Raw genomic sequence first — 57,310 nt, 5'->3', positions numbered from 1 at the left:
TGCACGCACACCTCGGTGGTCACACCGGCGACGAGCAGGCTGCGGATGCCACCCTTGTCGAGCAGCTCCTGCAGCTCGGTGGCGTAGAACGCACCCTTGCCGGGCTTGTCGACGACGGCCTCACCCGGCGCGGGCTGGAGTTCGTCGATGATGTCGTGGCCGTACTCGCCGCGGATCAGGATGCGCCCGAAGGCGCCGGGGTCGCCGATCCGCTTGCTCGGTGCGCCGCGTTCGAGCTTGGCCGGTGGACAGTCGGAGAGGTCGGGCAGGTGGCCCTCGCGGGTGTGGATGACCGGCAGGCCGGCCGCCCGCCAGGTCGTCATGAACGCCGCGAGAGGCGCGATCGTGCGGCGCAGCTGCGAGACGTCGTTGCCGAGGCTCTCGCCGAAACCGCCGGGCTCGAGGAAGTCCCGCTGCATGTCGATGACCAGCAGCGCCGTGGTCGCAGGGTCGAAGGTGAACGGGCCTGGCTGCGCCTCGACGGTGGGCATCTCAGACCTCCGTCGCGGCGATGACGTCGTCCGACGTGGACACACACCCGAAGACGCCGCCCTGCATCGTGACCATGTGCAGTGCTGCCGTGTGGTTCGCCGGGTCGGTGGCGCCGGTGCAGTCGGAGAGGATCAGGCACTCGTAACCGCGGTCGTTGGCCTCCCGCATCGTCGTGTGCACACACACGTCGGTGGTGATGCCGGTCAGAATCAAGTGCGTGATGCCATGCGTACGCAGGACGAGGTCGAGGTTGGTCGCGTAGAAGGCACCCTTGCCGGGCTTGTCGACGATCACCTCACCGGCCACCGGAGCGACCTCGGGCACGATCTCCCAGCCCGGTTCGCCCTTGGTGAGGATGCGCCCGCACGGCCCCTGGCTGCCGATCTCGGCACCGATCTGCGCCGAGCGCCACCGCTTGTTGGCCGGCAGGTCGGACAGGTCGGGGTCGTGACCTTCGCGGGTGTGGATGACGAGCATGCCGAGGCTGCGGACGTGCGCCAGCAGTTTGGCGGTGGCGGGCAGGCCGGCCCGGGTCAGGGCGATGTCGTACCCCATCGACTCGACGTAACCGCCGGGTCCGCAGAAGTCGGTCTGCCAGTCGATGCAGATCAGGGCCGTGCGCTCGACCGGCACCGAGCCGTCGTAGGGCCAGAGGTAGGGGGTGGCTTTGACCGGTCCGATGCTGGCGGTCATGTGTCCTGCCTTTCCGATGAACGGTGTGCCCGCCAGCCGCCGCTGGCGGTGATGTCCTGACCTGCGGCGGCCGCGTAGGCCTCGCACAGGAAGCCGGTCACCTCGCTGCCGTCGGCCAGGACGATCCGGCCGAGGGACAGCGGGGCGGGAATGCCGGCGAGCAGGCTGCCGACGGTCGCGGCCGGCAGCTGCCAGAGTTCGATGTCGATCGAGGCGCCCGTGGTGTCGCGGACCAGTCCCGGTGCGCCCGAGGGCAGGCTGTAGAGCCGGTAGCAGGGTGCTGTGCGGGCCGCGCCGATCAGCGTGGCCCGGCGGTCGGTGAGCTCGGCGTTGCGGGGTTCGCCGCTGAGGTGCAGCCCGACAACGGCGATCGTCATCAGGTCGTCCTGCTCGGTCAGTGATCCGGCCAGCAGGGCCAGGGTGTCGTCGCTGAAGGCCGGCCCGAACAGCGTCAGGCTGGCGGGTCGTCCGTCCTCGGTGAAACCGTTCGGTACGGTCACCGCGGCGAGGTCGAGCAGGTTGGCGAACTGCGTGTACCGGCCCAGGTTGAGGTTGCGGCCGATCGGGTCGGCGGCGATCTCCTCGTGGGTGTACGTCGTGCCGATGGTCGGCAGCACCAGCACGTCGATGCTCTCCCAGAGCCGGTCGGTCCAGGCCTTGAGCTCCTGCAGACGATGCACGCCCCGCCACGCGTCGGCGGCCGTGAACCGCAGCCCGGTCTCCAGCACCTGCCGGGTCACGGGCAGCACCGAGTCCGGGTGGGCGCCGAGGAAGTCACCGAGGTCGGCCAGCCGCTCGGCCACCCACGGCCCGCGGTAGAGCAAATCACCGGCCTCCAGCAGCGGCTCGATGTCGACGACTCGGACGTCGCCGCCGAAGCGGTCGAGGCCGGCCGCGAACGCCTTCTCCTGACCCGCGTCACCGAAGAAGTCGAGGCTGCGGGCCGCCCCGATCCGCAGCTCGGCCGGGCTGCGCAGCGGGGACGAACCCGTACGCCCCCAGGCGTCACCGGCCGCCAGGCCCTTGGCCACCCGCAGCACCGCCGCGGCCCGCGCGACGTCCGGCGCGAAGATCGAGACACAGTCGAGGGACCGGCAGGCGGGGACAACACCAGCGGTGCTGAGCAGCCCGCGGGTCGGTTTGATGCCGACGATGCCGTTGAGCGCGGCGGGCACCCGGCCCGAGCCCGCGGTGTCGGTGCCGAGGGAGAAGTCGACGAGCCCGGCGGCCACCGCGACGGCCGAGCCCGAGCTGGACCCACCGGAGATCAGGCCACCCCCGAAGACACTTTCCGGCGACCCGTACGGCGACCGCGCACCGGTCAGCCCGGTGGCGAACTGGTCGAGGTTCGTCTTGCCGACGAGCAGCGCACCCGCGTCCAGCAGCCGCTGCACGACGGGCGCGGTCCGATCGGGCACGTAGGCGAAGTCGGGGCAGGCCGCGGTGGTCGGCATCCCCGCAACGTCGATGTTGTCCTTGACGGCGAAGGTCAGTCCGGCCAGGGGAAGACCGGCGGGGACCGCGGCGGCCCGGGCCCGCAGATCCGCCTCGCCGACGGTGCTGATCCAGACCCCGTCGTCGCCGCGGTCGCGGATGCGCTGGAAGACGTCGTTCATTCTGTCGATTGTCGACCGTTCTGTTTCGGCCGACTCCACGTCAGGTAACGCTCAGATGTCGTGGCGTGATCTAGGGCAGATAGGTGCGGGCCCCGTGGGCGCTCAGAGCGGAAATGATGGCATTTGCGTCGCCCAGAGCCACCGCGGCCAGCAGGCGTTCGTGGCGGTGCACACCGTCCGACGGCTCGGCGACCTCGGCCTCACGACGCAGATTGACCGCCATGTACAACTGGAGGCGTACCAGGACCGACTCGTACAGGACGGACAGCTGGCGGTTGCCGCCGAGGGTGACCACCTCGACGTGGAAGCGCCGGTGCGCGTCGGCGATCGCCAAGCGGTCGCCGGCCTCGGTCGACTTGCGCATCACCTCGAGCGCGGCCTGCAGCCCGGAGAGATCGGCGCCGGGCCGGATGTTCGCGACGGCGTGCCGCTCGAGCACGTCGCGGACCTCGTAGAGCTCGCGGACGTCGTCGTCGGACAGGGTCGCGACCCGGACACCACGCCGCGGGATGTGTTCGACCAGCCCCTGCTGGGCCAGCAGCCGCAGCGCCTCGCGCAGCGGGGCCCGGCTGATGCCCAGCCTGCGGGTCAGCTGCTCCTCGACGAGGCGCTCACCGGGGTCCGTCCGGCCGCTGAGGATCTCGCGGCTGAGCCGGTCGAGCGCGAGGTCGACGAGGCTGTGACTCTCCAGCTCCCCGTCACCCACATGACGAGTGTGCCAGTACCTCGCCGTCGCGCACCGACCGGCTCTCACACCGTACGGATCAGAAGTCGCCCGCGGTGTTGCACTTGGCCCGCTGGACCACGCAGTTCTTCACCCGGTGGCCGAGGGCGGCGTTGTCCCAGGCGAGGAACGCGTCGCCGTGCATCGACGACGCCATCTGGGACGCCAGCCGGAAACCGTCGGCCGAGCCCGCGGTCGGGTACGCGATCAGGAACGAGATCGACGGGATCGCCACCGGGAAGGCCCCGCCGCACGTGCCGTCGTAGGTGTAAGCGACGTGCGCCTTGTGCGTCGGGCTGTCCAGGTGCACACCGTCCCAGCAGTCGGGGAAGACGAGCTGGAACATCAGCGTGGCACCGGGCGCGCACCGCGGCCAGTTGCCGTCCGCGCTGCGGCCGATCTCGCCACCGGCGCCGGCGCAGTAGAACTGGTTGACCGAGCCGGCCGGCGTCGGCGCCTGCAGCCGGGCGTCACCGGCGATCATCCGGAAGCCCTGCGGGAACGGCACGGTGGCCGCCGAGTCGACCAGCCGCGACCCGTAGTAGACGACCACGTCCTTGGGCTCCACGACCTGGTTGCGCTCGTAGAGGGTGGGGATCCAGTACGCCGAGAGGTCCTCGGCCGGCTTGCAGCTCGTACCGGCGTTGCGCAGCAGGGTGTCCGTGGTCGTGTTCGCGTCGGTGCTCTTGTTGCCGATGAAGCTGTGCATGTGGGAGGCGCCGGCCATTCCCGGGAAGACGATCGGGTCGTCCGGCTTGGAGTGGCTGTAGAGACACGACGCGTTGAACTCGGGGACGCGTACCGAATCGGCCGGAACGGGACGAGGCGCCATCGCGCGGAACTCCGCGAGCTGGGCGTTCCACTTGGCCTGGTCGAGGGTGACCCAGCCGTCGCCGGACGGGGTGTCGCCGGTGCCGAACGAGAACCAGTTGATGTTGACGAAGTTGCCGGTGCCGCTGTTCTTCAGCACGGCGAAGACGGTCTGGGCGCCGGTCGGGTGGGTGGACGCCGTGGCGGTCAGGGTGGCCCAGTTCTGCCAGCCGCCGGTCGCCGTGATCGGGAACTGTGCGAGCAGCGGCCCGGTCGCCGAACCCGTGTGCAGCTCGACGCTGCCGGTGCCGATGGCCGAGGCGACCCGGGCGGAGACGGTCAGCGCGCCGGCGGGCCCGAGGTCGACGCCGTCGAAGCGCATCCAGTCACCGTTGGCGAGGTAGGCCACGTTCTGGCCCCCGCCGGTGTCGCCGGTGGCCTCGAGCTGCACGCCGGACTGGGCGGCGTACGCCTCGGCCTGGACGGTGGCCGTCGCGGCCTCGGCGATGCCGCCGCCGATCGTGAGGGACAGGGCGCCGGTCAGGACGGCGGCCAGGGATATACCCAGCAGCTTCCGGCTCTGGCGGTGGGTTCTGTGCATGGCGATCCTCCGGGGATGGGGGCCGCCCTCGCCGCGGTGGGGATCCGGCTGGGGAGGGCCGACCGGTGTTCGGGGTGCCCCGGAGCATCCCCGCGGGGAAGCGCTTTCTCAAGACTTGCCCAGGCATTGTGGGCGTCATATGAAGAAATAAGGCCGATATGGGGAAGCGTTTCCCCAGCGGCCGAGGGCTACCGTGAACGCGGCCACCGCGAGGTGGCAATACGGGGTATGAGAATCGCCGGCACGGAGGTGCGGCCAGTGGGCGACGGGCCGTTGCTGACCGGTACGGGGGCGGCGGACACGTTCGCCGCGGTGTTCGACGAACATTCGCCCGGGCTGTGGCGTTACCTGGCCAGACAGGCCGGCCCGGCGGTCGCCGAGGACCTCGTCGCGGAGACGTTCCTGGTGGCGTGGTCGGCGCGGTCCGACTACCGGCCCGGGCTCGGCAGCGTCCGCGCCTGGCTCTACGGCATCGCGGTCAACCTGCTCCGCCGCCACTACCGCGGTCAGGCGCAGCAGAGCCGGATCTCGGAACGCCTGTCCGGGCTGCGCGAGGCGGACGACGGCGCGGTCGACCGGGCCGCCGAACGCCTCGACGCGCGGACGCGGGTGGAAGGGCTGGCGGCCGCGATCGCCGAACTGCCCGACGGCGACCGCGACGTCCTGCTCCTGACCAGTCTGGGCGGTCTCGACACCGCCGAGATCGCCACCGCCCTCGGCATCCCGGAGGGAACAGTCCGCTCCCGGCTGCACCGCGTCCGCCGCGGCCTGCGTGCCCACGCCACGAAAGGTGCGTCATGATCGACGAAGACCTGCAGACCCTCTACCCCGAGGTACCCCTCGACACGGCCTCCCTGCAGCGCGCCCGCGAGCAGGTGTTCGCCACGGTGACGCCCCGTCGCCGCCGCTGGCAGCCGGGTCTGGCGATCCTGGCCACCGCGGCCGCGGTCACCGCAGTGGCCTTTGTGGCCCTGCGACCCGAGACCACCCCGGCGGCGCCCGGTGCCATGGTCGAGGTCGCGCAGATCCTGCAGACCGCCGCCGACGCCGAGATCCGCACGGTCGACCCCAGGATCCCGGCCGGGCAGTTCCGGTACCTCTCCACCCACGCGCTGTCCATGACCTACACGGACGCCGGCAGCCAGCACTTCGCCGTCCGCGAGGGCCGGAAGATCGAGGTCTGGGTCCCGGCCGACCACCACGACGAGTGGGCGATGCGCGAGAGCGACACCGGCGAACGGACCTGGCTCGTCGGCACCGAGGCCCAGGCCCGCAAGATCGGGGCGGGCTCACCGCAGCGCCCGCCGACCGACCTCCGCGGCAAGTGCGGGATCTGGTACCCCCAGCAGGGGAAGAACCCGTGCACGCAGAGCGGCAACTGGCAGGAGCCGACCGACACGTTCATCGAGAAGCTCCCGCGCGACCCCGGCAAACTGCTCGACCGGCTGCGCCGCGACACCCAGGGCAAGGGCAACGACCCCGACCAGGAGGTGCTGGTCTACGTCGCGGACGCGCTGCGCAGCGCCCGGCTGCCCGCCGACGTGCGGGCCGCGCTCTACCGGTCGCTCGCGCTGCTGCCCGACCTGGTGATCACCGAACGCACAGCGACACTCGACGGCCGCAAAGGCACAGCCTTCGGCATCACCGCGGCGGGCCAGACCCGGGAGATCATCATCGACCCGCGTACGGGCGACTTCGTGGGCGAACGCACCCGGCTGGCGCAGAAGATGGACCGGATCGCCGCCGGCACCGTGATCGAGTCGAGCTCCATCACGTACGGCATCAGCCGCAAGGCCGGAGCACCGCCGAACTGATCAGGGCAGCAACTGGTCCAGCGCGGGCGGCTTCGTGAAGATGCCGTCCGCGCGGCCCAGGGTGGCCAGCCGTTCCAGCGACGCCCGGTTGATCGCCTCCGGCCAGCTCGGCAGGATCATCGCGGTCCGCACGGTGTCGTTGATCTGCGTGTAGGTGCCGACGGTGTTGCGGACCTCGTCCGGGTGCCCGGCGGCGTACTTCAGGGACTCCTTGACGGCCTCGGTGAAGCGGGCGACCAGCTCGGGGTCCTTGTCGATCGTCGGCTGACCGGTGAAGTACATGGCGACCGTCAGATCCGGCGCGGTGTCGACGTAGTTGGAGGCCACCACCTGGCCGCCCTGCGTGAGTGCCGCCGAGAGCGCAGGCTCCACCACCCAGGCCGCGTCGACCTGGTCGGCCTGCAGGGCGTCCGGCATGTCGGCGAACGGCATCGCCTGGAACTTGAGACCGGCCGGGTTCCCGCCGGCCTGACGGACCGACTGCCGCACGGTGGTGTCGCCGAGACTCCGCAGCGTGTTCACGGCGATCCGCTTGCCGGCCAGGTCCTTCGCCGACCGGATCGGGCTGCCGAAGCCGACGACGATCGCGGAGAAGTCGCGGCCGGGACGCCCGGTCGAGGCAACACCGTTCGCGACCGCCTTGAGCGGTGCACCCTCCGACTGCGCCGCCATCAGGGAAGTCGCGTTGCTGAAACCGAAGGGGTATTTGCCCTCGAGCACGCCCTTGACGATCGGTGCGCCACCCTGCTCGGGGACCATCGTCAGGTCGATGCCCCGGCGGCTGAAGAAGCCCTTCTGCTTACCGAGGTAGATCGGCGCCACGTCGATGATCGGGATGACCCCGACGCTGACCTTGGTGCTGCCACCCGCCTGGTCCGACTTGTTGTCGTCCGAGGTGCAGGCCGTGGCCGCGAACAGCGTCGCCGCCACGGTCACAGCGGCGAGAATCCGGCGCATCCTGAGGTCTCCTGAGGTCGTCGACGCGGGCGCGCCGGGCCGACCGTACCCCGCTGTGAGCGCTCAGGGCGGTGGCGGAACGGTCAGAGGTCGATGTCTCCCCGGCCATTGCGCGACTGCTCGGCGCGAGGCTTCCTGCGGCGCGTGAGCAGGACTGCGCCCGTACCGAGAAGGAGCAGGAGGGCGCCGCCCAGCGCGAGGGGAAGGGCCGCCGCGCCGGTGATCGGCAGGCCGCCGGCCGCGGTGCCGCCGGTCCCGCCCGTGCCGTCGCCGGCCGGAGTGGTCGCAGGCGTGCCCGCCGGCTTCTTCGCGAACTCGAACTTGAAGCTCGTGCGATTGTTCGTGGTGTCGAAGCTGGTCTCATCCGGATTGTTGTGAACGTGCGCGCCGCCGCCCTGTTTTGTGCCCCAGAAGTAGTCCACTACGCGGGTGGGCATCACGTGGTCGAGCTTCACCTCCTCGCCGGACGCGAGGTCCATGGTGACCTCGCAGACCAGGGCGCCCGGGTCCGGGACGCATTCCGTTCCCTCGTTGGTCATGGAACCGCCCATGTACCAGTCGCCGCCGTAGCTCTCGGCGACGCGGAAGAAGGAGATCGTCCCGGGACCGTAGTTGTGCACGATCAGGGAGAACTTCACCGGCTCGCCCGGAACGACCGGCGCGGCGGGCGGGACCGCGGTGATCCCCAGATCGGACCCGAGAATCACGGTGGAGGTGACCGTCGACGTGTTGTTCTCCGGTGTGGCCTCCACGCCGTCGGAGGTGAATTCCGCCTTCACCGTGAGCTCGGTCCCGACCGCGACGTCGGCCGAGGCCCGCACGGTGGCGTTGTAGGAGTAGGTGCCTCTCATGATGTCGTCGGCTTCATCGGCAGTGCAGGTGACCACCGTGCGGGTCGCGTCCGGTGTGCACGTGCCGCTGTTGCGCGAGCAGTTCGGCTCGCCGGGATAGGACGGGCAGCCCACGGCACCGGGCTCCGCCGACTCCCACGTCAGACCGGCCGGCAGCGTCAGCACCGCTCGGACGTTCTCCGGCCGCGGCGAGGTCTCGGTGTGCGCCTGGAACAGGAACATGGCGGTCTGCCCGCGGGCGATCTCCTCTGGGCCGACGAAGTAGATCGACAGGTCCGCCGGCGCCGGTGGTGCCGCCGACGCGGCAGGCGCAACCGCGATCAGGGCGGCGACAACCAGCGTCACCACGGCCGCGAGCCGGGAAGAGTGCAAACGCCTCATGGTCGCGAAGCATGGCAGCGCCGGCCGGGCGGCGCAGTAGTTCGCGGAGGCACTGTCTTTCGCCCGCTCGGCTGTCGTCCGGATCTGGCGTGACGAGCGTCGTCCGATCAGTGCCGGCCGGTCAGCAGAAGCGGGGCAGGTGGTGCGCGAGCTGCGCCCGCCACGACGGCCAGTCGTGCGGCACGTCCGGGCCCCACAGGTCCAGATCGTGCCTCAGACCCTTGGCGGCGAGCAACTGGCTCATGCGCCGGGTCGACTCCAGCGCGCCGGTGGTGTCCTCCCACTGCCCCTGCCCGCAGACGAGCAGCACCGAGAGCCGCGACCGCAGCCACTCGAGGTGATCACCGTCCATGTTCGCGATGTAATCGGTGGGGCTGTTGAAGTAGACGGCGTCGCCGCGTTCACCCCAGCTGCGCCAGGCGGCGGGCTCGTAGTTGCCGGAGAAGCACAGGGCCAGAGGAAACAGGTCGGCCCGTTTGAAGGCGAAGTTCAAGGCATGGAACGCCCCGAGTGAGCACCCAGTGGTCATGATTTCCGCCGCCGTCCCGGTGTCGGCGCGGATGTGCGGCACCACGGCATCGTTGATCCACGACTCGTACGACGCATGCCGCCGCGCCCGTTCCTCGAGCGGCAGGTAATCGGCGGACCAGGTGGCGGCATCGAACGAGTCGACGCAGTAGAGCTTGATGCGGCCCGCCTCGATCAGGTCCTCGACCGCGGCGACCATGCCGTTGTCGGCGAACTCCCACGCCCGTCCCAGCTCGGTGGGAAACACGAGCACCGGACGACCCCAGTGGCCGTAGACCGCGACCGTGCCGGAGGCGCCGCCCGAGGGCGAGCCCAGTTCAACCGAGTAGTGGCGCACGCGGCGTGCTTTCCCGGATGCGCGCACGGCCACACCTGACCGGGCGGTGGCCGCCATCACTGCCTGCACCGGCCAACCGGCGGGCCGTCCTGGCGGAGATCAAGAGCCTTGGTCCGTGCCGGGCGACACCAACGGCGCCGGCGACGTGTTCGTGCGTGACCTCCGGGCCGGGACGACCGTCCGCGTGTCGGACTCGGGGCGCCCGGGCGGCGGTGGTGGCACCGGTGACGGGCTCCCACACGAACGGCGACAGCGCTTATCCCCGGCTGAGCGGCACGGGTCGAACGGTCGTGTTCGGCTCCTACGCCTCCAACCTCGTCGCCGGCGACACGAACAACAATCACGACGTCTTCCTGCGCACCTTCCAGTGCGGTGAACATGAGCCGCCGCCATTGTTTCTCACCTCCGGCGTGAAACATTTCTGCGTGTCGCCGGAGTGTCCGGGACACACGCCGATGCGCTTTGTTTGCCGGACCGGAATCCGGGTATCCCGCAGGTATCATTCGCAGTTTTTTCCGGTATTCAGCGCCGGAATCGAGACGCTCCCCGCCTCGGCTATTCGCTGCTCCGAGCGGCAATAGCACGGGTCGGCGCACGAGTCCGGGAGTTCTTATCAGCCGAATGGTTTGATCTTGTGGACCGGTCGGCGGAACAGCTCCTCCACCCGGCGGGCGAGGCCTTTATCGCGAGATCGATTTCGGATTCTTTCGCCTCGGTCCGGCGCGACACGCACTCATCACCTAATCGGGTTAACGTCGGCGTAATCAGCGAATTGCGGTCCATGATCGTGTTTGTCTTGATCAAGCAATTGACCTGCCGACAAAAGGTGGTTCCATGAGTAAGGCAACACGAATGCTGGCTATGACCGGAATGGCCCTGGTCGCCGGTGCGACCATCGGTGCCGGCCCCGCCGTCGCGGCGACGTCGACCACCCAGGGAGCCTCGGCCACCACGCAGAGCGCTCAGCAGCAGGCCAAGACCGACCGCGACCGCGTGGTCCGGATCTACCGCAGCGAGCGTCAGTGCGAGCGGGCCGGTCGCATCGGCCAGTTCTTCGGCCAGTGGCAGCGCTTCGACTGTGAGCGGACCCGCCGGGGCTTCTACGCGCTCGAGGTCTCGTGGCGCAACAACCACGGTGGTGGCCACGGCCACGGGCACGGCAACGGCAACGGTATGGGCAACGGCCACGGCGGCGGCCACGGCCACGGCCACAACGGCGGCGGCCACGGCCACGGCCACGGTGGCGGCCACAACCGCTAGTTCCGGCTGACCGAATCAAAGAGCCGCCGGTGAGCGGTGACTCTGCACGGGCCACACCCGCACCCGGGTGTGGCCCGTTTGTCGTTCCGCGCCTCGCGCGGTCAGCTGCCCTGCATCAGGTACTCGCGGACGTGACCGCGGGCCTGGTGGATGCGGGACTTCACCGTGCCCTCGGGGATGCCGAGCTGCGCCGCGATCTCGCGGTAGTCGAGCTGGCAGATGTCCCGCAGCACCATCGGGCCGACCAGCTCCGCCTTCCTGGCCTCCAGCTGCTCGAGCGCGTCCAGCAGGTCCAGCCGCGACCCGGCGATGACGCTGGTCGTCCGCGGATCCGGCAGATCGACCGGCGGGATGTCGTGGGCCTCCTCGGCGGCACGGCGTTTGAGCGACCGGTACGTCTGCCGGCAACTGTTGGCGGTCACGACGTGCAGCCACGTGCTGAACCGCGACCGCCCCTCGAAGCGCCCGATGGTGCGGGCCACCTGGAGAAGGACGTCCTGACAGGCCTCTTCCGCGTCCTGCCAGCAGGGCAGGAAGCGCGCGCAGCGGCGCAGCACGTCCGGCCGGATGGCGGTGAGGAGGTCGTCGAGCGCCCTCGTGTCCCCGTCCGCGGCCCGGCGTGCGAGCTCCTCCTGGTGATCGTTCTGCATTCCGTGCCCCCGTCGCGTGTCCTGCAGAGCCGCTCATAATACGTACGTGTCAGTTCCAGCCAGGATCGGTCGATATCGCGTCACCCGCCGCCTGGGTTCCGGCGCGTTCGCCACGGTCTGGCTCGCCGAGGACGACGCCCTGAAGTCCTCGGTGGCCATCAAGGTGCTGGCCGACAACTGGGCCCACCACCCCGACGTGCGCGCCCGGTTCGAGCAGGAGGCCCAGGTCCTGCGGCGTGCGGACTCCGAGCGGCTGGTCCGGATCCACGACGTCGACGAGTTGCCGGACGGGCGGCCGTACCAGGTCATGACCTATGCCGCCGGCGGCACGCTGGCCGAGCGGCTCGACGCCGGCCCGCTGCCGGTCCGCGAGGCGCTGCGGATCGCCGCCGAGATCGCCCACGCCGTCACCGACCTGCACGAGTCCGGCGTGCTGCACCGCGACCTCAAACCGTCCAACATCCTCTTCGCCACCGTCCGCGGCAGCGAACGCCTGCTGGTGGCCGATCTCGGGCTGGCCAAGGCGATCGCGCACGCCTCCGGGTTCACCGTCGTGGCCGGCACCCCGGGTTACATGGCCCCGGAACAGCACCTGCCCGGTGGCGGTCTGGACGTCCGCGCCGATGTGCACGCAGTCGGCGCGATGACGTACCAGATGCTCACCGGCCGGACGCCGCAGGCCGGGGCGCCGCCGCCCTCGAAGCTGCGCGCGGGCGTGTCCAAACAGGTCGACCGGATCGTGCTGCGGGCCCTGAACGCCGAACGTGACCGGCGCTGGCCGACCGCCGCCTCCTTCGCTGCCGCGCTGGACGACGCCCGCGGTGCCAGCCCGTTCCGGCGGCGCTCCCGCGTACTGCTCTCCGCCGGGCTGCTGGTGGCCGTGGCCGGGACGGTGGCGCTGGGTGGTTCGGCCACCGCAGCCGAGGGCTGGACCCGGGTCGCCGACGCCACCGGAGTTCTCTCGGTGGCGGTGCCGGACGCCTGGGCCGACCAGCTGATCGACGGCGGCTGGGACCCGGCGGCCGTGGGACTCGCCGCCGGTCCGGCGCCGGGCCTGCTCGTCGGTTCCGACCTTCCCCGCTGGCCGGACACGGCGAGCAGAAACCCGGGCGTCTTCGCCGGTGTGAGCGCCACGATGCGCGGTGCGCGCCTGCCGGTCCACGCCGGATGCACCCGGCTGCCCGCCCGCGCGGTGACCGCGTCGGGTCTGACCGGCGCGGTGCAACGCTGGACGAACTGCCCGGGCACACCCGTCTCCTACAGCGAGGCGGCTCTGCTGTCGTCCGGTGGTGACGGCGTGTATGTCCAGATCAGACAGGCGGACGACGTCGACCGCACCGATCAGATTCTCGCCGGACTGCGCTACTGAGAAGTACCCTGCCCGCCGGGTTCGACATCCCCCGATGGTCGACTCCGGCGGGCAGGCGCCGGTGCCGGTTACTCGTAGCAGTTCTGGTTCACCCATTGCAGGGTCAGCTCGACGACCAGACCGTTGGCCGTGACGATGCGATAACGCGCCTTGCCGTTCCCGGCGACCTCCGCATAACCGCGGCCGTCGGCGGTGGGATCCTCCTCGGTGGCGTTGCGCCAGTCCGGGTACGCCCTGCGCATGGCCTTCGCCGAGCTGCCGAGCGTGATGCCCTCCGGTGTGCGTACCCCGGTGTAGGCGTCGATGATCTGGATGCCGAGGACGCCGGGGGAGTAGTAGACCATCCCGTCGCTGCCGGGATTGATGCCCGAGGCGTACCTGACGTGGGCCGGCTGGTTGCAACCCTCATTGATCTTGCCCTTGAACGCGGTGAGCACACCGGTCGCCTCGGCCTCCTTCTGGCTCATGCCGAGCTTGAGCGCACCGAGCCCGTTGGGTCCGAGCACCGTCGGCCGGCTCTTCGGCGAGGACGACGTCGGCGACGACCCGGGCGGCGACTTGGAGGGCGACTTCGACGGCGACTCCGACGGCGACGGCGACGGCGACGAGGAGGGTGCCGACGACGGCGACGTGACCGAAGGTGCCGGAGACGGCGAAGCGCTCACGGCCCCGATCGGTGTGGCCGCGCCGTCGAGGCGCTCGACACCGTCGGAGCATCCGGCGGTGACGATCGCGGCGGCGAGGAGTGTTCCGATGACCGGAAGGAATCGCATGGTCGGTGCCTTTCCCATTCGCACGTTCTCTGGTCCGTCAACAGGTTCGATGCGAGGGCCGGCGCCTTTGTTCGGGATCTTCGGTAACGGAAATATAACGGAGCGGGGCGGGGCATCAGCCCCGCCCCGCCCCGATGGTGCTGCGCTCAGCCGACACCCTGCTTGGCGTCCTTGTTGACGTGGACACCGGCGCCGAAGACGACCATCTCGTCCTGGCTCAGGCCGATCCCGTCCCAGAACTGGATCAGCAGGTACGCACCCTTGGGCTGCTTCACCCACAGCGTCCGGCCGTCGGTGCTGTCGAGGCTCTTGACCAGCACACCGTCCTTGTCGCCGACCTTGACCGCCTTGCCGTCACGCGGCCCCTGCTCGTCCTTGCTCTGCAGCATCACGGCGATCTTGCCGACGAAGCTGCGGTCGTCGTAGAGCGGATCCTGCGACGGGTCGACACCCGGCTTGCCCTTGATCCGGCTCGGTGCCAGCAGCAGGCTGCTCTCGTCGTCGGCCTGCACGAACCACCCGTCCGGCGCCTTGTCGATGGTGAAACCCTTCGGCTGCTTACCGGTGTACGCGACCAGATGCGTCACGCCCTCGGCCACCGCCGGTGCGCCGGCCTGAGGGGAGTCACCCGGCGTCTGCGCGCCACTGCCGGCGAACGCCACGGCGGCGACCAGTGCGGCAACCGCGAACGTCGACCCGCCCGCGACCTGAACGGCACGACGCCGCCGCAGGGCGTGCCGGCCACGCTTCAGGTCAGCGTCGATCTCGGTCATCGTCGGCGGCACGGCCGGGCCGGCGATGCCCTCGAGGTGATTGCGCAGGTCCGTCACTGGGTCACTCCTTGGCGAAGAAAAAGGGCGTTCGATTGCAGTGCTTCCCGCAGCCGGTCGAGGGCGCGGGCGGTCTGGCTTTTGACCGTGCCGTGCGAGCAGCCGAGCGCGTCGGCCGTCTCCGCGACGTCGAGGTCGTAGAAGTAGCGGAACACCACGGCGGCCCGCATCTTCGGCGGCAGGTCCCGCAACGCCGTCCGCAGCCCGTCGTCCAGCTCACCGCGGGCCGGCTCGGCGGCGGTGTGCGGCCGGTCCGGCAGCTCCGCAGTCGGTCGCTCCCGCCGCCACCACAACCGCCGGCGCTCGTCGGTCAGCGCGTTGACCAGCACCCGGCGCACGTACCCCTCGGGGGAGTGGGCCCGCTGGAACGCCGGCCAGGCGACGTACAGCTTGGTCAGGGTCGACTGCACCAGATCCTCGGCGAGGTGCGCGTCACCGGCGGTGAGCAGCGTCGCCGTGCGGACCAGCCCGGCCCGCCGGGCCCGGACGAAGTCGTGAAATTGCTGATCCCGCTCGCTCGTCACGAGCACTCCATGCGTCTCATAGCTCCCAGACGGATGCGGTCCCGCCGAGGTTGCATGAACGCCGATCAGCCTCGGATCATGGAACCGTTGTCGCGGGCGAGCGTCTTCGCCCCGGTGCCCGCCGGAGCTCCCGAAGGGCCGGCCCCTCGGTACGCTCCCGGCCCGGCACACCTACGCCGTCACCTCGTACGCCGTGGCCGGCCGCCGACGCGTTATAACTCAGGGATGGACTTGCCTCGTAGTGCGCCGGATGCTCAGGGTGTGGACGCCGCCGGGATCGAGGCGTTTGTCGCCGCGGTTGCGGCGCTCGACGATGCCGAGCTGCACAGTCTGATGGTGGTCAGGCACGGTCACGTTGTCGCCGAACGGTGGTGGGAGCCCTACGCCGCGCAGACGCCGCACCTGCTGTATTCGCTGAGCAAGAGTTTCACCTCGACCGCCCTGGCGTTCGCGGTGGCGGAGGGTCTGGTCGACCTGGACGCCACGGTGCTGTCGTACTTTCCCGAGTTCGACGCCCGAGTCACCGACGCGCGATCGCGGGCGATCCGGGTGCGGCACGTGGCCGCGATGGCGAGCGGGCACGACGACGAGACGCTGGACCGGGCCCGGGTGGCCGGCGACGGCGACCTGGTCCTCGGTCTCCTGCTGCTGCCGCCCGAGCGCGAGCCGGGCACCTTCTTCGCCTACAACCAGCCGTGCACCTACGCGCTCTCCGCGATCGTCCAGCGGGTCAGCGGCGGGTCGCTCACCGACTTCCTGCGTCCCCGGCTCTTCGATCCGCTAGGCATCTCCGGGTACGGGTGGAGAAAAGATCGCCTCGGCCGCGAGATCGGCTACGCGGGCCTGTACGCGCCGACGGAGGCGATCGCCAAACTCGGCCAGCTGTACCTGCGCAACGGTGAATGGGACGGCCGTCAGCTGTTGTCGCCGGAGTGGGTCGAGGAGGCCACCCGGGCTCACGTCGCCACGGTCCGGCCCGAGCCGGACTGGGACCAGGGGTACGGCTTCCAGTTCTGGCGCGCCCGCCACGGCTATCGCGGCGACGGCGCGTTCGGGCAGTTCATGGTGGTGCTGCCGGAGGCCGACGCGGTTGTCGCGATCACTTCGCAAAGCCCGGACATGCAGGGTGTGCTGGACGCACTGTGGAGCCACCTGCTCCCCGCCCTGACCGCGGACGGGACTTCAGCACTGTCCCGGCCGGTGCCCGGTGGCCCGGTGGGGGCGATCGCTCCGGCGCTGCTCGAGCCCGGTCCCGGCAACGGGGTCACCGCGCTGCTCTCGGTGGAGGTACGCCCCGGCGAGCTCGTGCTGACCGACAAGGGTCCGGCCGTGACCGTGCCACTGGGTGCACCGGAGGCCTGGACGACCACAGGACCGGTCGCGAGCGCGTACGCGTGGGCGGACGGCCGGCTGCTCGTGGATGTCGTGTTCGTGGAGACGCCGCACCGCCTGCGGCTGAGCCTGGATCTCACCGGCGAGCGGTTCGAGGCGCAGTGGCAGACGGAACCGCTCGGCGGGCCGAAGCTGGCACAGCTCCGCCGGCCGGACTGAGGCCCGGCCGGCGGAGTGCTGGTCAAAGAACCGTGCCGTAGATGTTCGTGTTGAAGCCCGGCAGACGCAGCTCGGTGCCCGTCGTCCGGCGGACGCCGTACATGAAGTTCGGCTCACCGCCGGCGTACTCGGTCACCGCGCCCGGGGTGTCGCCGTCGGTCGGCGCGGGGCCGCCCTCGTCGACACCGAGCTCGCCCGGTGCGGACACGATGGCGTCGAGCCCATCACGCCCGTCGAGGTCGAGCACCCGGACGCTGTCACCGAACCGGTCGCCCCGCTCGGAGGTTCCCGGGGTGTACTCGTAACCCTGCGAGAGCTCGAGCGCCACACCACCGGCGGGGCCGGTCGCCGAACCACGCAGCAGGCTGATGACACCGGCGTCGACAACATTGCCCGGAGGCGCCAGGGGTGCGTCGACGACGTCCTCGCCGGGCACGCCGATGACCACGTCACCGAAGCCGTCACCGGTGATGTCACCGGCCGTGACCGAGGCGCCGAAGGAGTCGCCGGCCTCGGCGTCCCCCGGGATCCCGGCACTGTTCTGGGTGCTGACCTGCGACTCCCCGGCGAAGAAGCCGTTGTTGCCGCCGAACAGGGTCACGACCATGCCGGCGTTGGCCTTGCCGTCGACCGTGGCCTCGGGTGTACCGGCGACGAGGTCGTCCCGGCCGTCGTTGTTGGTGTCAGCCAGCGTAATGCCGCCGAAGCCGAGCCGGATCGGCTTGACCCCGGGAGCGACCTGGGTGAAGTCGTCGCCGTAGACCGAGGCGACACCGCGGACGTTGAGGCCGCTCGCACCGCCGAGGATCAGGTTGATCGAGCCCTTGCTCGGCGTGGCGGTCGCACCCTCGTTCTCACCCGGGCTGCCGATCGCCAGGTCGGCGTAGGCGTCCGCGTTGAACTTGCCGATCGCCAGCACCCCGCCGAACCGGTCCCAGCTCTGGGCGGTGTCGGGGACCAGCGAGGTGTTCTGGTCGAGCCACTTGGCGCCCGTGGTGCTGACACCGTTGGCGTCGCTGAGCAACATGATCAGGCCACCGGCGGAGGCCTGTGTGCCGACATCCTCACCCGGGAGACCGACGGCCAGATCGGCGCGACCGTCACCGTTGATGTCACCGGCCGCGAGCGCACCGGCGAACTCGTCACCGCTCTCCGAGGCGTCCGGAACACCCGCGGTGCTCTGGTTGAGGTGGCGGATCTTCGACACCTGGAGTCCCTGCGCGGAGCCGGGGACGATCCACAGACCGCCTGCGGCCGTACCGTTGGCCTTGTCGGTCTCGTCGGGGTCGCCGACGACCAGGTCGTCGAACCCGTTGTTGTCGAAGTCGCCGCTGGTGAAGGCCGTGCCCAGGGTGAGCGCGGTCGAGCCGGTGGTGTTGCCGAAGTAGTCGATGAACCGCCCGGACGAGTAGCGGACCACCACCCCGCCACGGACGGTGGCGGCGATGTCGTCGAGCCCGTCGCCGTCGAAGTCCGACCGGGTTGCTCCGCTGCCGGACTTCGGCGTCGCGGCGGCGGCAACCCGCTGGTACTTGATCGACACCCCGTCCCGGGTGATCGTCTGTGGGCCGGCCGCGGCGTGCGCGGCCACCGGGCCGAGCAACGTCAGGACCACTGTGGACAGTGCGGCCGAAGCCGCGTACTTGATGAACATGTGTTTCCCCCGTGAATCTGAAATGCGCCGCCCGAAATGAAGCGGCCATTCAGAGATATCAACCCCGTGCCACTTCCGCAGCCCGGATTTGACTGTCCGGCAGCCGGATGAACTGATGGCCCCCATGGTCTGGCTGCGAAAAGACACGTCCGGTCACGCCGGCGGCACGGTGTTGTCACAAGCTGTCGCACATCCGACCGTGGTCCATTGACCGCCGTCGACCCCGTGCTGGAGGGCCTTGCGGTCAATCCCGCGCTCCCGGAAGAGCTGCTGCTGCGCCTGGTCGCGGACGGCCGGGCGGCCGACGGTCTGGCCGCCCGGGCATCGCTGCCGGCCGCCGTGGTGGCGGCGATGCTCGACCATCCCGCGCCGCGGATGCGGGCCGCCGTGGGCAGCAACACGTCCGTCGACCCGCAGACCCGCCTGAGTCTGCTGAACGATCCCGACCCGTGGGTGCGCAGCCGCCTGGAGAAGCAGCGGGAGTTGCCGCTGCCCGAGTGGGCCCTGTCGCGGATCTTCGCCCGGCTGGCGCGGTCGGTCGACCGCGGGCTGCTGTCACGGCAGGAGATGCTGGGCGAGGTGTTCGACGAGGCCGGGCGCGAGGGCCGCTTGCGGCCCCTGCTGGTCCGGCACGAGGACGAGCAGTTCCGCCTGATCGCCTGTCACTTCACGCCGTACCTCGACGAGCCGGATCAGCAGGCGCTGCTGCACGACGAGTCGCCCACCGTCCGGGCTGCCGCGGCGGCGAAGCTGTACCCGCCGGTCGTGGCCGACCTGAACGGCGCCGGCGGCTACGAGCGAGTTGCCCTGCTGGGCCGGCCGCTGACCCGCGAGCTGATCGAGGAGGTGCTCGCCGCCGGCGACGAGGAGGACCTGCTCGCCCTGGCCAGGAACACCACGCTGCCCGCGGACGTGGTCGCGGCGCTCGTGACGCACGACCTCCACCGCGTACGGCGGGAGACCGCCCGGCGTGACGATCTCACCAGCACCCAGGCGGTCCGGCTCGGCGCCGACCCGGACCCCTCGGTACGCGCGGAGGTCTCGGTCCATCCCGTCCTGACCGAGGCGCAACGCGCGGTGATCGCCGTACCCCCGGAGACCACTTTCTGTGGCTGCGAGTCCGTGCCGGTCGTACCCGGGCAGTCGGCCGTGTGGGCCCGTTCGGTGAACCCGCTGCTGCGCCGCAGGGCCGCCGCGGACCCGCTGCTCCCCGCCGAGATCGCCGCAGTGCTCGCCGACGACCCGGACGCGGTGGTCCGGGGCCTGCTCGCGGTGCATCACCCGGCGGCATCACCCGCGCTGAAGCTCCGCACGTTCCTGGAACACGACGGCTGCGCCCGCCGCCGGCTGCGGTTTCCCGTGACCGACTCGGCGCGTTTCGCCACGAGCCCGGATGCGGCTGTCCGGCAACTGGTCGCCCGCGATCCGGACGCCGACCCGGCTCTGGTGGAGGAGCTGCTCACCGATCCCGACGAGTCCGTGCGGCGGGTGATGGCGGGTTGCGCACGGCTGCCCGTACATCGCATCGTCGCCCTGCTCGACGATCCCGAGCTGTCGACCGCCGCAGCAGCCAACCCGTCCCTGCCCCGCGCCGAGATGGAACGGCTGATCAGGCGGGCCGAAGAAGTCCGGCAACCGCCGGTTGATGCTCGTCGAGCAGGTCCCACAGCACCCGGTGCCGCGCCGCGGACGCCTTGACCACCGGGTCCGTACGCCGGAGGAACGCCAGGTGCCGGCAGGCGTGGACCGCCACGTCGTCCGCGTCGACCCGCCCGGGTGAGGGGCTGAGCGGACCGTCGCCGGCCGCAAGCGTCTGCCCGGGCGCCCGCACGACCGTCGCCGAGCCCGGATCGGGGTCCGGCAGTGCCGCGTACGTGAGGACGATCCGCCCCGACGCGAACCGCCACGACGTGGAGTGGAGCAGCCCGTCGGCAGCCACACCGGCGAGCGCACGTGCCACTGCGTCGGGGTGCTCGTCGTCGGTGAGGGCCCGGGACGCCGTCCGGTAGGTGAGGCGCCCGCCGGTCGTACCGAGCAGGAAGGTCTCGACGACAACGGTGACGCCTGGGAGCATCGCCTCATCGGTGGTCGGCATCGCGGCCGGCGTCTGATGAAGATCCACTCAACGATGGTCCAGTAATTGCCAAGTCTTGGCAACAGAGACACACGTGCGAGAGGGTTCTGCATGAGTCTGCTGGTGATCATGGGGTCGGGGGAGACCAGCCCGACCATGGTGAGTGTCCATCGCCGTCTGGCCGGCACGTTGCCGTCCCGGCCCTCGGCGGTCCTGCTCGAGACGCCCTACGGCTTCCAGGAGAACGTCGCCGACATCTCCGCCAAGGCCTGCGCCTACTTCGCCCGCAGCGTGGGCCTGTCCGTGACCGTGGCGCCCGGTCTTCGGGGCCCCGGCGTGGCGGCGGAGACCGACCAGGGTCTGGCCGCCGTGCGCGCCGCCGACTGGCTCTTCTCCGGGCCGGGTAGCCCGACCTACGCCATGGACTGCTGGCGGTCGACACCGGTCGGCCAGGCACTGCAGGACCGCCTGGCCCGCGGGCGCAGGCCCAACTTCAATGAAGTCGGGCCTTCGCGGCCGGATAGGCCCAACTTCGATGAAGTCGGGCCCTCGCGGCAGAGGCCCAACTTCAACGAGGTCGGGCCTTCGCGGCCGGATAGGCCCAACTTCGATGAAGTCGGGCCCTCGCGGCAGAGGCCCAACATCAAGGAAGTCGGGCCGGTCACGGTGCTGGCGTCCGCGGCCGCGGCGACCATGGGCCGCTGGGCGGTCCCGGTGTACGAGATCTACAAGGTCGGTGCGACGCCGTACTGGGCGCAAGGGCTGGACCTGATGGCGCACCTCGACCTCTCGGTGGCGGTGATCCCGCACTACGACAACACCGAGGGCGGCACCCACGACACGCGCTTCTGCTACCTGGGCGAACGCCGGCTCCGGATCCTGGAACGCGAGCTGCCGGCCCAGGCCGCGGTCCTCGGCATCGACGAGCACACCGCCGCCCTGATCGATCCGCCGAACGACTCCGTGGAGATCGTCGGCCGCGGCGGTGTGACGGTCCGCCGCGCCGGAGCCGATGTGGTGCTCCCGTCCGGCACTGTTCTGTCGTTGACGCGGCTGCGTTCCCTGGTCCGGGGTGAGGTTCGCGGTGGCGCGCCGAAGGTCGAGCAGCGCGAGGAGCTGGAGCAGCCGCCGACCGTCAGCGAGGTCGCGGCGGACTGCGAGCGTGAGTTCGACGAGGCGCTGGCCCGGCAGGATGCGGCCGGGCTCGGTCAGGCGGTCCTGGACCTGGAGTCGGCCGTCCGCGCCTGGAGTGCCGACACCGAGGAGGACGACGGCGCCGACCAGGCCGCGGCGGTGCTCCGGACCCTGATCGTGCGGCTGGCCCAGGTGGCGGAGCTGGACCCCGCCGAACGCCTGGCACCCCTGGTCGACCCGCTGATCGCGTGGCGTGCCCGGCTGCGGGCGGCGGGCGACTTCGCCGGCGCCGACGAGGTCCGCAGCCTGCTGGCCGAGGCGGGCGTGCTGCTCCGCGACACCCCCGGCGACACCCGCTGGACGTTGCCCGCAGCCCGCTGAGTTGTGGGCGATGGGAGCTGGTCTTTGGAGGATTCCTACAAAAGCCCGGCCCAGGCATACGCGACGCGGGACATTGGTGTACCCGGCAGTAATCAAGGAGGGTATAGGGAGGTGGAGGCGACGCTCCGAGACCCGGACGTCGCCTTCTGCGCGTGGGTTTACCTGGGAGGCTCAGCCGGTGTTCAGTCGTGTCGCCATCGTCAACCGTGGTGAGGCCGCGATGCGGCTCATCCACGCCGTCCGGGACCTCGCGGCGGAAACCGGGACCCGGATCGAGACGGTCGCCCTCTACACCGACGCCGACCGCACCGCGACGTTCGTCCGTGAGGCCGACATCGCGTACCCCCTGGGTCCCGCCTCGGCCCGCCCCTATCTCGACCATGCGGTCCTGGAGAAGGCGCTGGTCGAGACCGGTGCCGACGCCGCCTGGGTCGGCTGGGGGTTCGTCGCCGAGGACCCCGCCTTCGCCGAGGTGTGCGAGAAGGTCGGCGTCACCTTCGTCGGGCCGAGTGCCGAGGCGATGCGCAAGCTCGGTGACAAGATCGGCTCGAAGCTGATCGCCGAGGAGGTCGGCGTGCCGGTCGCGCCGTGGAGCCGCGGCGAGGTCGCGACCCTCGAGGACGCGCTGGCCGCCGGTGACCGGATCGGCTACCCGCTCATGCTCAAGGCGACCGCCGGTGGTGGCGGGCGCGGCATCCGCATGGTCGCCTCGGCCGCGGACCTGACCGACGCCTACGAGCGCACCAGCCAGGAGGCGCTGCGCGCGTTCGGCTCCGGTGTCGTCTTCCTGGAGCGCCTGGTCACCGGGGCCCGGCACGTCGAGGTGCAGGTCATCGCCGACGGGCAGGGGACGGCCTGGGCGCTGGGCGTCCGCGACTGCTCGGTGCAGCGGCGCAACCAGAAGATCATCGAGGAGTCGGCCTCCCCGGTCCTCTCGCCGGAGCAGACCGCCGAGCTCAAGTTGTCGGCCGAGCGGCTCGCCGGCGCCGTCGGTTACCGCGGCGCGTGCACGGTCGAGTTCCTCTACCACCCCGGCGAGAAGCTCTTCGCCTTCCTCGAGGTCAACACCCGCCTCCAGGTCGAGCACCCGATCACCGAGCTCACCACCGGTACGGACCTCGTCAAGCTCCAGCTGCACGTGGCCGGTGGCGGCAGGCTGGAGGGCCCGAAGCCGCAGGAGTCCGGTCACGCCGTCGAGGCCCGCCTGAACGCCGAGGACCCGGACCGCGACTTCGCCCCGTCACCCGGCCGCATCGCCCGGCTGGTGCTGCCCGCCGGCCCCGGCATCCGCGTCGACACCGGTGTCAGCGAGGGCGACACGATCCCCGCCGACTTCGACTCGATGATTGCCAAGATCATCGCGTACGGGCGGAACCGTGACGAGGCGCTGGGCCGCCTGCGCCGGGCGATGGCCGAGACCACCGTGATCATCGAGGGTGGTACGACCAACAAGAGCTTCGTGCTCGATCTGCTCGACCAGCCCGAGGTCATCGACGCGAGCGCGGACACCGGCTGGATCGACCGCGTCCGCGCCGAGGGCCGCCTGGTCACGCACCGGCACTCCGCGATCGCCCTGGCCGCGGCCGCGATCGAGGCCTACGACGACGAGGAGGAGATCAGCCGGCAGCGGTTGCTCGCCACCGCGCACGGCGGCCGTCCGCAGGTGCAGCACGAGAGCGGCCGTCCCCTCGACCTCAAGCTCCGCGGTGTCAGCTATCGCGTGAGTGTCGCCCGTGTCGGCCAGAGGCGGTTCCGCGTCGGCATCTCCGGCGGCGGCGACGTGCACCCCGCGGACGTCGAGATCGAGCGGTTCGACGAGCACACCGGCCGGATCGTGGTCAACGGGCAGCGGTTCCGGCTGGTGTCGGCCACGCACGGCCCGATCCACCTGGTCGAGGTCGACGGGACCACACACCGGGTCAGCCGGGACGAGGGTGGCGTCGTGCGTTCGCCCGCGCCCGCCCTGGTGGTGGCCACGCCGCTGGCGGTCGGTGACGAGGTCGAGTCCGGCGCGCCGATCCTGGTGCTGGAGAGCATGAAGATGGAGACGGTGCTGCGCGCGCCGTTCCGTGCCCGCGTCCGCGAGTGCCCGGTGTCCGTGGGCAGTCAGGTCGAGACCGGCGCGCCGCTGATGCGGCTGGAGCCGCTGGCCGACGACGCGGCCGAGGAGAAGGACGCCGGTCCGGCCGAGACCGTCGAGATCGATCTGCCGGCCGAGCCGGTGGACGCCTCCGCCGCCGATCGGGTCGAGCACGGTCTGCAGGATCTGCGCAGCCTGCTGCTGGGCTTCGACGTCGACTTCCGCGACCGCAAGCGTGTGCTGTCGCGCTACCTGTCCGCCCGGGCCGAGGCCGGTGGCCGCCCGCAGCCGGGTGAGCTGGACGTCCTGACGGTGTTCGCCGACCTGTCCGAGCTGAGCCGCAACAAGCCCGCCGGTGAGCTCGACGGCGAGCCGGCCAGCCTGGTGCACAGCCCGCGCGAATATTTCCACAGCTATCTGCAGAGCCTCGACGTCGAGCGTGCCGGTGTCACCGAGGAGTTCCAGGCCAAGCTCAAGCGCGTGCTGGCGCACTACGGCATCACCGACCTGGACCGCACGCCGGAGCTGGAGGCCGCGGTCTTCCGCATCTTCCTGGCGCAGCAGCGGATGACCTCCGACGTTGCTGTCGTGTCCGAGGTGCTGCGGCAGTGGCTGGCGGGCCCGCCGCCGGTGGAGTCGCTGAGCGAGCGTGCCGGTCTCACCCTCGAGCACCTGATCGAGGCCACCCAGGTGCGCTTCCCCGCGGTGTCCGACCTGGCCCGCGGTGTGGTCTTCCGGTGGTTCGCCCAGCCGCTGCTGCGCCGCAACCGTGCCAAGGTCTACGCGGCGGTCCGCGACGACCTGCGTCACCTCGACCGCAACCCGGAGGCGCCCGACCGCGCCGAGCGGATCCAGTCCATGGTGGCCAGTTCGGAGCCCCTGGTCCGGCTGATCGGCCAGCGGATCGGGCGGTCCGGCCTCGACCACGCTCCGCTGCTGGAGGTGCTGACGCGCCGTTACTACGGCAACCGCAGGCTCTCCGAGGTGACCACGCGTGAGGTCGGGGGCTGCCGGTTCGTCACCGCCGTCCACACCACCCCGGAACGCGTGACCCGCGTCGTCACGACGGCCGTCGACATCGCCACCCTGGCCGACGCCATCGGCGCGGTCGGCACGCTGGCCGCCGACGTCCCCGAGCGCGGGCTGGTCGCCGACCTCTACGTCACGTGGGAGGGCCAGCCGGACTCCGACAAGATGGCCGCGAGGCTCGGGCAGCTCCTCGCCGAGCACCCGCTGCCCACCGGCGTCCGCCGCATCACGACGACCATCGCCGGTTCGAGCGGCGTGGTGCATCACCACTTCACCTTCCGGCCCGACGGTGCCGGCTTCGCGGAGGACAGGCTCATCCGGGGCCTGCACCCGCAGATCGCCCAGCGCCTGCAGCTGCAGCGGCTGCGCGAGTTCGACCTCACCCGGCTGCCGTCGGCCGACGAGGAGATCTACCTCTTCAAGGCCGTCGCCAAGAGCAACCCCGCCGACGAACGGCTCTTCGCGATGGGTCAGGTCCGCGACCTGACACCGCTGCGCGAGGCCGACGGCCGGCTGGTCGCGCTGCCCGCGGTCGAGGACGCGATCACCGCCGGGCTCGACTCGATCCGCAACATCCAGGCCCAGCGGCCGCAGAACAAGCGGTTCGACACCAACCGGATCATGATGTACGTCTGGCCGTCGACGGAGCTGACCGCCGACGAGCTCAACATGCTGGTCCAGCGCATCCTGCCGACGTCGGCGGGCGCGGGACTGGAAGAGGTGCAGTTCGTGGCCCGCCAGCGCGACGCCGCGGGTGAGCTGACCGAGGTCGCCGTGCGGATCACCCTCGACCCCGGCGGCGCCCGCCTCTACGTCGACAAGCCGTCGACCGAGCCGGTGAAGCCCCTGGACGACTACCGCCAGAAGGTGCTGCGGGCGGCCCGGCGGGGGACCGTGTACCCGTACGAGCTGACCGGTCTGCTGTCCGGACGGGACGGCGGCTTCGTCGAGTACGACCTCGACGACACCGGTGTGCTCGTACCGGTGGACCGCCCGAAGGGCAAGAATTCCGCGGCGCTCGTGGCCGGTGTGGTCACGACCCGGACCGCGCGTCACCCCGAGGGCATCACGCGGGTCGCGCTGCTCGGCGACCCGACCAAGGCGCTGGGTGCACTGTCGGAGCCCGAGTGCTCGCGGGTGATCGCCGCGCTGGACCTGGCCGAGCGCATGCAGGTGCCGCTGGAGTGGTTCGCGTTGTCGGCCGGTGCCCGGATCTCGATGTCCTCGGGCACCGAGAACATGGACTGGGTCGCTGCCGCGCTCAAGCGCATCGTGACGTTCACGCAGGCCGGCGGCGAGATCAACATCATCGTCGCGGGCATCAACGTCGGCGCCCAGCCGTACTGGAACGCCGAGGCGACGATGCTCATGCACACCAAGGGCATCCTCGTGATGACACCGGACTCGGCGATGGTGCTGACCGGCAAGCAGTCGCTGGACTTCTCCGGTGGTGTGTCCGCCGAGGACAACTTCGGCATCGGCGGCTACGACCGCGTGATGGGCCCGAACGGTCAGGCGCAATATTGGGCGCCGACCCTGCCGGCCGCCCGCGAGGTGCTGATGGCGCACTACGACCACACGTACGTCGTGCCTGGCGAGACCTCGCCGCGGCGGGCCGCTACCACCGACCCGGCCGACCGCAGCGTCACCGACTTCCCGCACACCTTCGCGGGCAGTGACTTCTCCACCGTCGGCCAGATCTTCTCCACCGAGCACAACCCGGACCGCAAGAAGCCCTTCGACATCCGTACGGTCATGCGTGCCCTGTCCGACCAGGATCACCCGGTGCTGGAGCGCTGGGCGGGCATGGCCGACGCCGACACCTCGGCGGTGCAGGACGTGCACATCGGCGGTTGGCCGGTCTGCCTCATCGGCATCGAGTCGCGTTCCGTGCCCCGCCGGGGGTTCCCGCCCACCGACGGACCGGACACCTACACCGCGGGCACGCTGTTCCCGCGGTCGTCCAAGAAGACCGCGCGGGCCATCAACGCCGCCTCCGGCAACCGCCCGCTCGTCGTCCTGGCCAACCTGTCCGGTTTCGACGGCTCGCCGGAGTCGATGCGCAAGCTCCAGCTGGAGTACGGCGCCGAGATCGGCCGGGCGATCGTCAACTTCGAAGGCCCGATCGTCTTCTGCGTGATCTCCCGCTATCACGGCGGCGCGTTTGTGGTCTTCTCCAAGGCCCTGAACCCGAACATGACCGTGCTGGCCCTGGAGGGCTCGTTCGCCTCGGTGCTCGGTGGGGCTCCGGCCGCGGCCGTGGTGTTCTCCGGCGAGGTGAACAACCGCACCGCGACCGACCCGCGGGTCACCGGGCTGCAGGCGCAGCTCGCGGCGGCCAGCGGCGCCGAGCGGGCAGCCCTGAACGCCCAGCTCGCCGAGGTCCAGTCGGCCGTCCGCGCCGAGAAGCTCGGTCAGGTCGCGGCCGAGTTCGACCGGGTCCACAGCATCCAGCGGGCGGTGGAGGTCGGCTCGGTCGACGCCATCATCAGCGCCGCCGAGCTGCGTCCCCGGATCATCGAGGCGATCGAGCACGGCATGAAGAGCTGACAACCGCTTCGAGGGGCGCTCGCCGGCGCCCCTCGAGGCGGCCCGATCAGCGGCTCAGATCCGCCGCAGAACGGACACGACCTTCCCCAGCACCACGGCCCGGTCACCGTCGATGACCTCGTACGCCGGGTTGCGCGGTTCGAGCAGCACGTGCCCGCCCCGGCGCCGGAACACCTTGACCGTGGCCTCGTCGTCGATCATCGCGCAGACGATGTCCCCGTTGTAGGCGTCCGGCTGCTGACGCACGACCACGATGTCCCCGTCGCAGATCGCCGCGTCCACCATCGAGTCACCCTGCACCCGCAGGCAGAAGAGCGTGCCCCGGCCGACCAGTTCGCGCGGCAGCGTGAGCTTCTCGTCGAGCGTCTCCTCGGCCAGGATCGGGCTGCCTGCGGCCACCGAACCGACCAGCGGAACACCGACCGTCGTCGGATCACCGTCGTCGCGGGAGACCGGCTCCAGGAACATCCGCACATCGACCGGGCGCGTCACGGAACGCCCGCGGCGCAGGAAATCGCGCTCCTCCAGCACCCGCAGATGCCGGCTGACCGACGACGTCGAGGCCAGCCCGACCGCGTCGGCTATCTCCCGGGTGGACGGCGAATATCCGTACCGCACCACCCAGTCCCGGATGACGGTCAGAATCGCCCGCTGCCGCGGGGACAGCGTGGACGTGTCGAGATCCTCGGCCAGGTGCACCTCAAGATCTAACCCCATCCACCCCCGGTACGCGGCGCGGCACGCTGCACAATGCACTATGAGTAACCGCACGAGGCGTAGTGGACTGATCGTCACCGGGGCAGCGCTGGTCGTAGGGGCACTCGTCGTGATCACTGCGGCCGGTGTCATCAAGGGACCGTGGTCGGAGTCCGCCCAGAGTGCCCGCTCGGGTCAGGCCCCGGCGGTCTCGACCGGCTCGATCCTGGTACGCGTGCCGCCGGGCAAGATCGTCGCCACGGACAAGTGGCCGCACGCCTGCCAGCTCCTCACCGACGCCGACCTCGCAGCTGTCCTTCCCGACGCGACCGAGGTCGAGTCGTTGCCCGGCGCTGCGTCCACCGTGACCATCGAGGAGTACGCGGTGGATCCGGCGTGGCGGCGGGACAAGCGGACCGACGAGGGCCGGTGCGCGTGGAACATGAAGCTGCCGGGAGAGCGTGTCAACGCGTACACGACGGTGTGGATTCGGATCGTCGCCGTGGCCGACCCGGAGCTGATCCGGCGTTACCACGACGACCAGGCGACCTATCGTGGCGGCGGCATCGCTCCGACCGGCCTGCGCGGCGGCGGCTCCTGCTTCATCTCCAGCCTGTACGCCGCGTACCTGGTCTGTGCCGGCTCGGCGCTGATGTTCGAGGTCGGCGGGTCCACGACCACGGACTTCGGCGACTACCGCGCGTACGGGTACTGGCGTGACACCGTGCTTCCGGAGTTCGCCGTGGCGGTCGCATCGAAGATCCGTACGGGGTGATCGGGCCCGAACTTGTACGCAGCTGCGTTCTTGTTCTGGGTCGGCGGCCGAACAACTATCGGTTCTTGGCTTGATGCAACGTTGTCGATGCAACAGGACGAGGACTGGACAGATGAACATCGTTCCCAGGCCGCCGGTGCCACCGGATCCCACCGGCGCCGCCACGCCGACCGAGTTCGCGGGACGTCTCCGCGCGCTGATGACCACCCGCAGGCGTTCCCTGGACAGCGTGGCCCGGTTCAGCCGGGACGCCGGGACGCCGATCTCCCGCGCCACCGTCCACAATCTGATCACCGGCGGGGGCACTCCCCGCCAGGAGACCCTGCTCGGTTTCCTGCGGGGCTGCGGGGTTGCCCCCCGCGAGCAGATCCGCTGGCTCATCACGTTCCAGCAGGTCTACCCGGCGCCCGAGCGGCACTACGCGGCCCCCGAGCGCCGCGCGAGCTGAGCTGTGGCCGCTTGCGGCCACCTCGCGGAGGCGGCCCCGCAGACTCCCTACCGTTCGTTGCATGGTGAGTTTCGCGAGTCTCCGGGCCGCCCGGCCCGACGAGTGGGGCAGGGCCGCCGACACCTGGCTGGGCCTGGCCCGGGAGTCCGAGGACGCGGCCAACGGCATCTTCGACCGCGGCTCGGCCAAGGTCGCCGACAACTGGGCCGACCAGGCCGGCATTCTGGCGGGCGAGCAGCTCGGCACCCTGGCCGACTCCTACCTGACCGCCGCGGGCACGATGCACGGCGTCGTGTCGGTGCTCTCGGGTCTCGCCGACTCGATCGGCGTCGTCCAGCGGTCGCTGGAAGCCGCCGTCGACTACGCACTCCGCAACGGCTTCACGATCGACGCCGAGGGCCGGGTCACCGCCCCACCGGAGTCCGCGAGCACCCCCGAGGCGCTCCGCGACGCCGACCTGCTGATCCGGGAGGCGCTCGACTCGGCCACCCGCATCGACGTGGAGGCCCGCACCCAGCTGGACGAGCTGGCCGCCGCGGTCTTCACCACCGACCGCGACTGGGCGGTCGACACCGTCCAGGGCAACGCCTCACGCTCGCAGGTCGAGCTCTTCGCCGAGGCGTTGCCCATCGGTCAGGACCCGCGAACGGTCGATGCGTGGTGGGACGCCCTGCCGCCTGAGGACCGCGCGGCGTTCGAACGCGCCGTCCCCGTCCAGCTCTACGACCTCGAAGGGCTGCCGGCCGACGTCAAGGCACGTCTCGAGGGCGACGGCGGCTACAACCGGATCGAGGCGGTGCGCTGGGCCCAGCAGAACGCGTTCACCACGGACATCGACATCTTCGACAACAACTGTGCCAACTTCGTGTCCCACGCCCTCGCCAACGCCGGTCTCGAACCCAAACTCGACGACTTCGGTGGCGCGTACTCCGGCGGGTGGAGCCAGGGGCTGCAGACCGGCTGGGACGCGCTCGACGCCGTCGACTACACCCACACACCGGCCTGGACGCTCTCCGACCGCCAGCGGGACTTCTTCGTCGAGAACGGCGGCGCCGAGATCCCCCTGTCCGGCGCCCAGCCCGGCGACGTCATCTACTGGGAGCAGGCGGCACCCGGCGGTCCCATCGCGGAGGGCGGCGTCCACCACGCCGCGGTCGTCACCTCGGTGACCCCGGACGGCGACATCCACTACACCCAGCACACCGCCTCGCGACTCGACGCCAGCCTCGACGGACGGCTGCCGACCAACGAGATCGTCGAGGGCGACCAGCGCCCGGTTGTCGTCCGTCCCCGGCAGACCTGGTAGGCCGACATGAACATCAACATGCGTACCGAAGGGGTCGCCGCCGCGGGTGACGACCTGCAGACGCTGGCCGACGAGGCCAAGCAGAAGGTCCACTCGCTCTTCGCCCTGAGCGACGTGGCCGCCCAGGCCAATCCCGGCTGGCTCTCCTCGGCGTCCCTGGCCAACTGCCGCCGGGTCTGGGAACAACGCATGCAGGAGACCGTGACCACCACGGCCGACCTCGCCACCGCCCTGTCCGTCTCCGCCACCGAAGCCGCCACCACCGACGCCGAGGGCGCAACCCGCCTGACGACCGTCCTCGACACCTTCGGCACCTGAGGCATTGACCGCCGGGACCGCGTGTGGGATATAGATCACCATGAACTCCTCGTCCGGCCGACTGCGCCGAGCTTCAGCCCGTCTGGCCGCGGGGATAATCGCGTTCGGGATCCTGGTGCCGGCCTCCGCGGCCTTCGCCGACTCGTTGCCCAACCTGCCCGAGAACGCCGACGGGTACGAGGCGTCGTTCTCGCCCGCGTTCGACTACGACGTGGACGGTTGTTATGCCGTGGCGGCGATCAGCCCGGACGGCACGATCAACGGCGGGCTCAAGACCACCGGTGCCATCAACGGCAGCTGCCGGGACCAGACCGACCTCGACCGGTCGCAGACGTACGCCCGCTCGAAGTGCAACAACGGCTGGTGCGCCATCGTCTACGCCAGTTACTTCGAGAAGGACCAGGCTGTGCACGGCAGTGGTCTCGGCGGCCACCGCCACGACTGGGAACACGTCGTCTCCTGGGTCGACCAGTCCACCGACCGGGTCGAGTTCGTCAGCACGACGCAGCACAGCGGTCAGCGGACCTACGCCCGGTCCGAGGTGCAATTCGACGGGACGCACCCGAAGGTCGTCTATCACAAGGACGGCCCGTCGACGCACTTCTTCCGGCTCGCGAACACCGGTGACGAGCCACCGGAGAACCACTACCACTCCTGGCGGTACCCGCCGGTCGTCGGCTGGAACGGCTGGCCCACGACCGAACTCCGCGACAAGCTGATGACCGCGAACTTCGGGTCCGCGAGCATCAAGGTCAAGGACAGCTCGTTCGAGTATCTCCTCGACGCCGCGAAGCCCGGCGGGATCCCGTTCGACGCGTACGCGGGCGGGTCCTGACCCTGGTCAGGTCGTGGCGGCGTTGGCCACCATCCGGTTGTTGAGGGCGGTGGCGCGGCCGGTGTCGATCGTGGCCTCCTGCTCCCAGCCGCGGGGCAACTCGACCGAGATGCCGTGGTTTTCCGCGACCCAGGACGCGGTGGTCTCGACGGTGGCGTCCTCCTCGGCCTCGATCTTGGCGAGGGTGGCCGTCTGGAACTGGATCGGGTGCCCCGCGGCGCCGGCGGCGGTCATGTGGTCGTACATGCTCTGGTAGTCGGCGCGGGTCTGTTCGAGCCGGCCGTCGACCCGGCGGGCGATCAGCGAGTTGTTCTCCCACACGCCGAAACTGCCCATCGTGCGCTTCTGGAACTCCATGAGCTCGATGGTGATGTCCGGGTCGGTCTTCAGGCGGCCGGTGCCCGGATCGATGTACTGCCAAGGGTTGTAGGCCACCGAGGACGTGATGCCCCTGGGGGTGAAGGCGTCCTGGTGCGCGGCGATCACCGTCTCCAGCGCTGCCCGGTCGGCGGTGTCGGTGTATTCGCGGCCGATCGCCTTGGCGCGGTTGGCCGCCACACCGAGCTGCTTGATGCACGGCTCGGCAAAAACGGTGCAGGTGCCTGAGACGGTCACCTCACCCCAGAGCGGCTCCGGCTCCAGCGCCGCGGCCAGCTTCGGCAGGAAAGCGGTGTACGCCGCGAGGAAGTCGTCGGCCCACCACACCGGTACGTCGTACAGCAGAGGGGTGACGGGGTCGGGATCCTCCCAGCCGACCATGGGCCCGCCGCCGAGCGCGAGCGCCCAGGCCGGCGACTGATATCCGGCGAGCAGACGCAGCTTGAGCCGGGTGTAGCCCCGCGCCCGGGCGACGCCGGCCGCGTCGCGAAGCTTCTGCAGCGCCGCCTCGCTGACGTCACCGGACGGCTCGGGCTGAGCCTCGGCCCAGGTCAGCGGCTGGACAAAACCACGCAGGCGATCCCAGCCCGCCGGGCGGACGAGTGTCACGTCGCGGGCCAGCAGACCGGTGACGCGCCCCCGCATCGGCACGTCGTCGGCGAGCGCCGGAGCGGCCGGCAACCCCGCGGCAGCAAGCGGCACACCGGCCGCAATCGTCAAAAATCCTCGCCGATTCATGGCCGGACGCTACCAGTCCACACCGGACCGTAGGGGGCAGCAAAAACCTAGGTCACCAGGCCGCGGCGATAGGCATAAACCACCGCCTGTACGCGGTCGCGCAGGCCCAGCTTTGCCAGGATGCGGGAGACGTACGTCTTGACCGTCTCCTGGCTGATCACCAGCGTGGCGGCGATCTCGCCGTTGGACATGCCGTCGGCGATGAGGCGCAGGACTTCCAGTTCGCGGGGGGTCAGCGCCGGATCGTCCGGTGTGCCCTCGGCGGGGCGGATCCGGGTGGCGTACCGGCCGACGAGCTGGCGGGTCACCTCGGGTGCCAGCAGTGCGGCGCCGGTCGCGACGGTGCGGATGCCGTTCAGCAGCTGCACCGGTGGTGCGTCCTTGAGCAGGAAGCCGCTGGCTCCCGCGCGCAGCGCCTCGTAGACGTACTCGTCGAGGTTGAACGTGGTCACCACCAGCACCTTGACGGGCTGGGCGACACCCGCGCCGGCCAGGAGGCGCGTGGCCTCGATGCCGTCGAGGACCGGCATCCGGACGTCCATCACGACCACGTCCGGGTGGACGCGGGCGGCGAGCTCGACGGCGGCGCGGCCGTCCCCGCACTCGCCCACGACCTCGAGGTCCGGCTGGGCGTCGATGATCGTGGTGAAGCCGGTGCGGATCAGGGCCTGGTCGTCGCAGATCAGCACCCGGACAGGCGCGGTCACAGCGGGCTCCCGGTGGGGATGCGCGCCTGCACGACAAATCCGCCGTCCGCGCGCCGGTCCGCGCTGAAGTCGCCGCCGAGCACGTCGACACGGTCGCGGAGCCCGGCCAGGCCGCGGCCGCTGCCACCCGGTGACGCGGTGTTCGTGCCGGAGCCGTCGGTGCTGACCTCCACCGTGGTTTCCCTTTCGCCGTGCCGGACACGAACCGTCGTGGGGCTGCCGTGCGCGTACTTGAGGGCGTTGGTCAGCGCTTCCTGCACGACCCGGTAGGTCGTGATCTCGGCGCTGCCGCTCGTGCGCCCGTCCTCGCTGAACTCGACCGGCTGCCCCGCCTGCCGTGTCTGCTCCACCAGCGTGGCCAGGTCACCCACGGACGGCATCCGGGGCTCGGCGCCATGGTCGGGGTTGAGCAGATCGAGCAGGTGCCGCAGGTCGGAGATCGCCCGTCTTCCCGTACCGGTGATGGCGGTCAGGGTCTCGTCGAGACGATCGGGGGCTGCGGTCAGGTAGCGGGCCGCCTCTGCCTGCACGACCATCGCCGTCACGTGATGGGTCACCACGTCGTGCAGTTCGCGGGCGATGCGGGTGCGTTCGGCGGTGCGGGTGGTCTCGGCGACGTGGATCCGGCGTTCGGCCTCGGCCGCCCGCGACTGCCACAGCCAGGCCCCGGCACCCCAGGCGATCGCCGCTACCAGGTAGAACGTCACGAAACCGGCGATACCCTCGGTCGATCCCTGCCGGTCCAGAGCGAGGGCCAGCGGCACGTACGCCGCGGTGGCCAGCACCGCGGTGGTCCGCCGGTGGCGTTCCAGATGGGCCGCCGTGCTCAGCAGCGCGATCCCCAGCGCCGTGCCCGCGACCAGGTGATATCCGCGGAGCTGATCGATGGCGAAGCCGAGCGACACCAGCGCCAGGCAGACGGCGGGCCAGCGGCGCCGGACGGCGAGCGGCAGGCACTCCAGCGCGATCACGACGTAGGTCAGCGCGTCGAACGGCCGGGCCGGCAGGTCACCGAGCTGCGTCCCGCGGTTGTGCAACGCCGGCACCAGCGAGGCGACGCCGAGCACCAGCCCGATCGGGAGATCCCGGACCAGGACGGGCCACCGCCGCCACCGGTCCGGGAAGCTCCGGAAGTCGATCATCAGCTGACTGTAACGGTCGCCGGGTCGCCGGCCGCGCGGCGGCGACGAGGGACGATCTGACCGCGACGGCGGGCCAGCCACATGAACACCAGCGTCAGCACCACACCCGCCGCCACCGTGTAGAGGCTGCCCTCCGGCCCGAAGTCACCCCCGGTCACCAGGGACGGGCCGGACATCGTGGTGTCCAGCAGGCCCTTCGACTCACCGTTGCCCGAGACGACAACGCTGAAGATCCCGCCTGCGGCGAAGTTCCACCCGAAGTGCAGACCGATCGGCACCCACAGCGTACGGGTGGCGGCGTAGCAGGCGGCGAGCATGAACCCGGCCTCGATCGAGATGGCGATCGCACCCCACAGGCTGGCGTCGGGGTTGGCCAGGTGCATCAGACCGAAGACGACACCGGTCAGGAGCAGCGCGATCCACGTGCCGGTGCGTTCCTCGACGAGGCGGAAGAGAACGCCCCGGAACAGCAACTCCTCGGTCACCGCGGCGGCGGCCATGAACCCGAGCAACCCGATCGCGCCGGTCACCGAGCCGATCCCGGTGACGTGGTAATCGCCGAGAAAAGCGATGTTGACGATGACCGCGGCGAACATCGCAAAACCGATCAGCACCCCGCGGACGATCCGCCGGCCGGCACCGCTGCGAGCCACCTCCACGGGCGCCCGGCTTTCGGTCCTGCGGACCACCCACGCGTAGACGAGCACCGCGGCCACGGCCGTCACGGTCCCGACGACCAGGCTGAGCCAGGCGTTCCCCTGCACCGCGGTGATGGCCTGACCGCCGGCAAAAGCGACTGCCGCAACGGCCAGGAACTGCTTCAAGAAACGCACGACGACTCCTCCGCGAACCCGCGACGGGAGCGCCGCGGCTGAGTCAAACGCTAGGGATCCGCGGCCCCGAAAAAGTCACCGCTCGGTGGACACTTCCCTGTAGCTCGTACGGGGGACAAGCGACCCGTCAGTGGCCCTTGCGGCCGACCGCGGTCCAGATGTTGATGTCCGAGCGTTCGGGGATCTCGAGGTCGGGGTCCGGGCGCCATTCGCTGGCCGGGACCACGCCCGGCTCGACGAGCTCGAGGCCCTCGAAGAGGTCGGTGAACTCCTCGCGGCTGCGGGTCCAGACGTCGGACTTTCCCTGCTCGATGAGCTGCTGGTAGAGCGCCTGCTGCTCCGGCGTGCCGAAGTCGGAGGTGGCGTGGGTCGCGACCAGGTAGCTGCCCGGCGGCAGGGCGTCGAGGAGCTTGCTGACGATCGGCTTGGCGGCGCCGTTCCCGTGGATGAAGTGGAGGACGGCGATCAGCATCAGGCCGACCGGCTGCTGCAGGTCGAGCGTCTCGTGCAGCACCGGGTCCGAGAGGATGGACTCGGGATCGTTGAGGTCGGCCTCGATATAAGCCGTCCGGCCCTCGGGGCTGCTGTCGAGCAGGGCGCGCGCGTGGACCATGACGAGCGGGTCGTTGTCGACGTAGACGATGCGGCTGTCGGGGGCGTACCGCTGGGCCACCTCGTGGGTGTTGTCGGCGGTCGGCAGACCCGTACCGATGTCGAGGAACTGCCGGATGCCGGCCTCCTCCGCGAGGAACCGGGTGGCCCGCTGCAGGAGGGAGCGGTTGGCCAGCGCGCCGAGCCGTACCTTGGGGAAGAGCCGCTGGAGCTCGTCGCCGGACGCCCGGTCGGCGGCGAAGTTGTCCTTGCCCCCGAGCCAGTAGTTGTATCGCCGGGCCGGGTGCGGCTCGCTCGGATCGATCTTGGGGGCGGCCGCGCTGGTCTCATCCACCGCTGAACGATAACGCCAACCGCTCAGGATTGGGTCGGTGGCTGGGGGGTGAGCAGTCGCTGGTTGAAAGCTTCCGTCACGGCGGCGGCGCGGTCGCGGACGCCGAGTTTGGCGTAGATGCTGAGCAGGTGGCTCTTGACCGTGGCCTCGGTGATGAAGAGGCGACCGGCTGCCTCCCGGTTGGTGTTTCCGGCCGCCACCAGCTCGAGGACCTCCATCTCGCGGCGGCTGAGCAGCTGCGGGGCGGGGGTGCGGACCCTGTTCATCAGCCACGCCGCCACCGAGGGTGACAGCACGGACTCGCCCCGGGCGGCGGCCCGTGCGCCGCGGAGGAGCTCCTCGCGGGGTGCGTCCTTGAGCAGGTAGCCGGTGGCTCCCGCCTCGATCGCGGGCAGGACGTGGGCGTCGGTGTCGTAGGTGGTCAGCACGAGCACCCTCGCGGTGACGCCGCGACGGGCCAGTTCGGTGATCGCGGTCAGGCCGTCCATGCCCGGCATGCGCAGATCCATCAGGACGACGTCGGGCCGGAGACGTTCGGCCAGCTCCACGGCCTCGGCGCCGTCGGCGGCCTCACCCAGCACCTCGAAGCCGGGGGCGGCGGCGAACATGCTGCTCAGGCCGTTGCGGACGACGGGGTGGTCGTCCACGATCAGCAGACGGATCGTGGGCTCGGTCATGCGGGGCTCCCGGCCGGCAGCGGAAGGGACGCCGAGATCCCGGTGCCGGCACCGGGCTCCGACTCGATCAGCAGTTGTCCGGACAGCGCCTCGATGCGCTGCCGCATGATCGTCAGGCCGAACCCGCCGGCCGGACCGCCCGCGGGGTCGAAGCCGTTGCCGTCGTCGCGGACGTCGAGAGCCACCGTGTCCTCGAGGTAGGACAGGGTCACGCCGACACGGCCGGCGCGGGCGTGCTTGGCCACATTGGCCAGCGCCTCCTGCGCCGTCCGCAGCATCGCGAACTCGGCCTCCGGTGCCATCGGCCGCACCGTACCGGTGGTGGTGACCTGGACGGCGAGCCCGTTCACCTGGGACCAGCGGTCGGCGACGCCGGTGAGCGCCTCGCTGAGGCGGGCCGTCTCCAGGGACTCGGGCCGCAGCGCGTGGACCGAACGCCGCGCCTCCTTCAGGCTCTCCCGGGCCAGGCTCTTCACCGCCGCGAACGGCCGTTGCCACTGCTCGGGCACCTCGTGGAGCTGCTCGGCCGCCTGGAGCTGCGTGATGATGCCGGTCAGCCCCTGCGCCAGGGTGTCGTGGATCTCCCGCGCCATCCGCCGGCGTTCGTCGAGGATGCCCGCCTCCCGGGCCCGGGTGAGCAGTTGCTGGTGCAGGCCGGCGTTCTCGGCCAGCGTCGCCTCGAGGAGGTGGTTGGCCCGGCTGAGCTCGGCGAGCGCCTGATCGCGCTGCGAGCCCTCCTTCTCGTCGACCCGGAGGAACCACGCCACACCGCCCATGAGGATCAGGTTGAGCAGCACGATGATCACGGTGATGGCCAGCCCGAGGGTGGACGACTTGTCCACCGTGGAGGCCTGCGCGGTGGCGGCCACCACCGCGGTGGCCGCGACGACCGTCAGCCGCCACGGCCACCGGACGACGGTGAAGGCGTAGATGTAGACGGCCGGGGTGAAGAACCCGAACGCGGCCTCCCGGAGCACCAGCAGGGCGGAGAGCAGCACCAGCCCGGTGAGGAACACGCCCATCGCCAGGGGCTGCCCCCACCGGGAGGGCCGCAGCGTGAACATGACCAGCATCCACACCGCGGTTGCCCCGCACAGCCCCAGATTGATCAGCAGCGAGCCGGTGTCCGCATGGTTCGTGATCGTCGTGAAAACTGCCAGGAGCACCAGCAACGTGTACGGAGCGACGGTCACCAACAGGTGCGGTGGCCGCCCGGGTCCGGTCGTCGCCATGGTCGGCACCCCTATTCCCAGCGGAACGTGCGGACGGCGATCGTCGAGCACACCAGCGCATAGCCGAGCAGGACCAGCAACGGCTGGGCGGACGGGAAACTCCCCGCGTACGCGTCCTGGAAGGCCTGCATGCCCGCGCCGAGCGGGGTGAGATGGGCGATGTCGCGGAGCAGCGGCGGCATCTGCGTGATCGGCACCCACAGCCCGGCGAAGAACATCATCGGGAAGTACAGCACGGTTCCGATCGCCGTCGCAGCCCCGCGTCCGGGGGCCACGGCGGTGATCAGCATGCCGATCGACAGCAGCGCGGCCGCCACGACCAGCCAGGCCGCGACAAAGCCGGCAAGGTTGTCCGGCAGGTCGACACCGAAGGCCACACCGGCCACCGCCAGGAACAGGAACGCGGCCACGACAGCGATCGCCAGGTTGGACAGCAACTGGGCCGCGAGCACCCGCGCCGGACCGACCGGTGTGGTCCGCATCCGCCTCAGAACGCCGTACTCGCGGTAGCCGGCGAGGGTGTTCGGCAACGAGATCAGGGCCAGCATCGCGATGTTGAACAGGATCAGGACAGGGACGTAGAGCTCGAACGTGGTGAGCCCGCCGTTGGCCTCCTCGGGTTTTCGCATCGCCGGGATGCTGCCCAGGATGATCAGCAGGATCAGCGGGAAGCCGACACCCCACAGGGGCCCGACCTTGTCGCGGACGCTGAGCTTCATCTCGACCTTGACCAGGGCAACAGACATGATCGTGCCTTCTCTCTCCCGCTGCGGGATCACGCCGGACGCTTCGTGGTCAGGTGGACGAACGCGTCCTCGAGGCTGGCCTGCTCGACCCGCAGCCGTTCGGCCGTGATCTGGTTACGGCCGAGAACAGCCGTGACGGCGGTGAGCGCGTTGTCGGTGCCGTCGACGATGACAAGATCGCCGCGCCGGGTGACACCGGTGACGTCCGGCAGGCCCAGCAGCAGACTGTCGTCGAACGGCCGCGACGGGCGGAACTGGATGCGCTGCCCGAGGTGCGCCTGCGCGGCCAGGCCGGCCGGCGTGTCCACGGTGACCACCCGGCCGGCATCGATCAACGCCACCCGGTCGCACAACCGCTCGGCCTCCGCCATGAAATGCGTGACCAGCACGATCGTCACCCCGCGGGCACGAACATCCTCGATCAGATCCCAGGTTTCACGGCGCGCCTGCGGATCGAGCCCGGTGGTGAGCTCGTCGAGAATCGCCACCCGCGGATTGCCGACAAGAGCCAGCGCGATCGACAGGCGCTGCTTCTGACCGCCGGACAGTTTGGCGTACCGGGTCTGTGCTTTGGCGGTGAGACCGAGCGAATCCATCAGGCCGCGCCAGTCGGCCGGCCGGGGATAGAACGAGCTGTAGAGCTCGAGGGCCTCGGCGACCCGGAGCCGATCCGGAAGCCGGCCGTCCTGAAGCTGAACCCCGAGCAGCCGGGTCACCTCGGCGCGGTCACGACGCGGATCGAACCCGCACACCGTGATCTGGCCGCGGTCGGGGGCGCGGAGGCCCTCGACACACTCGACAGTGGTGGTCTTCCCGGCGCCGTTGCGGCCGAGAATCCCGAGGATCTCACCCTCCTCGACGGTGAGAGAAAGGTCGTCGACGGCGACGGTGTCGCCGTAACGTTTGTGCAGGTGCTGAACCTCGATCACCGAAGCCATCTGGGTGTCCTTCCGGGTGTCCGTCCGACACCCTCAACCCTCGACGACCTGCACCTTTCCCGGTATTCGTCAGTGGACGGGACCTGCTTCCCGCCGGTCGATCCAGCCGGACCAACCGGATGGCGGACCGTCACCCACCGACCGGTGGAACTGCCGGTCAGCCGACGCTGAGGCTGTCGAGGTTGGCGCCACTCGCTCCCGTGGTGGTGGCGCGGATCCGGACTGCGGTGCCCGCGGGCAGGGAGACGGTGACGGTGGCTGTTCGCCACGTCTTCCAGGAGCCCGTGGGCGGGCAGGACAGGTGGGCGGCGACGATGGTGTCGTTCACCGAGATGCGCAGCGGGCGGTCGGTGGTCCCGCCGTTGGCGTAACGGAAGCCGAGCGGTTGCACACCGCCCGCCGCCACGGGGACGGTCCACTCGACGTGGTCGCCGGTGGCGTTGGTGAAGTCGGCGTAGCCGTTGCCGGTGTACCCGTTGTGCTGCGAGGCGAGTGTGGCCCCGCTCCGGGTGGCGTCCTCGGCCTCGTACACGACCTGCCGCGACGGGGCCGGGAAGGCCGCGCCGCTGGGCTCGACGGTCGCCGCGACACCACCGCCCGCACTGACGTTGATCATGGGGGTGACAACCGTGAGGATCCTGCGGGCCGCGTTCCAGACCTGGCCGCTGCCGTTGAGGATGGCTGCGGACTCGCCGGTGAAGGCGGGCAGGTTCGCGCCGGCGCCGACCCGCATACCGATCGGTGCCGTCAGGCCGTGCAGGCGAACGACGTAGCGGCGTGCGGCCGGGGCGCCGCGATAGGTGCCGGCCGGGTGGGCGACCACCACGCGAAGCGCGGCGTGGGTGTAGGTGAGCCCAGTTGTGGCGGCGGCGTTGCTGATGCGGAACTCCTCGGTCACGCCGTCGTCCTCGTACAGGGTGAAGGAGCCGTCCTGGCCGGTGTAGACCTCGAGTTCCAGCTGGGACTTGTCGAGGAACGCCGTGCTCTGGGCGTACCGGTACTTCGGCAGGATGCTGCCCGCGCGGACGTACATGATGATCTCGCCCGTGCTGGTGACGTATCTCTTCTCGGTGCTGTCCGAGCCCACGTTCTGCGCGTCGGACCAGAAGTCGTACCAGGTGTCGCCGGCGGGCAGCCAGACACGCTGAACAGCACCGTCGGTGTCCGTGGTCACCGGCATCACGATGATCGACGGACCCCACAGGTACTGCAGGTCGTGGGTGTACGCCATCGGGTTGTGCTGGTGGTCGATCACCATGGCCCGGGCCATCGGCACGCCGGTCGCGTGGGCTGTGTGGGCGATCGTGTAGAGGTACGGGAGCAGGGTGTAGCGCACTCTGGCGTACCGGAGGAACTCGGTCCTGCTGGCTGTGCCCTGGTCGATGGGCCAGCGGGACGCGGCGAGGCCCTGCGCACCGGTGTCGCCGTTGGAGTGCGGCCGCCAGATCGGTGACGTGCTCGCCCACGCGGCCACCCAGTTGCGGTAGAGGCCGTCGGAGATGACCGCGCCGAAAAAGCCGCCGGCGTCGATGTTGGCGAAGGGGAAACCGCCCAGTCCGGCGTTCTGCATGCCGCGGATCTGTTCCTGCATCTCCGTGTAGTCGGAGTTGATGTCACCCGTCCACAGGTGGCCGTAGCGTTGCTGACCGGCCGTCGCCCCACGGGTGAAGATCCACGGCCGGCGAGTGTGCCCGATGTGGCCCGCGGTGGCCGGATCCCAGCCCTCCTGGCCGGCGGCCTTCTGGCAGTAGAGGAAAAACGCGTTGCGCAGCTCCGACCATCGCTGGCCGTTCGCGGCGAGCGCGTCGTAGGGGATCGGGCCCATCTCGTCCGGCTCGTCGATCCACAACGCGTCACCCGGAAAACCGAGGGCGGGATTGAAAGCCTTGGTCCAGAACACGTTCCAGGCCCAGGCGCGCGTGGCCGGGTTGCTCCAGTCCGGTACGGCGTCGTTGTCGGCGACCCCGGCCAGGTCCGCCGGGCGGAAGCTGTAACCCGGAGGCGGACCACCGACCCAGCCGGCCATCTCGTTGGAGTTGTTGCGGTTGTAGTCCAGCGTGGTGAGGATCCCGTGCTCGTCGGCCCAGCGTTTGAAGGCGGCCGGATCGGGCCAGCGCTCGGGGCTGAACTCGAACCACGACCCGCCCCACGCGCCGGTGCCGGCCCGCCAGCGGTTGTCGTGCACCTGGACGTCGAGGGGGAACCCCGCATCGCGCAGTGCGGTGATCCGTGACGTCCACCAGCTCTGATCGCTGACGGCCGGGAAGTTCTTGTCCGACAGCTGAAGGCCGAACATACCCAGCCGTGGGAAGCGTGGCCGCCCGGTCAGCTGCGTGTACCGGTCGAGCAGTTTCGGGAACTCAGGCCCCTTGATGAGGAAGTAGTCGAGTTGCGGCCGGGCGCCGGACGCGCCGTGCCCGTCGGCGGAGAACTCGTACGTGCCGCCGTTCCCGAAGTTGAAGGTGGTGTCGAACGTGGTGTTGAAGAAGACCGCATAACCCCGTGAGGACAGGTACATCGGGACGATCGCGGGCGCTTGGTCGACGTGGCTGGACTGCAGGCCGTAGTTGTGCGAGACGATGTCGCCGGTGCGGTCCACCTTCGGGGCGCGTCCGTACAGACCGTGCCCGGCCTTGACGAAGCGCTCGCCGGCAGCGGGGGGAGTGAACGTCTGCCGGACCACGGTGCCACCCCAGCTCACACTGTGGGTGGTGTCCTCCCTGACCAGCGCGGCGTTGTCGTTCCTGCTGGAGAACTCCACGCGGAGCGGGCTCTTCCGCAGCACCACCCGGACACCGTCGGCCGGCGCGGTCGTGATGGTGAACGCGTCACCGCTCTCGGTCACCTGCAGCGTGCCGCCCATTCCGGAGTGACTCGCCGGATCGACCATCTCGTAACGGTTGTCGGCAAAAAACACCTCACCGTTGCGGACAGCGCGGACCCGGACGACATGCCCCCCGTACGCGGTGATCCTGAGCTGTTGCCCGGTCGAACTGGTCACCGTCAGGCTGCGCGAGTCGACGACGTGGCTGCCGTAGTCCGTCAACGTCTCGTCGGCCAGAGCGCGGCCGAGGGGCAGCGCCGGCACACCCACGGCCAGTCCGGCCACCTTGAGAAAACTCCGGCGTGACGGCTGCATGCCATCACATTGACTCACATCAATTCATGTGTCAACGCAGACCAACACGACCGAACAGATCCGCGAGGAAGCGGTCACGGTCGTCGCCGTGAGCAAGTGCGGCGTTGTAGGCGGCATCGATCGCGGCGCCCAGAGGATCGTCGTTCGCCAGAGCCGTCAGTGCCGGGAAGGCAGCGGCCTGCTGCAGGATCTCGCTCACGCCGTGCCCGGGGAGATGCATCGGGACGGTCGTGTGCGGCACGTCAGGATCGGACAGCAGCCGGTTGAAGCCGGCGACGCCGAGGCTTTCAGGTAAAGGCTGTCCGGCCTCGGCGGCGGTGAGGATCTCCGCGATCCACCCGATGCCTTCCAGCCCGGCCACCCGCATCGCGCGGCGGGCCGCCCAGCAGGCCACCTCGCGGCACCGGGCGCCGGGCAGTGTCTCGAGGGCGTCCAGTACCGCGCGATCGACCAGTGCCAGCGATCGGGCCTTCCCGGGCAGCTTCCGCATGCGGTCCGACGGCGGGCGGCCTCCCCACTGCGCGGCGTCCCGCTCGTCTGCGAGGCGTCGCGACCTCTCGGCCCGCGCTGCCGCCTTGGCCGCCTGCGCCCGTAAGGGTTCCGACCACGGCAGCGGCCCAGGAGCGTCGAGCAGGTGATCCCAGATCAGTCCGACGGCGGATGCGTGCCGGCCGAGCACACCCTCGTGCCGCAGCGTGAAGCCGTCGGGGCCCGAGGTCAGGCGTACGGTGCTCGGCTCCTCGTCCGGCAGGGTGGTCAGCGGCTTCGGGAAGATCGGGTCCGCGGCGGTGGCCCACGACCACGTCAAGGTCGTGTCGTCGATCCGTTCCAGCCGGATATCCAGGTCGCCGACCGGCAGCACACCGACCGGCAGCTCGACCGGACCGGCCCGATGGCGCACCACGGCCACCCGGGCCAGACCGGTGCTGTCCTCGTACGGGTCGGGCGGGAGTGCCGCCAGCAGGGCCGGGCGGCCGGACCGGCGCCGCACCAGCGACAGCATCGCCCACTCGGCGGCCTTCGCCGGCTTCTGCTCCCACTCGCGGGCCTGCGGGTCGGCCACCAGCGTGCGCCAGGGTGTTTCGTCGGCCACCGCCCAGACGTGGATCTCGTGCTGCTCGGGCGGGTCGTGGTCGGTGCGCAGACCCTCACGCAGACGGTTGCGCGCGTGCAGGCGTACCCGGATCAGCCCGCGGGGGACGGCGATGTCGGTGAGGGTCTCGGTGAGGCCGCCCATCAGGCCGACGACCGACAATCGGCCGCTGGGACACCACAGAGTCGCCTCGCTGATCGCGTCCCAGCCCACCTCGGCCCGCGCCGGTGGTTCGCTGTGGACGCGGGCGCGAGCGTCGATCCAGCCGGTGTGGGTGCCGCAGAAGCCGGTCAGCCGGCTCGGGCCGTTGAGGTGCAGCAGGTCGTCGCCGAGGGTGTAGATCTCCAGGCCCGGGGCGCCCGGGACCGCGGTCACCTCGTACTGGCAGTAACTGACAAAAAGCTTCATCGTCGTCCGATGAGGTCGCTGACCTCGGTACGCGAGGAGGCGCCCAGCTTGCGGAGGATGTTCGAGACGTGGACCGCGGCGGTTTTCGGGGAGATGTAGAGGCGGCGCGCGAGTTCCGTGTTGGTGAGCCCGTCGCTGATCAGCACCGCCACCTCGCGTTCGCGGGGTGTCAGGGCGGCCGGGCCGGTGATCGCGGGGGGTGCGTCGGCCGGGGCCATGCCGAGACGGGCCCGGACCTGGTCGAGCTGGGCCACGCGCCAGCCACGCCATCCGGCCAGCAGCGGCACGGCCGCCTCGACGTAGGCGGTGGCTTCTCCACGCCGGTCGTCCGCGAGCAGGCAGCGGGCCGCGGCGACGCGGACGGTGCCGCGATAGGCGGGGTGGAGGATGTGGGCCTCGAGCACCGATTCGTAAGCGGTGAGCGCCTCGGCGTGCCGGCCGTGTGCCTCGGCGAGCTGGGCGCCGACGAGGGTCCGGAAGGCGTCCCAGACCTCGGCGTCGAGCAGGGCGGCGGCCATGTGGTCCAGCCGGTCCGCCGGCAGGCCCAGCTCCAGGGCGGCCGCCACCAGGTTGTGGGCCTGTTCGCCGCTGCGCCAGTTCTGCGCGGTCAGGGCTTCGAGGAGGTCGTCCAGGGTCGACTCCGCACGGGGGAGGTCCGAGCGGCGGCAGGCCAGGTGGAACGCTAGGCCCGGGATCGTGGTCGGCGGGTTGTTGGGCACGGTCTCCAGGTCGGCGATGAGCTGAGTGACCCGGTCCAGCTCGCCGGCTTCCAGGTAGAGCCCGGCGAGGAAGACACCGTGGTAGTCGGCCCACCGGCCCCGGCGCCGGTAGCTGCGGTCCTGTTCGCGTCCCTCCTCGAGCGCCGCGATCGCCGCGCGGAGGTCGCCGGCCCGCATGGCCAGCCGGGCGCGGCCCTGGAAGTAGGTGGCGACTGCGAGCGACTCGAAACCGGCACGCTCGGCGTCGACCCGCATGCGTTCCAGGGACTCGGCGTAGTCGGCCGGCGAGGCGGGCGGCACGGCCTGGACGAGGATGTCGAGCGCGCGGGCGGCGAGGACCCACTCGCCCGCCTTCTCGGCCTCGTCGACCAGGGCGGACAGGATCTCCCGGCCCGCGGTGGCGGTCTGCGGGCGTTCGGTGAGCGTCGACCCTTTCTCCAGCAGGGCGGCCAGGCGGATGGCCGGCAGGTCGAACTCGTCCGCCAGCGCCAGCGCCCGGTCCGACCACAGCAACGCGCCGTCGAGGTCGTCCCGCAGGTACGCCGACTGCGCGATCGCTGTCATCGCCCGGGCCTGGTCGGCACCGGGCGGAAGCTGGGCGATCAGGGTCTCGATGTCATGCGTCAGCGCGCGCATCGCCCCGGTCTCGCGGGACTCCCAGGCGAGGCGGACCAGCAGGTACAGCGATTCGGCGCGGTCGGTCGTGGTGGTGGCGAGGTCCCGCCAGCGCCGGCCGTAGCGCAGGGCGTCGTCGAGCAGACCGGCCAGCCAGGCCGCCCGGGCCCCCGCGGCCAGCAGCTCGGTGTCGTCGGACGCCTCGTCCAGGCCCATCTCCGCCAGCTGCAGCGCCTGGTAGGCCGAGCCGATCGACAGGTAGAGCGCGGCGCCCCTGCGGGCGGCGGTGACCATGTCGTCGTACCGGCCGGCGCCGCGGGCGTGGTGCGCCACCATTGCCGGGTCGGAGGCGCCGCCGCGCAGCAGGACGTCGAGTGCCGTCTCGTGCAGCCGGCGGCGCTGGCGGCCGAGCATCTGGTCACCGATCGCCTCGCGGACCAGTGCGTGGCGGAACGCGAACTCGTCCTCGCCCGACTCGACCAGGACACCCCGGGTGACCAGGTCCCGCAGGACGGCGATGAGCTCGTCCTCACCCGTACCCGTCACGTCCGCGAGCAGGTCGAACGGGATGCGGTGGCCGAGGACGGTGGCCGCCTCGACGATGCGGTGGCTGAGCGGTTCGAGATCGTCGACCTGCCGGCGCAGCACGTCGGCGAGACTCCACGGCAACGGCTGATCGACCAGCGCCTCCACGTCGTACCCGGGCAGAGCGCGCAGCAATTCCTCGAGGAAGAAGGGATTTCCGCCGGTGCGGTGGTGCAACGCCGTCGCGGCGCGCAGCGGCGCCGGCGCGCCGGTCGCCGCGGCCAGGAATGCCGCGGTCTGCGTGGGGGACAACCGGTCCAGGCGTACGTGGGTGAGCGTGTGCCGCCGCTCCATCCGCGCCAGCAGGCCGGCCACCGGCTGCCGGCGGGTCACCTCGTCGGGGCGGTACGTGCCGACGAGCAGCCGCGGCCCCCGCTGATCGGCGATGCGCTCGAACAACGCCGCACTCTCGGAGTCGGCCCAGTGCAGGTCCTCGAAGACGACAACCGCGGGGGAGTCGCCGATCAGACCGGCCAGGACGGCCAGACCGGTGTGCAGGCGCTCGACGGGGCTGCGCCGCGGGTCCGCCAGGGCTGCCAGTTGTTCCTGGTCGACCTCCGGGCGGCCGTCGATGGCGTCCAGGAGCACCTCGTACGGCCGGGACAGCGAGCCGGGCTCCGCCTGGCCGACCAGAACCACGGTCTCAGGAGGCAGGACCGCCATCAGTTCGTGCACCAGGCGGGTCTTGCCGATGCCCGGTTCGCCCGCGATGAGTGCGACCGCGGGCTCGCGTGCCGCAGCGAGCCGCGCCAGCCGGCGCAGCTCGCTCTCACGCCCGATCATCACCGGGCCGGCACCGCCACGGAGGGTTCGCACGACGCCAGGGTACCGGTGGGGTGTCCGCGCACCGCTGTGGCTTTGCGCGCCCTGCGGGCCGCGCGGGCCGCACGGGCGATGGTGAGCAGACGTCCCCGGTCGGCCTCGGCGATGAGCTCACGACGGCGGTCGTTCGCCAGGACGAGCAGCAGATCCGGATGCATGAACATGGCTTTCTCCCTCGTTCTTCTCGGCTGATGGGTCAATCCTCGGCCGGTAAGGGGGTCTGCCACATCGGACGGGCTTACCTAGATCTGCTGGTCAGGGCGGTACCGGGTCCACTACGCATACCTAGAGGACTTGTTCAGGTCACCTGCGGAGGCCGGTCGTGGGACCGTAAGATCGTGAGATCCGAGACGAGGTTGCCGCTCGCCCTGTGGGTGGCCGTGGCCGTCGCCTCGGTTCTTGTCGTCCTCGCGCCCCTGGTGTCCACGCTCGGGGGCCTGGCGACGCTGATGCTGGGCAGCGCGATCCTGGTCATGGCCTCGATCGGCCTCGGCGTCCGCCTGCACCGGCCCCGATATCCGCGGGCCTGGTGGCTGATTCTCGTCTCGGTGGCGCTCGCCCTCGTGGGCAACGTCATCTGGTCGACGGTCCTGCCGAGCTCGATCACGTCCGACGCGGCGGCGATCAACGTCATCTACGGCATCACCTATCCCATCCTCTGCGCGGGTGTAGCGCTGCTGCCGAACCACCGCCGGCCGGGTGCGGCGATGATCGGCATGACGGAGAGCGCGATCATCGCGTGCGGCGTCGCGGTGGTCTGGTGGATGCTGTTCGTCGATCCGCGGCTGATCGACACCGGCGGTATCGAGACCCAGGCCTACCTGCTGGTCGAGCCGTTCCTGGATCTTGTCCTGTTCGGTCTGGGCGTACGCCTGCTGTTGTTCAGCGACTCGCACGCGGTGTGCTACTGGCTGGTCGCCGCCTCCTGCGCGGCCCGTCTGGCGGCCGACACCGCCTATCTCACCTACGGCAGCAGTGCCGGTTTCCCGACCGCGACCAGCGTGATCGGCTGGGTGGTCTGCAACGGGCTGCTCGCGGTCGCCGCCCTGCACCCGTCGATGGCGCGGACCGTCCCGCTGCCGGCGAACGAGATCACCGGCCGGTACAGCGCCACCCGGATCTACATCGGTACGGTCGTGGCCACGCCCGTGCTGACCGGCATCTTCCTGGTGCGCGAGGGTCTCAAGGACACCCTGAGCAGCCTCGACGTCGTCGTACCGGTGACGGCCACCGCGGTGACCTCGGCGCTGGTCGTGCAGCGGATGCGTCAGCTGCACCGGGTCGCCGCCCGGCGGGCCACCGAGCTCGAGCAGGCCCTGAACACCGGTGAGGTGCTCCAGCAGGAGCTGCTGTTCCGGTCGTCCCACGACGCGCTGACGGGCCTGCCCAGCCGGTCCGTGCTGCACCAGCGGCTCACCGCGGTCCTGGCCGCCGATCCCCGGGGCGCGTTGCTGCTGCTCGATCTGGACAAGTTCAAGGACGTCAACGACCGCTTCGGGCACACCGTCGGCGACGACCTGCTGGTGGAGGTGTCCGCCCTGCTCCGGGAGGAGACCGGCGGCAGCCTGGTGGCGCGCCTGGACAGCGACGAGTTCGCCGTCCTGCTCACCGACGCCGGCCCGGACGAGGTCCGGGCGACCGCCGAACGGGTGCTGGCGGCGCTGAGGCGGCCGGTACGCGTCCAGGGCCACGAGATGTTCGCCACGGCCAGTGCCGGGCTGCGGGACCTGGCGGACGACCTGCTGTCGGCGGACGTCGTGCGGGACGCCTACGTGGCGCTGCACGCGGCCAAGGAGGCCGGGCGCAACCAGCTCGCGCTCTTCGACCGGGAGCTCAGGGCGAAGCGGCTGGAGACGGCGAGGACGGTGGAGCGGCTGCGCGGGGCGATCGACCGCGACGAGCTGCTGGTGTACTACCAGCCGCTGATCCGGCTCGCCGACGAGCGCATCACCGGTGTCGAGGCTCTGATCAGGTGGCAGCCGGCGGGTGAGCGGATGATCCCGCCCGACCGGTTCATCGGCGCCGCCGAGGACAGCGGCCTGATCGTGCCGATCGGGGCCTGGGTGCTGCAGGAGTCGTGCCGGGTGGCGGCCGGCTGGCATCGCCGCCACGGGACCGTCGTGTCGGTCAACGTGTCACCGCGGCAGCTGCGCGAGCCCGACTTCGGCGCGATGGTGCTGGACGCGCTGCGCTCGTCGGCGCTGCCCCCGGAGGCGCTGATCCTCGAGATCACCGAGGGCGTGCTGGTCAACTCGGGTGTTGCCACCGAGCAGGCGATCAGCCACCTGAGCATGGTGCGCTCCCACGGCGTACGGGTGGCGATCGACGACTTCGGCACGGGGTACTCGTCCCTGGCCTATCTGCGGGACCTCCCGATCGACCACATCAAGATCGACCGGTCGTTCATGCCGGCGCCCGGTGTCACCGACCCGGCCTCCCGCAACCTGGTGAAGGCCATCATCGATCTGGCCGCCGGGCTCGAGTTGAGCGTCATCGCCGAGGGTGTCGAGACCGCCGAGCAGGTGACGCTGCTCCGCGAGCTGGGATGCGAACGGGCCCAGGGTTTCTACTTCTCGCGCCCGGTGCCCGAGGCCGACGCGGACACGCTGATCGCCGAGGATCACCACGGCACCGTGCGGGCCTGAGCGGCAGGGCTACCGGGAGCGCTGCCGCCGGAGGGTCACCGGGCCCGCGAGAACGGCGACGAGGGCGGTCAAGGCGAACCCGATCAGCGCGGCCGCCCACAACGGCCCGACGGCATCGACCTCACCGGTGGTCCTCGGATCGACCCGGCCGCCGCGGTCGACGACCACCTCGACCTGCTCACCGATCGCCAACTCGTCGCTGTCCTCCACGAGCTGACCGGGCACGGGTACGCCGAGCAGGGTCGTCAGCGCGTACCGGTAGGTGGTCGAATTGCCGGACCGTTCCTGGACGGCGACCCCGGCCACGACGGCGCTGATCCGGTCGCCGTGCACGGCCAGGACGGTGGAGTGGGCGGCATAGCCGGTCACGATCACGAAGGTGGCGCCGGTGAAAGCCGCACACACCTGCAGCCACAGGCGGTAGCGGGTCAGGAGATGACCGAGTGCCAGCGCGCCCACCACGGCGAAGGACACGACGATCACCGCGCCGTCACCCGGCAGGTGCACGAACACCATCAGGGCCGCGATCAGGGCGGCCGCGACATAACACCCCAGGAACGCGACGACCTGGCCGGCCGCGGTGCGCGGGCCCCGGAGCGAGAACTTCACGGGCCGAGTATGGGCACTGCCGGCAATCCCCGGCATGTCATCGTGGCCCTATGAATCATCGCGTTGCCGTGCTGGTGCTGGACGGGGCCAAGCCGCTCGACGTGGGCATTCCGGCGCAGGTGTTCGCCAACCGCCCGACCATGCCCTACCAGGTTTTCGTCTGCGGGGCCGCGTCCGGGCCGGTGGCCGGCGGTGACGGGCTGTCCTATCACGTGGCGGAGGGGCTCGAGGCGTTCGAGCACGCCGACACGATCTTCATCCCGGGTTACCGCCGCCCGGCCACCAGCGAGCCGCCGGCCGCGGTTGTCGAGGCGCTGCGGGCCGCGCACTCCCGGGGCATCAGGCTGGCCGCGATCTCGACGGGCGCGTTCGCGCTGGCGGCGACCGGGTTGCTGGACGGCCGGCGAGCGACCACCCACTGGCACTACACCAGGGCCCTGGCCGAAAAACATCCTTCGGTACGCGTGGACGAGAACGTCCTGTTCGTGGACGAGGGGAGTGTCCTGACCTCGGCCGGCGCGGCGTCCGGCATCGACCTCTGCCTGCACCTCGTGCGGCAGGACCACGGGGTCGGACTCTCCAACATCGTGGCGCGGCGGCTGGTGGCAGCGCCCTACCGCAGCGGCGGCCAGGCGCAGTACGTGCCCCGCAGCGTCCCCGAGCCGCTCGGTGACGTCTTCGCCGGCACACGGGAGTGGGCCCTGGCCCGGCTCGACGAGCCCCTCACGCTCGCGGCGCTGGCCCGCAACGCCCAGGTGTCGGCGCGTACCTTCTCGCGGCGGTTCGTGGAGGACACCGGCTACACGCCGATGCAGTGGGTGCTGCGCGCCCGGGTCGACCTGGCGCGCGAGTTGCTCGAACGCACGGACCTCGGCGTGGAGCAGGTCGCCGCACGGGTCGGCCTGGGAACGGCGTCCAACCTGCGCCTGCACTTCCACCGGATTCTCGGGACGTCACCGACGGAGTACAGGACGACGTTCTCTTCTTGATCTTGATGGCGAGATCCTTGCGCATGGTGGCTCTCAAGCCACTTTCGGCCGGTCCGCCCGGCCCCGGACGATGAACGCATGACTCGCATCGCTGTCAACGGATTCGGACGCATCGGACGCAACACCCTGCGAGCCCTGCTGCAGCGCGACAGCAAGCTCGAAGTGGTGGCGATCAACGACCTCACCGCTCCGGAGACCTCCGCCCACCTGCTCAGATACGACAGCGCGCTGGGACGGCTCGGCCGCCCGGTCGAGGTCGGACCGGACGGCCTCACGGTCGACGGCCGCCACATCCGGGTGTTCGCCGAGCGCGACCCGGCTGCCCTGCCCTGGGCCGACCTCGACGTCGACATCGTGCTCGAAGCCACCGGCCGCTTCACCGCCGCCAAGGCCGCCCGGGCCCACCTGGACGCCGGTGCCCGCCGGGTCCTGGTGAGCGCACCCTCCGACGGCGCGGACGTCACGCTCGCCTTCGGCGTCAACACCGGCGCCTACGACCGCGACCGGCACCTCATCGTCTCCAACGCCTCCTGTACGACCAACGCGCTGGCGCCGCTGGCCTCGGTCCTCGACGATTTGGCCGTCATCGAGCACGGGTTCATGACGACGGTGCACGCGTACACGCAGGAGCAGAACCTGCAGGACGGACCGCACCGCGATCTGCGCCGGGCCCGTGCCGCGGCGGTGAACATCGCACCCACGACAACCGGTGCGGCGAAGGCGATCGGCAAGGTCCTGCCGCGGCTCGACGGCAAGCTGACGGGCGACTCGATCCGCGTACCGGTTCCGGTGGGCTCGCTGGTGGAGCTCAACACCACGGTCGAACGGCCGGTGGGCCGCGACGAGGTGCTGGCGGCGTACCGGGCCGCGGCCGGCGGCGCGCTGCACGGCATCCTCGAATACACGGAGGATCCGCTCGTTTCCAGCGACATCACCGGAAATCCGGCTTCGGCGGTTTTCGACGCCGCCCTCACCCGCGTCGACGGGCGGCACATCAAGGTCGTGGCCTGGTACGACAACGAGTGGGGCTTCGCCAACCGCGTCATCGACACCCTGGAGTTGATGGCGGGCTGACGTCCATCGAAAATTGTGGCCCTTCTGGGGCAGCGGCAACCACCGTCCTCGGGGGAGAATCGGACGAGCACTGACGCCGGCGCCAGGGAGTGATGTGAGAAGTCCTGCTCTGCCCCGGGTGCTGGTCGCTGTGACACTCGCTGCCGGATCGGGCTTCCTGGCTGCACCGGCCCGCGCCGAGGGACCGCTGGTCCCGGCCGCGCCCGCGCTGCAGAACGCCCCGATCCGGCACGCCCCGTGTGTGGCCGGCGGGCCGACACGGGCCGACAAGAAGACCGCCGACCGTGTGCGGTCGTCCCTGAACGGCCGGCGGCTCGGCCGATCGGTGTCCGCGCAGAGCATCTCGTGCGCCCGGGCGATCGTGCGCAACGTCCAGGCCAGCGGGCTCGGGTGGCGGGCCGCGGTGATCGCCGTGACCACGGCGATCACCGAGAGCACACTCCACAACTACGTCGTCGCCGTCGACCACGACAGCCTCGGCCTCTTCCAGCAGCGCCCGTCGTCGGGCTGGGGGCGTCCCGGTCAGCTCGTCGATCCGGGTTATGCCACCCGCGCTTTCCTCAACGCGATGATCCGCAAGCACCCCTCGGCCGGCTGGACGACCGGTGACATCGGACAGATCTGCCAGCGCGTGCAGGGGTCGGCCTACCCGGAGGCGTATGCCCCCGAGGTCCACGACGCGCAGCTCATCGTCGCGGAGCTGTGGACGCGCGCTGCCGCCCCGGACCCGACCGGGACTGCGGCCGCGCCGGCCGTCGTCGACAAACCGAAGACGCCCAAGAAGCCCAAGGGGCCCTTCCAGAATCCCCTCGTCACGACCGTGACCGGCATGGGCTCGACGGACGCCCGCAGCGACATGGTGACGGCCGACTGGAATGCCAACGGCACCACCGACCTGGCCGTGGTGCAGCGCAACGGCACCGGCAGCGGCCAGACGGAGCTGTTCATCTTCGAAGGCGCACCGACCTTCCAGCGGCACTTCCAGCGGCTCCTGCTGCACACGGCCACCGTGCTCGGCCCGACGGACGAGCGTCACTCGTTCTCCCTGGCCGACTGGAACGGCGATGGTCGCCTGGATCTCTTCGTCGTGCAGAAGTCCGGCACCGCCAGCGGGCGCACGGAGCTCCGGATCGTCGACGGCGCGTCGAGCTTCCGCAGTTACCTGCTGGAGGTCAGCACCGGTTTCGGCCCCGGCGACGACCGGCACGCGTTCTCCGTGGCCGACTGGAACGCCGACGGCAAGCAGGACCTCGTGATGATCCAGAAGTCCGGCAACACCAACGGCCGCACCGACATCCGTGTCCTCGACGGCGCCTCGAATTTCCAGCGCTACCTCGTCGACACCCCCACCGCGCTCGGTCCCACGGACGACCGCCACGAGGTGTCCGTGACCGACTGGAACGCCGACCGCCGCCTCGATCTGGTGGTGGTGCAAAAGTCCGGCACGGCCAGCCGCAAGACGGAGGTGCGGGTCCTGGACGGCGCGTCGACCTTCCGCCGCACCCTGGTCAAGGCCACCACGGCGCAGGGCCCGGCGGACGACCGCCACGAGCTCCTCGTCACCGACTGGAACCGTGACGGCCGCCCGGATCTGATGGTCGTGCAAAAGGCGGACACCGTCAGCGGCTGGACCGAGGCGCGGGTGCTCGCCGGCTGATCGTCAGTCGCCGGGGCGTGCGTCGTAATCGGCGCGGGCCTCGGTGATCCGGGGCAGATAGTCGGTGCTCCACCGCAGCAGCGGCGTCGCGGCCTCCAGCATCGCGGTGCCCATCGGGGTCAGCTCGTAGGTGACGTTGGGCGGCATGACCTGCAGCACCGTCCGGGTCACGATGCCGTCGCGTTCCAGGCTGCGCAGCGTGACCGTGAGCATCCGCTGGCTGATGCCCTCCAGGCCGCGCTTGAGGTCGGTGAAGCGGCGAGGCCCGGCACCGAGGTCGGAGACGACCCGCATCGACCACTTGTCCGCGACGACGGCTTTGCAGCCCCCGCGTGCAGCCATGGTTACCTCCAGAGAACCGGGGCACGCAAAAGTGCCTGATTGTCAGCGTACGAGGACGCCCAGAGGATGGTCACCAGAAGGTACCGCCCCTCGAAAGACAAGGCGTTCCATGAGCACATACCTGCTGGTACACGGTGCCTGGCACAGCGGACGGGCGTGGGACCGGGTGGTCCCGCTGCTGACCGCGGCCGGCCACCGCGTGCTCGCACCGTCCCTGACCGGCTACGGCGACAAGGCCCACCTGCTCGGCCCCGAGGTCGGGCTCGACACCCACACCGACGACGTGGTCGCACTGATCCTCGCGGAAGACCTCACCGACGTCGTGCTGGTGGGCCACAGTTACGCCGGGATGGTCATCTCGGCGGTGGCCGACCGGCTCCCGGACCGCGTCGCCCACCTGGTCTACCTCGACGCGATGGTCCCGGCCGACGGCGAGAACGCGGCCGACGTCATGCCGGTGACCCAGGTCCTCATCGACCTCGCCGCACAGTCCGGCACCCCCTGGCGCATTCCGCCGCTGCCGGAGCTGCCGCCGCCCGCCGGCCTCTTCGGCGTCACCGATCCGGCCGACGTCGCCTGGCTGCGCACGATGCTGTCCGACCACCCGGTGCGCTGCCTGCAACAGCGGGTCAGCCTGACCGACCCGGCTGCGGCCACGATTCCGCGTACGCACATCCACTGCGTCGGCTTCGAACCCGAGGGCTTCGAACGGCGGCCGGTTCCCGGTGCCGAGGTGTGGGAGCTGACCAGCGGTCACGACTGCATGGTCACCGTCCCGGCCGAGCTCACCGAGCTCCTGCTCAAGCTGAGCTGACGGCGTTCAGCGGTCGGCCGGGGCCGCAGCCGGAAGGTCGACCCGAAGCAGCGCGCCGCCGCGTGCGGAGCGGGCGACAGCGGCCCGGCCGCCGTGGGCGTCGACGACCCGCTGCACGATCGACAGCCCCAGACCGGATCCCGGCAACGCCCGGGCGCTGTCGGCCCGGTAGAACCGGTCGAACACCCGCGGTACGTCGGCGGCGTCGATGCCCGGCCCGGCGTCGTCGACCTCGAGCACCGCCGACGCGCCCTCGGCCCGGAGCCGGACCTGGATCGGCTGGTCCGCGGGGGACCACTTGCCGGCGTTGTCGACGAGGTTGAGCACCGCCCGCTGGAGCGCCGCGGGACGCCCGCTCACCCACACGGAGGTCACGTCGAGCGCGACCTCGATGTCGGGCACGCGGGAACGCGCCCGGGTCGCGGCGGCCACCACCACGTCGGCGAGGTCGATCAGCTCGGTGCTCTCGTCGCTGACGTCACCGCGCGCCAGGTCGGTCAGCTCGGCGGCCAGGGTGCTCAACTCGGCCAACTGGGCACCGAGATCGTGGAGCAGCCGGGTCCGGCTCTCCGCCGGCAGTGCGCTGTCCAGGGTGCCGCGCCGATCGAGCCGGATCAGCAGCTCGACGTTGAGGCGCAGGCTGGTGAGCGGGGTCTTCAGCTCGTGGGCGGCGTCCTCGGCGAGCAGCCGCTGGGACCGGCGGGAGTCCCGGAGCGCGGCGAGCATGTCGTTGATCGCCTGGATCAGCCGCCGGATCTCCCCGCCGCCCTCGTCCGGGATGTCGGCGTCGAGATCCCGGGTGTGCGCAACACGTACCGCGGCGGCGGTCAGCCGGTCGATCGGTGCCAGCCCGGTCCGCGCCACGGTACGCCCGACAAGGCCGCCGCCGACCACGCAGAACAGCCCGATCAGCAGCATCCCGAACCCGAACTCGTTGACCGGGCTGTCGTCGGCGAGGTCGGCCACCTGGACCGCGCCGCCGCCCGCCCGCAGCGTGTAAACGCGGTAGCCGTCGTTCCAGTCGGTCGACTCCAGCAGGTCGCTCGATGCGCCCTGCGCCACGCGCCCGGCGCCCCCGCTGACCGGGGGCAGTGCGGGTTGCCCGGCCGGCGTCCGGATCGACCCGTCGGGCAGGATGACCCGCACCAGCCGGCCGGACCCGGGATACGGCGGTAGCTCGACCTGCGCCAGACCGGCGCGCTCGGCATTCGCCGCCAGCACGCGGGAATCGGCGCGTAGCTGCTCCGCGGCGGTGTCCCGCAGCTTTCGGTCCAGCAGCTCGCTGGCCACCTGGAAGGACACGAACACACTGACCCCGATGGCCGTCGCCGCGATCACCGTCAGCCTGGTCCGCAGGGATTGCCGGCGCCACCACCGGGTCAGCCGGCGCAAGCCCCGTCCGGCGGCGCCCCCGCTCACGG

General features: G+C 70.8%; 51 protein-coding genes (2 of these 51 only partly in view). 19 read left to right on the top strand and 32 right to left on the bottom strand.

Annotated features, from left to right (window positions below):
* The 5 genes from AFR_RS34530 to AFR_RS34510 all read right to left on the bottom strand — a co-directional run.
* Positions 1–491, bottom strand: partial view of a cysteine hydrolase family protein gene (locus tag AFR_RS34530; RefSeq protein WP_023561467.1) — the 5' portion only. It extends 175 nt beyond the left edge of the window; only the first 491 of its 666 coding nucleotides appear in the window; the start codon lies at positions 489–491; the stop codon falls past the left edge of the window.
* Between the two features lies 1 nt (position 492).
* Positions 493–1,185: a biuret amidohydrolase gene (gene biuH, locus AFR_RS34525; protein WP_023561466.1), complete on the bottom strand. Its 693-nt coding sequence runs from the start codon at positions 1,183–1,185 to the stop codon at positions 493–495.
* Positions 1,182–2,801 (bottom strand): allophanate hydrolase, encoded by a 1,620-nt coding sequence (gene atzF / locus AFR_RS34520; protein WP_023561465.1) that lies wholly within the window; start codon positions 2,799–2,801, stop codon positions 1,182–1,184. The genes biuH and atzF overlap by 4 nt, the downstream gene beginning before the upstream one ends.
* Positions 2,802–2,871: 70 nt before the next feature.
* Complete coding sequence (locus AFR_RS34515) at positions 2,872–3,507, bottom strand: GntR family transcriptional regulator (protein ID WP_023561464.1); 636 nt, start codon at positions 3,505–3,507, stop codon at positions 2,872–2,874.
* Positions 3,508–3,565: 58 nt separating this feature from the next.
* On the bottom strand, positions 3,566–4,936 hold the full coding sequence (locus AFR_RS34510; protein WP_023561463.1) for a DUF1996 domain-containing protein: 1,371 nt from the start codon (positions 4,934–4,936) through the stop codon (positions 3,566–3,568).
* 258 nt (positions 4,937–5,194) lie between these two features.
* On the opposite strand from AFR_RS34510, the gene AFR_RS34505 reads away from it, so the two are divergent.
* Both AFR_RS34505 and AFR_RS34500 read left to right on the top strand, forming a co-directional pair.
* A complete protein-coding gene (locus AFR_RS34505; RefSeq protein ID WP_023561462.1) occupies positions 5,195–5,737 on the top strand; it encodes an RNA polymerase sigma factor in 543 nt (180 codons plus the stop codon).
* Positions 5,734–6,750, top strand: a complete 1,017-nt coding sequence (locus AFR_RS34500) for a CU044_5270 family protein (protein ID WP_023561461.1) — start codon at positions 5,734–5,736, stop codon at positions 6,748–6,750. Before AFR_RS34505 ends, AFR_RS34500 begins: the two co-directional genes overlap by 4 nt.
* On the opposite strand, the gene AFR_RS34495 is transcribed toward AFR_RS34500, so the two are convergent.
* The 3 genes from AFR_RS34495 to AFR_RS34485 all read right to left on the bottom strand — a co-directional run bounded on the left by AFR_RS34495 (position 6,751) and on the right by AFR_RS34485 (position 9,804).
* Positions 6,751–7,707 (bottom strand): ABC transporter substrate-binding protein, encoded by a 957-nt coding sequence (locus AFR_RS34495; RefSeq protein WP_023561460.1) that lies wholly within the window; start codon positions 7,705–7,707, stop codon positions 6,751–6,753. It abuts the gene before it with no gap.
* Positions 7,708–7,790: 83 nt separating this feature from the next.
* A complete protein-coding gene (locus AFR_RS34490) occupies positions 7,791–8,939 on the bottom strand; it encodes a hypothetical protein (protein WP_148308163.1) in 1,149 nt (382 codons plus the stop codon).
* 121 nt (positions 8,940–9,060) lie between these two features.
* Positions 9,061–9,804, bottom strand: a complete 744-nt coding sequence (locus AFR_RS34485) for an esterase family protein (protein WP_023561458.1) — start codon at positions 9,802–9,804, stop codon at positions 9,061–9,063.
* 224 nt (positions 9,805–10,028) lie between these two features.
* Between AFR_RS34485 and AFR_RS46460 the strand changes: the two genes are divergently transcribed.
* Both AFR_RS46460 and AFR_RS47340 read left to right on the top strand, forming a co-directional pair.
* A complete protein-coding gene (locus tag AFR_RS46460; RefSeq protein ID WP_148308162.1) occupies positions 10,029–10,385 on the top strand; it encodes a longin-like domain-containing protein in 357 nt (118 codons plus the stop codon).
* Positions 10,386–10,638: 253 nt separating this feature from the next.
* A complete protein-coding gene (locus AFR_RS47340; protein ID WP_193786332.1) occupies positions 10,639–11,064 on the top strand; it encodes a hypothetical protein in 426 nt (141 codons plus the stop codon).
* Positions 11,065–11,165: 101 nt separating this feature from the next.
* On the opposite strand, the gene AFR_RS34475 is transcribed toward AFR_RS47340, so the two are convergent.
* Complete coding sequence (locus AFR_RS34475; protein WP_023561456.1) at positions 11,166–11,714, bottom strand: RNA polymerase sigma factor; 549 nt, start codon at positions 11,712–11,714, stop codon at positions 11,166–11,168.
* 46 nt (positions 11,715–11,760) lie between these two features.
* On the opposite strand from AFR_RS34475, the gene AFR_RS34470 reads away from it, so the two are divergent.
* The gene (locus AFR_RS34470; protein ID WP_023561455.1) at positions 11,761–13,083 is read left to right on the top strand and encodes a serine/threonine-protein kinase; all 1,323 of its coding nucleotides are present in this window, start codon (positions 11,761–11,763) and stop codon (positions 13,081–13,083) included.
* Positions 13,084–13,151: 68 nt separating this feature from the next.
* Here AFR_RS34470 and AFR_RS46940 read toward each other — a convergent pair whose 3' ends face one another.
* From AFR_RS46940 to AFR_RS34455, 3 genes are all read right to left on the bottom strand, one after another.
* Positions 13,152–13,856 carry a hypothetical protein gene (locus tag AFR_RS46940; RefSeq protein ID WP_158510590.1) on the bottom strand — a complete coding sequence of 235 codons (705 nt, stop codon included), beginning with the start codon at positions 13,854–13,856 and terminating at the stop codon, positions 13,152–13,154.
* Between the two features lie 146 nt (positions 13,857–14,002).
* On the bottom strand, positions 14,003–14,686 hold the full coding sequence (locus tag AFR_RS34460; protein ID WP_023561453.1) for a hypothetical protein: 684 nt from the start codon (positions 14,684–14,686) through the stop codon (positions 14,003–14,005).
* Positions 14,683–15,210, bottom strand: coding sequence for a SigE family RNA polymerase sigma factor (locus AFR_RS34455; RefSeq protein ID WP_041843126.1), 528 nt, complete (start codon positions 15,208–15,210; stop codon positions 14,683–14,685). The genes AFR_RS34460 and AFR_RS34455 overlap by 4 nt, the downstream gene beginning before the upstream one ends.
* A 225-nt stretch (positions 15,211–15,435) precedes the next feature.
* Between AFR_RS34455 and AFR_RS34450 the strand changes: the two genes are divergently transcribed.
* Positions 15,436–16,761: a serine hydrolase domain-containing protein gene (locus AFR_RS34450; RefSeq protein ID WP_041841366.1), complete on the top strand. Its 1,326-nt coding sequence runs from the start codon at positions 15,436–15,438 to the stop codon at positions 16,759–16,761.
* Positions 16,762–16,783: 22 nt separating this feature from the next.
* On the opposite strand, the gene AFR_RS34445 is transcribed toward AFR_RS34450, so the two are convergent.
* Positions 16,784–18,415 (bottom strand): FG-GAP and VCBS repeat-containing protein, encoded by a 1,632-nt coding sequence (locus AFR_RS34445; protein WP_023561450.1) that lies wholly within the window; start codon positions 18,413–18,415, stop codon positions 16,784–16,786.
* 207 nt (positions 18,416–18,622) lie between these two features.
* Here AFR_RS34445 and AFR_RS34440 point away from each other — a divergent pair, with 207 nt between their 5' ends.
* A complete protein-coding gene (locus AFR_RS34440) occupies positions 18,623–20,113 on the top strand; it encodes a hypothetical protein (RefSeq protein WP_023561449.1) in 1,491 nt (496 codons plus the stop codon).
* Here the strand turns inward: AFR_RS34440 and AFR_RS46440 are convergent.
* The gene (locus AFR_RS46440) at positions 20,025–20,537 is read right to left on the bottom strand and encodes a hypothetical protein (RefSeq protein WP_148308159.1); all 513 of its coding nucleotides are present in this window, start codon (positions 20,535–20,537) and stop codon (positions 20,025–20,027) included. The genes AFR_RS34440 and AFR_RS46440 overlap by 89 nt on opposite strands.
* A 63-nt stretch (positions 20,538–20,600) precedes the next feature.
* Between AFR_RS46440 and AFR_RS44245 the strand changes: the two genes are divergently transcribed.
* Both AFR_RS44245 and AFR_RS34425 read left to right on the top strand, forming a co-directional pair.
* On the top strand, positions 20,601–22,004 hold the full coding sequence (locus tag AFR_RS44245; protein ID WP_023561447.1) for a cysteinyl-tRNA synthetase: 1,404 nt from the start codon (positions 20,601–20,603) through the stop codon (positions 22,002–22,004).
* Between the two features lie 178 nt (positions 22,005–22,182).
* Entirely contained in the window at positions 22,183–27,663 is a 5,481-nt protein-coding gene (locus AFR_RS34425) for an ATP-binding protein (protein WP_023561446.1), read from the top strand.
* A 54-nt stretch (positions 27,664–27,717) separates the two neighbouring features.
* Here the strand turns inward: AFR_RS34425 and lexA are convergent, their stop codons facing one another.
* The gene (gene lexA, locus AFR_RS34420; protein WP_041841365.1) at positions 27,718–28,380 is read right to left on the bottom strand and encodes a transcriptional repressor LexA; all 663 of its coding nucleotides are present in this window, start codon (positions 28,378–28,380) and stop codon (positions 27,718–27,720) included.
* A gap of 40 nt (positions 28,381–28,420) precedes the next feature.
* On the opposite strand from lexA, the gene AFR_RS34415 reads away from it, so the two are divergent.
* From AFR_RS34415 to AFR_RS34395, 5 genes are all read left to right on the top strand, one after another.
* The gene (locus AFR_RS34415; RefSeq protein ID WP_148308158.1) at positions 28,421–29,134 is read left to right on the top strand and encodes a hypothetical protein; all 714 of its coding nucleotides are present in this window, start codon (positions 28,421–28,423) and stop codon (positions 29,132–29,134) included.
* A 112-nt stretch (positions 29,135–29,246) separates the two neighbouring features.
* The gene (locus AFR_RS34410) at positions 29,247–29,582 is read left to right on the top strand and encodes a helix-turn-helix domain-containing protein (RefSeq protein ID WP_023561443.1); all 336 of its coding nucleotides are present in this window, start codon (positions 29,247–29,249) and stop codon (positions 29,580–29,582) included.
* A 61-nt stretch (positions 29,583–29,643) separates the two neighbouring features.
* The gene (locus AFR_RS34405; protein ID WP_023561442.1) at positions 29,644–30,888 is read left to right on the top strand and encodes an amidase domain-containing protein; all 1,245 of its coding nucleotides are present in this window, start codon (positions 29,644–29,646) and stop codon (positions 30,886–30,888) included.
* 18 nt (positions 30,889–30,906) lie between these two features.
* The gene (locus tag AFR_RS34400) at positions 30,907–31,206 is read left to right on the top strand and encodes a hypothetical protein (RefSeq protein WP_148308157.1); all 300 of its coding nucleotides are present in this window, start codon (positions 30,907–30,909) and stop codon (positions 31,204–31,206) included.
* A gap of 40 nt (positions 31,207–31,246) precedes the next feature.
* Positions 31,247–32,041: an NPP1 family protein gene (locus AFR_RS34395; RefSeq protein ID WP_041841364.1), complete on the top strand. Its 795-nt coding sequence runs from the start codon at positions 31,247–31,249 to the stop codon at positions 32,039–32,041.
* A gap of 6 nt (positions 32,042–32,047) precedes the next feature.
* On the opposite strand, the gene AFR_RS34390 is transcribed toward AFR_RS34395, so the two are convergent.
* The 13 genes from AFR_RS34390 to AFR_RS34330 form a co-directional block, all read right to left on the bottom strand.
* Positions 32,048–33,157, bottom strand: a complete 1,110-nt coding sequence (locus AFR_RS34390; protein ID WP_148308156.1) for a hypothetical protein — start codon at positions 33,155–33,157, stop codon at positions 32,048–32,050.
* Between the two features lie 47 nt (positions 33,158–33,204).
* On the bottom strand, positions 33,205–33,864 hold the full coding sequence (locus AFR_RS34385; RefSeq protein WP_023561438.1) for a response regulator: 660 nt from the start codon (positions 33,862–33,864) through the stop codon (positions 33,205–33,207).
* Positions 33,861–35,006, bottom strand: a complete 1,146-nt coding sequence (locus AFR_RS34380) for a sensor histidine kinase (RefSeq protein ID WP_023561437.1) — start codon at positions 35,004–35,006, stop codon at positions 33,861–33,863. Before AFR_RS34380 ends, AFR_RS34385 begins: the two co-directional genes overlap by 4 nt.
* Positions 35,006–35,839, bottom strand: a complete 834-nt coding sequence (locus tag AFR_RS34375) for a CPBP family intramembrane glutamic endopeptidase (RefSeq protein WP_023561436.1) — start codon at positions 35,837–35,839, stop codon at positions 35,006–35,008. Before AFR_RS34375 ends, AFR_RS34380 begins: the two co-directional genes overlap by 1 nt.
* 127 nt (positions 35,840–35,966) lie before the next feature.
* Positions 35,967–36,785, bottom strand: coding sequence for an SAM-dependent methyltransferase (locus tag AFR_RS34370; RefSeq protein ID WP_023561435.1), 819 nt, complete (start codon positions 36,783–36,785; stop codon positions 35,967–35,969).
* Positions 36,786–36,808: 23 nt separating this feature from the next.
* Positions 36,809–37,462, bottom strand: a complete 654-nt coding sequence (locus tag AFR_RS34365; protein ID WP_023561434.1) for a response regulator — start codon at positions 37,460–37,462, stop codon at positions 36,809–36,811.
* Entirely contained in the window at positions 37,459–38,694 is a 1,236-nt protein-coding gene (locus tag AFR_RS34360; protein WP_023561433.1) for a sensor histidine kinase, read from the bottom strand. Before AFR_RS34360 ends, AFR_RS34365 begins: the two co-directional genes overlap by 4 nt.
* An 11-nt stretch (positions 38,695–38,705) precedes the next feature.
* On the bottom strand, positions 38,706–39,440 hold the full coding sequence (locus AFR_RS34355) for an ABC transporter permease (RefSeq protein ID WP_023561432.1): 735 nt from the start codon (positions 39,438–39,440) through the stop codon (positions 38,706–38,708).
* A 29-nt stretch (positions 39,441–39,469) separates the two neighbouring features.
* Positions 39,470–40,378 carry an ABC transporter ATP-binding protein gene (locus AFR_RS34350; protein WP_023561431.1) on the bottom strand — a complete coding sequence of 303 codons (909 nt, stop codon included), beginning with the start codon at positions 40,376–40,378 and terminating at the stop codon, positions 39,470–39,472.
* A gap of 157 nt (positions 40,379–40,535) precedes the next feature.
* Complete coding sequence (locus AFR_RS34345; RefSeq protein WP_023561430.1) at positions 40,536–43,517, bottom strand: TIM-barrel domain-containing protein; 2,982 nt, start codon at positions 43,515–43,517, stop codon at positions 40,536–40,538.
* 31 nt (positions 43,518–43,548) lie between these two features.
* Positions 43,549–45,018 carry a hypothetical protein gene (locus AFR_RS44240; protein WP_023561429.1) on the bottom strand — a complete coding sequence of 490 codons (1,470 nt, stop codon included), beginning with the start codon at positions 45,016–45,018 and terminating at the stop codon, positions 43,549–43,551.
* On the bottom strand, positions 45,015–47,753 hold the full coding sequence (locus AFR_RS34335; protein WP_238547174.1) for an ATP-binding protein: 2,739 nt from the start codon (positions 47,751–47,753) through the stop codon (positions 45,015–45,017). The genes AFR_RS44240 and AFR_RS34335 overlap by 4 nt, the downstream gene beginning before the upstream one ends.
* Positions 47,720–47,923, bottom strand: coding sequence for a hypothetical protein (locus tag AFR_RS34330; RefSeq protein WP_023561427.1), 204 nt, complete (start codon positions 47,921–47,923; stop codon positions 47,720–47,722). Before AFR_RS34330 ends, AFR_RS34335 begins: the two co-directional genes overlap by 34 nt.
* A 174-nt stretch (positions 47,924–48,097) precedes the next feature.
* Here AFR_RS34330 and AFR_RS44235 point away from each other — a divergent pair, with 174 nt between their 5' ends.
* Entirely contained in the window at positions 48,098–50,404 is a 2,307-nt protein-coding gene (locus tag AFR_RS44235) for a putative bifunctional diguanylate cyclase/phosphodiesterase (protein WP_158510589.1), read from the top strand.
* Between the two features lie 9 nt (positions 50,405–50,413).
* On the opposite strand, the gene AFR_RS34320 is transcribed toward AFR_RS44235, so the two are convergent.
* Positions 50,414–51,013: a hypothetical protein gene (locus tag AFR_RS34320; protein WP_023561425.1), complete on the bottom strand. Its 600-nt coding sequence runs from the start codon at positions 51,011–51,013 to the stop codon at positions 50,414–50,416.
* Positions 51,014–51,063: 50 nt separating this feature from the next.
* On the opposite strand from AFR_RS34320, the gene AFR_RS34315 reads away from it, so the two are divergent.
* From AFR_RS34315 to AFR_RS34305, 3 genes are all read left to right on the top strand, one after another.
* The gene (locus AFR_RS34315; RefSeq protein WP_041841362.1) at positions 51,064–52,002 is read left to right on the top strand and encodes a GlxA family transcriptional regulator; all 939 of its coding nucleotides are present in this window, start codon (positions 51,064–51,066) and stop codon (positions 52,000–52,002) included.
* 78 nt (positions 52,003–52,080) lie between these two features.
* Complete coding sequence (gap, locus tag AFR_RS34310) at positions 52,081–53,076, top strand: type I glyceraldehyde-3-phosphate dehydrogenase (RefSeq protein WP_023561423.1); 996 nt, start codon at positions 52,081–52,083, stop codon at positions 53,074–53,076.
* Between the two features lie 94 nt (positions 53,077–53,170).
* Positions 53,171–54,733, top strand: a complete 1,563-nt coding sequence (locus AFR_RS34305; RefSeq protein ID WP_041841361.1) for an FG-GAP repeat domain-containing protein — start codon at positions 53,171–53,173, stop codon at positions 54,731–54,733.
* Positions 54,734–54,736: 3 nt separating this feature from the next.
* On the opposite strand, the gene AFR_RS34300 is transcribed toward AFR_RS34305, so the two are convergent.
* Positions 54,737–55,075: a winged helix-turn-helix transcriptional regulator gene (locus AFR_RS34300; protein ID WP_023561421.1), complete on the bottom strand. Its 339-nt coding sequence runs from the start codon at positions 55,073–55,075 to the stop codon at positions 54,737–54,739.
* A gap of 109 nt (positions 55,076–55,184) precedes the next feature.
* Here AFR_RS34300 and AFR_RS34295 point away from each other — a divergent pair, with 109 nt between their 5' ends.
* Positions 55,185–55,889 carry an alpha/beta fold hydrolase gene (locus AFR_RS34295; protein WP_023561420.1) on the top strand — a complete coding sequence of 235 codons (705 nt, stop codon included), beginning with the start codon at positions 55,185–55,187 and terminating at the stop codon, positions 55,887–55,889.
* 6 nt (positions 55,890–55,895) lie between these two features.
* On the opposite strand, the gene AFR_RS34290 is transcribed toward AFR_RS34295, so the two are convergent.
* Positions 55,896–57,308 (bottom strand): HAMP domain-containing sensor histidine kinase, encoded by a 1,413-nt coding sequence (locus AFR_RS34290; RefSeq protein WP_023561419.1) that lies wholly within the window; start codon positions 57,306–57,308, stop codon positions 55,896–55,898.
* On the bottom strand, positions 57,305–57,310 hold the final stretch of the coding sequence (locus AFR_RS34285; protein WP_193786331.1) for a response regulator transcription factor. 678 nt of this gene lie beyond the right edge of the window; the window shows 6 of its 684 coding nt (coding positions 679–684); the start codon falls outside the window, past its right edge; it ends in the stop codon at positions 57,305–57,307. Before AFR_RS34285 ends, AFR_RS34290 begins: the two co-directional genes overlap by 4 nt.

Source organism: Amorphoplanes friuliensis DSM 7358, from assembly GCF_000494755.1.
Taxonomy (GTDB): Bacteria; Actinomycetota; Actinomycetes; order Mycobacteriales; family Micromonosporaceae; genus Actinoplanes; species Actinoplanes friuliensis.
The sequence above is the reverse complement of the archived record's forward strand: the minus strand, read 5'-3'. Positions and strand labels throughout refer to the sequence as shown.

Coding starts and splice junctions, on each gene's coding strand:
- biuH (WP_023561466.1), bottom strand. CDS start 1,185: ATGACCGCCAGCATCGGACCGGTCAAAGCCACCCCCTACCTCTGGCCC.
- atzF (WP_023561465.1), bottom strand. CDS start 2,801: ATGAACGACGTCTTCCAGCGCATCCGCGACCGCGGCGACGACGGGGTC.
- AFR_RS34510 (WP_023561463.1), bottom strand. CDS start 4,936: ATGCACAGAACCCACCGCCAGAGCCGGAAGCTGCTGGGTATATCCCTG.
- AFR_RS34500 (WP_023561461.1), top strand. CDS start 5,734: ATGATCGACGAAGACCTGCAGACCCTCTACCCCGAGGTACCCCTCGAC.
- AFR_RS34495 (WP_023561460.1), bottom strand. CDS start 7,707: ATGCGCCGGATTCTCGCCGCTGTGACCGTGGCGGCGACGCTGTTCGCG.
- AFR_RS34490 (WP_148308163.1), bottom strand. CDS start 8,939: ATGAGGCGTTTGCACTCTTCCCGGCTCGCGGCCGTGGTGACGCTGGTT.
- AFR_RS47340 (WP_193786332.1), top strand. CDS start 10,639: ATGAGTAAGGCAACACGAATGCTGGCTATGACCGGAATGGCCCTGGTC.
- AFR_RS34475 (WP_023561456.1), bottom strand. CDS start 11,714: ATGCAGAACGATCACCAGGAGGAGCTCGCACGCCGGGCCGCGGACGGG.
- AFR_RS46940 (WP_158510590.1), bottom strand. CDS start 13,856: ATGCGATTCCTTCCGGTCATCGGAACACTCCTCGCCGCCGCGATCGTC.
- AFR_RS34450 (WP_041841366.1), top strand. CDS start 15,436: ATGGACTTGCCTCGTAGTGCGCCGGATGCTCAGGGTGTGGACGCCGCC.
- AFR_RS34445 (WP_023561450.1), bottom strand. CDS start 18,415: ATGTTCATCAAGTACGCGGCTTCGGCCGCACTGTCCACAGTGGTCCTG.
- AFR_RS44245 (WP_023561447.1), top strand. CDS start 20,601: ATGAGTCTGCTGGTGATCATGGGGTCGGGGGAGACCAGCCCGACCATG.
- lexA (WP_041841365.1), bottom strand. CDS start 28,380: ATGGGGTTAGATCTTGAGGTGCACCTGGCCGAGGATCTCGACACGTCC.
- AFR_RS34415 (WP_148308158.1), top strand. CDS start 28,421: ATGAGTAACCGCACGAGGCGTAGTGGACTGATCGTCACCGGGGCAGCG.
- AFR_RS34410 (WP_023561443.1), top strand. CDS start 29,247: ATGAACATCGTTCCCAGGCCGCCGGTGCCACCGGATCCCACCGGCGCC.
- AFR_RS34405 (WP_023561442.1), top strand. CDS start 29,644: ATGGTGAGTTTCGCGAGTCTCCGGGCCGCCCGGCCCGACGAGTGGGGC.
- AFR_RS34400 (WP_148308157.1), top strand. CDS start 30,907: ATGCGTACCGAAGGGGTCGCCGCCGCGGGTGACGACCTGCAGACGCTG.
- AFR_RS34395 (WP_041841364.1), top strand. CDS start 31,247: ATGAACTCCTCGTCCGGCCGACTGCGCCGAGCTTCAGCCCGTCTGGCC.
- AFR_RS34390 (WP_148308156.1), bottom strand. CDS start 33,157: ATGAATCGGCGAGGATTTTTGACGATTGCGGCCGGTGTGCCGCTTGCT.
- AFR_RS34380 (WP_023561437.1), bottom strand. CDS start 35,006: ATGATCGACTTCCGGAGCTTCCCGGACCGGTGGCGGCGGTGGCCCGTC.
- AFR_RS34365 (WP_023561434.1), bottom strand. CDS start 37,462: ATGACCGAGCCCACGATCCGTCTGCTGATCGTGGACGACCACCCCGTC.
- AFR_RS34360 (WP_023561433.1), bottom strand. CDS start 38,694: ATGGCGACGACCGGACCCGGGCGGCCACCGCACCTGTTGGTGACCGTC.
- AFR_RS34355 (WP_023561432.1), bottom strand. CDS start 39,440: ATGTCTGTTGCCCTGGTCAAGGTCGAGATGAAGCTCAGCGTCCGCGAC.
- AFR_RS34350 (WP_023561431.1), bottom strand. CDS start 40,378: ATGGCTTCGGTGATCGAGGTTCAGCACCTGCACAAACGTTACGGCGAC.
- AFR_RS34345 (WP_023561430.1), bottom strand. CDS start 43,517: ATGCAGCCGTCACGCCGGAGTTTTCTCAAGGTGGCCGGACTGGCCGTG.
- AFR_RS44240 (WP_023561429.1), bottom strand. CDS start 45,018: ATGAAGCTTTTTGTCAGTTACTGCCAGTACGAGGTGACCGCGGTCCCG.
- AFR_RS34330 (WP_023561427.1), bottom strand. CDS start 47,923: ATGTTCATGCATCCGGATCTGCTGCTCGTCCTGGCGAACGACCGCCGT.
- AFR_RS34315 (WP_041841362.1), top strand. CDS start 51,064: ATGAATCATCGCGTTGCCGTGCTGGTGCTGGACGGGGCCAAGCCGCTC.
- gap (WP_023561423.1), top strand. CDS start 52,081: ATGACTCGCATCGCTGTCAACGGATTCGGACGCATCGGACGCAACACC.
- AFR_RS34300 (WP_023561421.1), bottom strand. CDS start 55,075: ATGGCTGCACGCGGGGGCTGCAAAGCCGTCGTCGCGGACAAGTGGTCG.
- AFR_RS34295 (WP_023561420.1), top strand. CDS start 55,185: ATGAGCACATACCTGCTGGTACACGGTGCCTGGCACAGCGGACGGGCG.